Annotated in this window: 57 protein-coding genes, 1 tRNA gene and 1 pseudogene (1 of these 59 running past the window's edge); 11 read left to right on the top strand and 48 right to left on the bottom strand. The window is 28.9% G+C overall.

Annotated elements, in window-relative coordinates:
- From H8S20_RS20810 to H8S20_RS10785, 26 genes are all read right to left on the bottom strand, one after another.
- Window positions 1-1,279: ComEC/Rec2 family competence protein (locus tag H8S20_RS20810; RefSeq protein ID WP_186860098.1), on the bottom strand; the 1,279-nt coding region annotated here is incomplete at its 3' end.
- Between the two features lie 143 nt (window positions 1,280-1,422).
- Complete coding sequence (locus tag H8S20_RS10670; protein ID WP_186860099.1) at window positions 1,423-1,743, bottom strand: hypothetical protein; 321 nt, start codon at window positions 1,741-1,743, stop codon at window positions 1,423-1,425.
- Window positions 1,744-1,772: 29 nt separating this feature from the next.
- The gene (locus H8S20_RS10675; protein ID WP_032117961.1) at window positions 1,773-2,165 is read right to left on the bottom strand and encodes a YbaN family protein; all 393 of its coding nucleotides are present in this window, start codon (window positions 2,163-2,165) and stop codon (window positions 1,773-1,775) included.
- A 13-nt stretch (window positions 2,166-2,178) separates the two neighbouring features.
- A complete protein-coding gene (locus tag H8S20_RS10680; RefSeq protein ID WP_186860100.1) occupies window positions 2,179-2,478 on the bottom strand; it encodes a nitrous oxide-stimulated promoter family protein in 300 nt (99 codons plus the stop codon).
- 105 nt (window positions 2,479-2,583) lie between these two features.
- The gene (locus tag H8S20_RS10685; RefSeq protein ID WP_032117959.1) at window positions 2,584-4,254 is read right to left on the bottom strand and encodes an amino acid ABC transporter ATP-binding/permease protein; all 1,671 of its coding nucleotides are present in this window, start codon (window positions 4,252-4,254) and stop codon (window positions 2,584-2,586) included.
- A gap of 1 nt (window position 4,255) precedes the next feature.
- A complete protein-coding gene (locus H8S20_RS10690; protein WP_186860101.1) occupies window positions 4,256-6,055 on the bottom strand; it encodes an ABC transporter ATP-binding protein/permease in 1,800 nt (599 codons plus the stop codon).
- Window positions 6,056-6,282: 227 nt separating this feature from the next.
- Window positions 6,283-6,567, bottom strand: coding sequence for a DUF2325 domain-containing protein (locus H8S20_RS10695; protein ID WP_032117957.1), 285 nt, complete (start codon window positions 6,565-6,567; stop codon window positions 6,283-6,285).
- A 41-nt stretch (window positions 6,568-6,608) separates the two neighbouring features.
- Entirely contained in the window at window positions 6,609-7,247 is a 639-nt protein-coding gene (locus H8S20_RS10700) for a DUF3793 family protein (protein WP_186860102.1), read from the bottom strand.
- Window positions 7,248-7,508: 261 nt separating this feature from the next.
- Window positions 7,509-7,667 carry a DUF1540 domain-containing protein gene (locus H8S20_RS10705; RefSeq protein ID WP_081921693.1) on the bottom strand — a complete coding sequence of 53 codons (159 nt, stop codon included), beginning with the start codon at window positions 7,665-7,667 and terminating at the stop codon, window positions 7,509-7,511.
- A gap of 185 nt (window positions 7,668-7,852) precedes the next feature.
- Window positions 7,853-8,227 (bottom strand): NifB/NifX family molybdenum-iron cluster-binding protein, encoded by a 375-nt coding sequence (locus H8S20_RS20470; protein WP_243177618.1) that lies wholly within the window; start codon window positions 8,225-8,227, stop codon window positions 7,853-7,855.
- A 3-nt stretch (window positions 8,228-8,230) separates the two neighbouring features.
- Window positions 8,231-8,614: an ArsR/SmtB family transcription factor gene (locus tag H8S20_RS20475; protein WP_243177621.1), complete on the bottom strand. Its 384-nt coding sequence runs from the start codon at window positions 8,612-8,614 to the stop codon at window positions 8,231-8,233.
- A 119-nt stretch (window positions 8,615-8,733) separates the two neighbouring features.
- The gene (gene spoVAE / locus H8S20_RS10715) at window positions 8,734-9,090 is read right to left on the bottom strand and encodes a stage V sporulation protein AE (protein ID WP_186860103.1); all 357 of its coding nucleotides are present in this window, start codon (window positions 9,088-9,090) and stop codon (window positions 8,734-8,736) included.
- 44 nt (window positions 9,091-9,134) lie between these two features.
- Window positions 9,135-10,154 carry a stage V sporulation protein AD gene (gene spoVAD / locus H8S20_RS10720; protein ID WP_186860104.1) on the bottom strand — a complete coding sequence of 340 codons (1,020 nt, stop codon included), beginning with the start codon at window positions 10,152-10,154 and terminating at the stop codon, window positions 9,135-9,137.
- 10 nt (window positions 10,155-10,164) lie between these two features.
- Window positions 10,165-10,629: a stage V sporulation protein AC gene (gene spoVAC, locus H8S20_RS10725; protein ID WP_032118544.1), complete on the bottom strand. Its 465-nt coding sequence runs from the start codon at window positions 10,627-10,629 to the stop codon at window positions 10,165-10,167.
- 204 nt (window positions 10,630-10,833) lie between these two features.
- A complete protein-coding gene (sigF, locus tag H8S20_RS10730) occupies window positions 10,834-11,592 on the bottom strand; it encodes an RNA polymerase sporulation sigma factor SigF (protein WP_032117951.1) in 759 nt (252 codons plus the stop codon).
- A gap of 18 nt (window positions 11,593-11,610) precedes the next feature.
- A complete protein-coding gene (gene spoIIAB / locus H8S20_RS10735) occupies window positions 11,611-12,033 on the bottom strand; it encodes an anti-sigma F factor (protein ID WP_032117950.1) in 423 nt (140 codons plus the stop codon).
- A 14-nt stretch (window positions 12,034-12,047) separates the two neighbouring features.
- Window positions 12,048-12,383, bottom strand: coding sequence for an anti-sigma F factor antagonist (spoIIAA, locus tag H8S20_RS10740; protein WP_032117949.1), 336 nt, complete (start codon window positions 12,381-12,383; stop codon window positions 12,048-12,050).
- A gap of 167 nt (window positions 12,384-12,550) precedes the next feature.
- Window positions 12,551-14,848 (bottom strand): AAA family ATPase, encoded by a 2,298-nt coding sequence (locus H8S20_RS10745; protein ID WP_186860105.1) that lies wholly within the window; start codon window positions 14,846-14,848, stop codon window positions 12,551-12,553.
- Between the two features lie 187 nt (window positions 14,849-15,035).
- Window positions 15,036-15,710, bottom strand: a complete 675-nt coding sequence (gene deoC / locus H8S20_RS10750; protein ID WP_032117947.1) for a deoxyribose-phosphate aldolase — start codon at window positions 15,708-15,710, stop codon at window positions 15,036-15,038.
- A 132-nt stretch (window positions 15,711-15,842) separates the two neighbouring features.
- The gene (locus H8S20_RS10755) at window positions 15,843-16,889 is read right to left on the bottom strand and encodes a DNA polymerase IV (protein WP_032117946.1); all 1,047 of its coding nucleotides are present in this window, start codon (window positions 16,887-16,889) and stop codon (window positions 15,843-15,845) included.
- 9 nt (window positions 16,890-16,898) lie between these two features.
- Complete coding sequence (locus H8S20_RS10760) at window positions 16,899-17,849, bottom strand: DUF4003 family protein (protein WP_032117945.1); 951 nt, start codon at window positions 17,847-17,849, stop codon at window positions 16,899-16,901.
- Between the two features lie 188 nt (window positions 17,850-18,037).
- Window positions 18,038-18,367: a hypothetical protein gene (locus tag H8S20_RS10765; protein ID WP_032117944.1), complete on the bottom strand. Its 330-nt coding sequence runs from the start codon at window positions 18,365-18,367 to the stop codon at window positions 18,038-18,040.
- A gap of 126 nt (window positions 18,368-18,493) precedes the next feature.
- On the bottom strand, window positions 18,494-19,138 hold the full coding sequence (locus H8S20_RS10770) for an anthrax toxin lethal factor-related metalloendopeptidase (protein ID WP_186860106.1): 645 nt from the start codon (window positions 19,136-19,138) through the stop codon (window positions 18,494-18,496).
- Window positions 19,139-19,375: 237 nt separating this feature from the next.
- Window positions 19,376-20,374 carry a GGGtGRT protein gene (locus H8S20_RS10775; RefSeq protein ID WP_032117942.1) on the bottom strand — a complete coding sequence of 333 codons (999 nt, stop codon included), beginning with the start codon at window positions 20,372-20,374 and terminating at the stop codon, window positions 19,376-19,378.
- 21 nt (window positions 20,375-20,395) lie between these two features.
- A complete protein-coding gene (locus tag H8S20_RS10780; RefSeq protein ID WP_032117941.1) occupies window positions 20,396-21,088 on the bottom strand; it encodes an iron-sulfur cluster assembly scaffold protein in 693 nt (230 codons plus the stop codon).
- 226 nt (window positions 21,089-21,314) lie between these two features.
- The gene (locus tag H8S20_RS10785; RefSeq protein ID WP_186860107.1) at window positions 21,315-22,133 is read right to left on the bottom strand and encodes a ZIP family metal transporter; all 819 of its coding nucleotides are present in this window, start codon (window positions 22,131-22,133) and stop codon (window positions 21,315-21,317) included.
- A gap of 188 nt (window positions 22,134-22,321) precedes the next feature.
- Between H8S20_RS10785 and H8S20_RS10790 the strand changes: the two genes are divergently transcribed.
- Window positions 22,322-22,404, top strand: a tRNA-Leu gene (locus H8S20_RS10790).
- Window positions 22,405-22,801: 397 nt separating this feature from the next.
- Here the strand turns inward: H8S20_RS10790 and H8S20_RS10795 are convergent.
- On the bottom strand, window positions 22,802-29,500 hold the full coding sequence (locus H8S20_RS10795) for an endo-alpha-N-acetylgalactosaminidase family protein (RefSeq protein WP_186860108.1): 6,699 nt from the start codon (window positions 29,498-29,500) through the stop codon (window positions 22,802-22,804).
- A 642-nt stretch (window positions 29,501-30,142) separates the two neighbouring features.
- On the opposite strand from H8S20_RS10795, the pseudogene H8S20_RS10800 reads away from it, so the two are divergent.
- Window positions 30,143-30,543, top strand: a pseudogene (locus H8S20_RS10800) (DsrE/DsrF/DrsH-like family protein); the annotation flags it as partial.
- A gap of 147 nt (window positions 30,544-30,690) precedes the next feature.
- Window positions 30,691-31,551 (top strand): S66 family peptidase, encoded by an 861-nt coding sequence (locus H8S20_RS10805; protein ID WP_186860109.1) that lies wholly within the window; start codon window positions 30,691-30,693, stop codon window positions 31,549-31,551.
- 62 nt (window positions 31,552-31,613) lie between these two features.
- On the opposite strand, the gene H8S20_RS10810 is transcribed toward H8S20_RS10805, so the two are convergent.
- Window positions 31,614-32,735 carry a DUF362 domain-containing protein gene (locus tag H8S20_RS10810; RefSeq protein WP_186860110.1) on the bottom strand — a complete coding sequence of 374 codons (1,122 nt, stop codon included), beginning with the start codon at window positions 32,733-32,735 and terminating at the stop codon, window positions 31,614-31,616.
- A gap of 148 nt (window positions 32,736-32,883) precedes the next feature.
- The gene (locus tag H8S20_RS10815) at window positions 32,884-33,627 is read right to left on the bottom strand and encodes an N-acetylmuramoyl-L-alanine amidase (protein WP_186860111.1); all 744 of its coding nucleotides are present in this window, start codon (window positions 33,625-33,627) and stop codon (window positions 32,884-32,886) included.
- Window positions 33,628-33,815: 188 nt separating this feature from the next.
- Here H8S20_RS10815 and H8S20_RS10820 point away from each other — a divergent pair, with 188 nt between their 5' ends.
- The 3 genes from H8S20_RS10820 to H8S20_RS10830 are packed head-to-tail and all read left to right on the top strand — an operon-like array spanning window position 33,816 to window position 35,687.
- On the top strand, window positions 33,816-34,190 hold the full coding sequence (locus H8S20_RS10820) for a GntR family transcriptional regulator (RefSeq protein WP_032117935.1): 375 nt from the start codon (window positions 33,816-33,818) through the stop codon (window positions 34,188-34,190).
- A gap of 2 nt (window positions 34,191-34,192) precedes the next feature.
- Entirely contained in the window at window positions 34,193-35,044 is an 852-nt protein-coding gene (locus H8S20_RS10825) for an ABC transporter ATP-binding protein (protein ID WP_032117934.1), read from the top strand.
- Window positions 35,045-35,048: 4 nt separating this feature from the next.
- The gene (locus H8S20_RS10830) at window positions 35,049-35,687 is read left to right on the top strand and encodes an ABC-2 transporter permease (RefSeq protein ID WP_186860112.1); all 639 of its coding nucleotides are present in this window, start codon (window positions 35,049-35,051) and stop codon (window positions 35,685-35,687) included.
- A gap of 105 nt (window positions 35,688-35,792) precedes the next feature.
- On the opposite strand, the gene H8S20_RS10835 is transcribed toward H8S20_RS10830, so the two are convergent.
- Entirely contained in the window at window positions 35,793-36,422 is a 630-nt protein-coding gene (locus H8S20_RS10835) for a DUF975 family protein (RefSeq protein WP_186860113.1), read from the bottom strand.
- A 177-nt stretch (window positions 36,423-36,599) separates the two neighbouring features.
- Window positions 36,600-37,046, bottom strand: coding sequence for a GNAT family N-acetyltransferase (locus H8S20_RS10840; protein ID WP_032117931.1), 447 nt, complete (start codon window positions 37,044-37,046; stop codon window positions 36,600-36,602).
- A gap of 152 nt (window positions 37,047-37,198) precedes the next feature.
- Here H8S20_RS10840 and H8S20_RS10845 point away from each other — a divergent pair, with 152 nt between their 5' ends.
- Window positions 37,199-38,320, top strand: coding sequence for an aldo/keto reductase (locus tag H8S20_RS10845; RefSeq protein ID WP_032117930.1), 1,122 nt, complete (start codon window positions 37,199-37,201; stop codon window positions 38,318-38,320).
- 161 nt (window positions 38,321-38,481) lie between these two features.
- Here H8S20_RS10845 and H8S20_RS10850 read toward each other — a convergent pair whose 3' ends face one another.
- The 13 genes from H8S20_RS10850 to H8S20_RS10905 all read right to left on the bottom strand — a co-directional run bounded on the left by H8S20_RS10850 (window position 38,482) and on the right by H8S20_RS10905 (window position 50,189).
- Window positions 38,482-39,312 (bottom strand): DUF4097 family beta strand repeat-containing protein, encoded by an 831-nt coding sequence (locus tag H8S20_RS10850; RefSeq protein ID WP_186860114.1) that lies wholly within the window; start codon window positions 39,310-39,312, stop codon window positions 38,482-38,484.
- A gap of 12 nt (window positions 39,313-39,324) precedes the next feature.
- Window positions 39,325-39,903, bottom strand: a complete 579-nt coding sequence (locus H8S20_RS10855; protein ID WP_186860115.1) for a DUF1700 domain-containing protein — start codon at window positions 39,901-39,903, stop codon at window positions 39,325-39,327.
- Window position 39,904: 1 nt separating this feature from the next.
- Window positions 39,905-40,240 carry a PadR family transcriptional regulator gene (locus H8S20_RS10860; RefSeq protein WP_032117928.1) on the bottom strand — a complete coding sequence of 112 codons (336 nt, stop codon included), beginning with the start codon at window positions 40,238-40,240 and terminating at the stop codon, window positions 39,905-39,907.
- A 165-nt stretch (window positions 40,241-40,405) separates the two neighbouring features.
- Window positions 40,406-41,491: an AI-2E family transporter gene (locus H8S20_RS10865; RefSeq protein ID WP_186860116.1), complete on the bottom strand. Its 1,086-nt coding sequence runs from the start codon at window positions 41,489-41,491 to the stop codon at window positions 40,406-40,408.
- A gap of 310 nt (window positions 41,492-41,801) precedes the next feature.
- Window positions 41,802-42,131 carry a hypothetical protein gene (locus tag H8S20_RS10870; RefSeq protein WP_032117926.1) on the bottom strand — a complete coding sequence of 110 codons (330 nt, stop codon included), beginning with the start codon at window positions 42,129-42,131 and terminating at the stop codon, window positions 41,802-41,804.
- Window positions 42,132-42,248: 117 nt separating this feature from the next.
- Entirely contained in the window at window positions 42,249-45,404 is a 3,156-nt protein-coding gene (locus H8S20_RS10875) for an AAA family ATPase (protein WP_186860117.1), read from the bottom strand.
- Window positions 45,405-46,586 carry an exonuclease SbcCD subunit D gene (locus tag H8S20_RS10880; RefSeq protein WP_186860118.1) on the bottom strand — a complete coding sequence of 394 codons (1,182 nt, stop codon included), beginning with the start codon at window positions 46,584-46,586 and terminating at the stop codon, window positions 45,405-45,407.
- Between the two features lie 184 nt (window positions 46,587-46,770).
- Window positions 46,771-46,899, bottom strand: a complete 129-nt coding sequence (locus H8S20_RS20695) for a hypothetical protein (protein WP_279288178.1) — start codon at window positions 46,897-46,899, stop codon at window positions 46,771-46,773.
- 66 nt (window positions 46,900-46,965) lie between these two features.
- On the bottom strand, window positions 46,966-47,496 hold the full coding sequence (locus tag H8S20_RS10885; protein WP_032117923.1) for a GNAT family N-acetyltransferase: 531 nt from the start codon (window positions 47,494-47,496) through the stop codon (window positions 46,966-46,968).
- A 79-nt stretch (window positions 47,497-47,575) separates the two neighbouring features.
- The gene (locus H8S20_RS10890; protein ID WP_186860119.1) at window positions 47,576-47,908 is read right to left on the bottom strand and encodes a hypothetical protein; all 333 of its coding nucleotides are present in this window, start codon (window positions 47,906-47,908) and stop codon (window positions 47,576-47,578) included.
- Window positions 47,908-48,090: a sigma factor-like helix-turn-helix DNA-binding protein gene (locus H8S20_RS10895; RefSeq protein ID WP_366456100.1), complete on the bottom strand. Its 183-nt coding sequence runs from the start codon at window positions 48,088-48,090 to the stop codon at window positions 47,908-47,910. The genes H8S20_RS10890 and H8S20_RS10895 overlap by 1 nt, the downstream gene beginning before the upstream one ends.
- Before the next feature lie 11 nt (window positions 48,091-48,101).
- Window positions 48,102-48,458: an RNA polymerase sigma factor gene (locus H8S20_RS10900; protein ID WP_186860121.1), complete on the bottom strand. Its 357-nt coding sequence runs from the start codon at window positions 48,456-48,458 to the stop codon at window positions 48,102-48,104.
- A 3-nt stretch (window positions 48,459-48,461) separates the two neighbouring features.
- Entirely contained in the window at window positions 48,462-50,189 is a 1,728-nt protein-coding gene (locus tag H8S20_RS10905; protein ID WP_186860122.1) for a carboxypeptidase-like regulatory domain-containing protein, read from the bottom strand.
- A 122-nt stretch (window positions 50,190-50,311) separates the two neighbouring features.
- Here H8S20_RS10905 and H8S20_RS10910 point away from each other — a divergent pair, with 122 nt between their 5' ends.
- Window positions 50,312-51,019, top strand: coding sequence for a superoxide dismutase (locus H8S20_RS10910; RefSeq protein WP_186860123.1), 708 nt, complete (start codon window positions 50,312-50,314; stop codon window positions 51,017-51,019).
- On the top strand, window positions 50,994-51,161 hold the full coding sequence (locus tag H8S20_RS10915) for a hypothetical protein (RefSeq protein WP_186860124.1): 168 nt from the start codon (window positions 50,994-50,996) through the stop codon (window positions 51,159-51,161). Before H8S20_RS10910 ends, H8S20_RS10915 begins: the two co-directional genes overlap by 26 nt.
- Window positions 51,162-51,211: 50 nt before the next feature.
- Here the strand turns inward: H8S20_RS10915 and H8S20_RS10920 are convergent, their stop codons facing one another.
- The gene (locus H8S20_RS10920; protein ID WP_186860125.1) at window positions 51,212-52,387 is read right to left on the bottom strand and encodes an MFS transporter; all 1,176 of its coding nucleotides are present in this window, start codon (window positions 52,385-52,387) and stop codon (window positions 51,212-51,214) included.
- Window positions 52,388-52,608: 221 nt separating this feature from the next.
- On the opposite strand from H8S20_RS10920, the gene H8S20_RS10925 reads away from it, so the two are divergent.
- Window positions 52,609-53,865 (top strand): MFS transporter, encoded by a 1,257-nt coding sequence (locus tag H8S20_RS10925; protein ID WP_186860126.1) that lies wholly within the window; start codon window positions 52,609-52,611, stop codon window positions 53,863-53,865.
- Window positions 53,866-53,898: 33 nt separating this feature from the next.
- On the top strand, window positions 53,899-55,014 hold the full coding sequence (locus H8S20_RS10930) for a winged helix-turn-helix domain-containing protein (RefSeq protein ID WP_032117919.1): 1,116 nt from the start codon (window positions 53,899-53,901) through the stop codon (window positions 55,012-55,014).
- A 10-nt stretch (window positions 55,015-55,024) separates the two neighbouring features.
- On the opposite strand, the gene H8S20_RS10935 is transcribed toward H8S20_RS10930, so the two are convergent.
- The 3 genes from H8S20_RS10935 to H8S20_RS10945 form a co-directional block, all read right to left on the bottom strand.
- Window positions 55,025-56,221, bottom strand: a complete 1,197-nt coding sequence (locus H8S20_RS10935; RefSeq protein ID WP_186860127.1) for an AMP-binding protein — start codon at window positions 56,219-56,221, stop codon at window positions 55,025-55,027.
- 93 nt (window positions 56,222-56,314) lie between these two features.
- The gene (locus H8S20_RS10940) at window positions 56,315-57,442 is read right to left on the bottom strand and encodes an acetyl-CoA C-acyltransferase (RefSeq protein ID WP_186860128.1); all 1,128 of its coding nucleotides are present in this window, start codon (window positions 57,440-57,442) and stop codon (window positions 56,315-56,317) included.
- Window positions 57,435-57,671 carry the 3' portion of a biotin transporter BioY gene (locus H8S20_RS10945; RefSeq protein ID WP_032117917.1) on the bottom strand. The gene runs 318 nt beyond the window's last position, so the window shows 237 of its 555 coding nt (coding positions 319-555); the start codon falls outside the window, past its right edge; its stop codon occupies window positions 57,435-57,437. The genes H8S20_RS10940 and H8S20_RS10945 overlap by 8 nt, the downstream gene beginning before the upstream one ends.

Here is a 57,671-nt window from a genome sequence, read left to right on the forward strand (position 1 = left end):
AATATGTAATTAAAAGAATTAAATAAAAAAATGCTGTAGTAAAATTAAAATATAATACATCAATTTTATAATCCCAGAAAAAATCCATTATATTATCTATCACTTTGATGCAAAAATAACATAAATACAACAAATAATTAAATACAGGAATAACTTTAGTAAATATTAATAACAAACTCCCTAATAAAACTAAAATGTTAATAATAGGCAATACAGCTATATTTCCAATTAAAAAATTTATAGAAAACTCATTAAAACTATATATTAATATTGGTAAAGTTAATATCTGTGCTGATATAGATACAGCAACAGCTTCTCTAATTCTTTTAGGCAACTTATATAACTTTTTATTAAGCTTCTTATTAAATATTACTATTCCTAAAGTAGCTACAAAAGATAATTCAAATCCTAAACTAAATAGATCATGTGGGTTTATTAACAATAAAATTATTCCGGCTAAAGATATTGATGCAATAGGGTTATAATTTCTCTTAACCACTAAAGCAAAATTCATTATAAATATCATGATATATGCTCTTACAGTTGAAGGAGATGCCCCTGTAAATAATACATATAATAACGCTACAATCAAGCTTATCTTACTGCCGAACACTTTCTTCAATATTCCATATACAATGCCCATATGAAGTCCTGAGACCGCTATAGCATGTGATATACCAAATACCTTCATATCCTCTCTATCTTCATTGTCAAGAGCCTCAGAGTACCCAAAAGCTACTGATGTTATAAAACCTGCTTTTCTTTTACCTAGTTTAGCTTTTATAGATTTATATAAGCTTTCTCTTCTGTCATATAAGTAACCTATAAAATCTTTTTTTAACACCCTATAATTTTCAACTTTATACTCTCCTATTATACCTTTAGATAAATCTAACCTTTTGCTAAACTTTCCACTTGCTACTAACTTATCTCCAACCTTTAAACTATCGCTATCTATGTCTAAATATACATATCTACCTTGAATTTTCCCTTTAATATAATACGATTTTATAGTATCTATTCTTATCTCTTCATTAGCATTAGGTTCATAATTATAAAATAAGCTATTATTAAATAATCCTACTAAAAAGAAAAAAGTTATTAATAAGCTGATAACTATCCCTTTATAAAATAAAAGTAAACATAAAAAGCCACTGACAATCATTATTGCCAGTAGCTTATCACTGCTATATGTTTTATAGAAAAAAGATGATAAAATAAACGCTACAAATATATATGGTAGGGGATTATTTAAGTCAACATCTCTTGCATCCTTCACAACGGCAACACCTCATTTAAGAAGTTTTACCATTTTAAGTATATATAAATCACTTATTTTCTCTAGATTGCTTAAATTAAATTTATGATACCTAATTTTTTATCATCTCATATTTGGTTATTAATATATTTGTCTTTAATATTTTAAAAGAACTTTATGCTTATAAATAAATATGCAAAAAATGATATTGTAGAAATTATGTGTAATTTTCTATATAATCTAGGATTCTTTTTAAAAAGATATCCTGTAATACCAATTAAAATCATAATAATACTGAAGCCAATATATTTTATAAAATCATCTTGTCCTATCTTCAAAACAAATGCTGTTATCATAGTGATAATAGATATACTTCCTGTAAAAATATGAAGTTTCACATATCTTGATTTTTTTAACTTAAAGATCTTTGGTATATAATACATTAATAGTGCTAGCATAAAAAATGATGATGATATTCTTTCCATAATGCTTTCTCCTTTGTATTTAAAGTATTCTAGTTAACTTTCTCCACTTGTGGCTTAATTGTTTTAATTCTAAAAATGAAATAGTAAAACTTAAATAGTATTAATGCTATTAAAAATATTTTTACATGTAAATTGTCTAATATTATTAATGGAAATGCTAACATAAAATCAGCAAAAGCTAATAAACACACTTTTTGTTTTAAAGTCATAGCCCTTTCTTTAACAAAACTCTCTAAGTGCTTTTTATATATTTTTGTGTTAATAAACCATGTATTAAACCTTTCAGATCCTTTAGCAAAACAAAATGATGCTAAAAGTAAAAATGGTGTAGTTGGTAGTATTGGTAATGCCACTCCTATAGCTCCTAAAGCAAAAGAGATTAATCCTATAGTTATATAAATATATTTTTTTATTTTATTCATTATTCTCAGCCCCCTATTTATTTAATGCATGTCTAATTAATTCTATCGGATTATAGATTACAAGCCTTGGTCCTGAAAATTTCATAACTTCTTTAACTTTTTCTTTCATATCCTTCTTATAACAATGTATCGGACATCTTGAACATGTTGATTTATTTTCGCCAAACTTACAATAACTTAACCTTTTATGAGCATATTCCAATAACTCTTGACATTCTTCACATAGTTCCCCATTTTTCATATCATGCTTTTTCTTACAATATATTTCTACCATTAGCTTGATTGTCTTCTTTTCTCTTTCAATTTTCCCCATCAATCTTCGACTCCTCACACTTAACATAATCACCACTGATAATCATTATCATTTAATAATTAAAATTTAAGAGGACTTTCCAATCCTCTTAATTATTTAATAATTTTAACTCATTATTAGTTTACTATTTTCTAGTTTGTAAGTTTTATTGCAAACTGCTGTAGTTGATTTTCTATGAGATATAAGCACTATAGTTTTATCCTCACAGTTTTCCTTTATTGATTTTAAGATTTCACCTTCATTTAAAGTATCTAAATTACTTGTTGGTTCATCTAAAATTAATACATTTCCATCACTTAAGAACGCTCTTGCAAGTCCAATTCTTTGCTTCTCTCCAGAAGAAAGATTTCCTCCAAGCTCTCCTACTTTTGTATCATATCCCTTTGGTAATGTTTCAATAAAATCATGTATAGATGCCATCTTAGCTGCTTTTATTACCTCATCTTTAGTTGCATTTATATTTCCTATTCTTATATTATCTAATATAGACTCATTGAACAGATATGTTTCCTGACTTACTAAAGTTTGAGTATTTCTTATTGAGTTTGTACTAACTTCTTTAATATTTATATTATCTAGTTTAATCTTTCCTTCATTTACATCCCAGAATCTCATCATAAGCTTAACAAAAGTACTCTTACCAATTCCACTTTCACCAATAAGAGCAATCTTATCTCCCTTTTCAATGTTAACAGAAGTAGAATCAAAGATTTTTTCTTTTCTATTTGGATAAGCAAATGTTACATCTTCATAAGATATTGAATCACCACTTATTTCATGTCCTTCTAAAACTTCTTCTACATGTGGCTCTTCATCTATAAGATCAAACAATCTCTCTGCACAAGCAAATGTTTGAAGCAACGTATTTGATAAGTTACTTAAGGCTACTACCGGTCCAAAAGAAGATGCTATTATTACAATTCCAACTAACATCCATGTAAATGATAAGTTACCTACAGAGTATTGATAAAATCCTAACCCTACAAAAGTTAATATTGCAATCATAATAGTTAAATCTGTTATAGCTCTAATTATTCCTTCATGCTCTTTAATCTTATCAAGACTCTCATTTATTCTATGAGATTTTGAGTTAATCTCCTTTAATCTTTCTTCCCCATTTTTAAACAGTAATACCTCTTTTAATCCTCTTAAAGAATCAAGAATATAATTATTACATTCACCAAACATATTTCTATATGCTACACCTGCTTCTTTTCCAAGGCTTGATGAAGCATATGGAATAACAAATCCTACTATTAAGAAGAATACTACTGATAATAATCCAAACCATGGATTAATCATATATAAAATTATTGCAATTATTGTATTGGTAATTATCGCAATTGATATTGGTGCTATAGTATGAGCATAAAATACTTCTAAAAGTTCAATATCAGATGTAATTAATGATATAAGATTTCCCTTTTCTTGTCCTTCTAATTTAGCAGGAGCTAATTTTCTAAGCTTAGCAAATATCTTATCTCTTAATATATAAAGTATTTTAAAGGCTATATAGTGTCCAGATAACTGCTCTGCGTATCTTAAAAAACCTCTAAACACTGCAGCCAAGGCCATAACACCCATTGCTCCTGTAAAACTTATAAAAGTGATATCACCTATAAGTGTTCCTATAGCTATTGCTCCAAAGCTTGCTATTGCTATTGCTGCTAAAAATCCTATAACACCCATACTTATAGTGATAGCCATAATCGGTGCTAATGGCTTTAATTCAATTATTAATCTCTTCATTATTTGGAAGCCTGATCTTCTTTGCATATTAACAAACCTCCCTTATCATTTCTAATTCATTTTGTTTATTAACCATGTCATAGTAATGTTTTTTACCATTCATTAACTCTTCATGAGTACCACTTTCAACTAATATACCTTTATTCATAACATAGATTTCTTTTGCATCTACAACGTTAGCTAATCTATGAGATATTACTAGTATAGTTTTATCTTTTGAAAGTTCATAAATAGCTTCCCAAATATCTTCTTCACTCTCAACATCTATATTAGATGTTGCTTCGTCAAATATAATCATATCTTTGTTAGCAAGTATAACTCTAGCTAATGCTAATCTTTGCTTTTGCCCTCCAGATAATGCACTACCAGCTTGTCCTACATCTGTTAATAATCCTTCTTTTAATCCACTTACGAAATCATATAATCTTGCAGTTTTTAATGCTATTTCAAGTTCTTCTTGCGTAGCATCTTTCTTAGCCATTAATAAGTTATCTAAAATTGTTCCATTAAATATGTAACTATTAGTTGATACTAATGCTATATTTCCATAAATATTATCTAATGATATATTTTCAATATTAGTGTTATTCAATAAAATTTCTCCATTAGTTACTTTGTGGTTGTTTAATATAAGTGATGCTATTGTACTCTTACCTGAACCACTTTCCCCTACTATAGCAACTAATCCACCTTTTGTTATCTGCATATTTATATTATTTAATACTTGTCTCTCTCCATCATAGCTAAAATCAACATTTCTTAATTCTATAGCTATATCCTTGAATTTAGTATCTTCTTTAACAGTTATGTCTTTTTCTCTTTCTTTAGCATCTAAAATCCCGAACATTCTATCACTAGCCGCCATACCATTCATAGCTATATGGAAGTATGATCCTAGAAGTCTTAATGGAATGAAAAACTCTGATGAAAGTAATATTATTATAAGTAAACTTCCTACTGGTATTTCTCCATTTCTAAACTGAATTAAAGCTAATATTGTTCCTGCTGCTGCTCCCCCAAAAGCTACTAAATCCATAATAGTTATTGAATTAAGCTGCATACTTAAAACTTTCATAGTTATCTTTCTAAACTTTTCAGCTTCTTCATTCATTTTTTCATGTCTCTTTTCATCAATATTAAATACCTTTAAAGTAGTTAATCCTTGAAGATTTTCTAAGAAAGTTCCCCCTAAATCTGAATAAGACTTCCAATAATCTTTTAAAATTCTCTTAGCAATTTTCATTATAGCTATTATTGACGCTGGTATAAGAGGCACACAAAGAATAAATACTAAAGCTGCCTTAAATGATATAAAGCTCATAAAAACAAATAATGTAATAGGCACTAAAAGTGCATAGAAAAACTGAGATAAATATTTACCAAAGTAAATTTCTAACTGCTCTATTCCTTCTACTGATACTTGTACAACTGCAGAAGTACTTTCTACTGAAGTATATCCAGTTCCAAGCTTTAATAACTTTTTATAAATAAGTTCTCTTAATGTAACCCTTGCATTAGCAGATGCTGCATTTGAAAACTTTGCATATAAAATATTACAAGTATATCTAACTGCTAATAAACAAGCTATTATTATAATCGCTAATAATAGTGATATATTTCCCCATACTTGAAACTCTGACATATATCTAAAAACATTTCTTCCAGCTAAATTTAGTCTTTCTCCAATATATATTTTATTAATAAACTGTCCTATTAAAATTATAGTAATTATATTGCATAATACCGATATCCAGTTTACTAAAATAGTAAGCGCAATATACTTTTTTGAATCTTTACAAAGGTTAATTAACCTTTTATTTATCATCATAATATCGTCCTCCACTGATACTTTATTTTAATTGATAACTCTTATCACTTGTATTAATATACACTAATTGATAATTATTATCAAGTATTTTTTTGTAATTATTTATTTTTCTTCTTAATAATAAAAAAAGTACTTATAATCCCAATAATTACAAGTACTTTTTCATAAGTATCCATTTACAAATTCGACTATTCTATTATTAATTTTTATAAGCATATTTATACCTTCTAATTAGATGCTATTTGTTGAATTACTGTCTCCAATGAATTAACTGTACTTTTATGACTCCTAATTACTGTTATGTTTTTCTTATCTGCCTCCTTTTTTGCCGCTAATACCAACTTATGTGATACTACATCAGTTAATAATATTACTGCATCTGGTTTCCCTATTTTATCTCTAAATCTAGTCTCCATTTGTGTGAAAACCTTAGCCTTACAGTTATACTTTTTACACACATCAATATACTGTTTACTCATTCTATCATGACCACCAACAATTACTATACTCATCGTTATTTCACCCTTCTATATATATATATATTTATTGTTTTTTATACAGCTATGCTTTCAGCATTAATTATAATATTTTTTAAATTACAGAATACATTTTGACTAGAATCTCCCTTTAATATAAAACTAACTGCCTTTTCCTTAATCATATCATAAATATTAAAAACTTCTTTAGCATTATCATAATCGTTATAAACTCTCCAATAACCACATGCTAAACACTTTTTATTACTACAATCCATAAAATCCCTTACATCATCAAGTGGATATCCTAAAAAAATTCCTAACTCATGTGGACAATTAAATTCTTCATACCTTCTTTTTAACATTTTCAAATAAACATCTAGGTTATTTTCATCATTATATCCAAGCTTTGTCAGAAAAAGTTTATTTTCTTTCCTAAAGATATAATTAGATAACTCCTCTTCATCATAAATCAATATTATTAATGCACTTTCACATTCCCTTAAATTTATATATCCTATATCTATAGATTTAAGAAAACCCTTACCATATTTAATCCACTTTTCATAAATACTATTACTCCCCTTCTTTAACGTTATCGTAGCTGAAGGTTTTACTTTTGTGACAACTAGTGAAGCATTATAAAGTAAAAACTTCTCAATGCATTCTCTCTCTTCCATCTTGTCTAAACTTTTGTAAAAACCAATTGTACTCATTAAATACTCCTATGTTAAATTTCTTATTTAATATTGATATTCATTCTCATTTGTATATAATTTTATATTAACATTTTTTCATTGTCAATATAAAAATATAATACTTCTTTAACGTATGCCTATAATATATAGTCTCTTTATTGATGATATTTATAGTTCTTATTAGGTGTAATTTAAAAACACCATTACCGCTATACATTAAAAAGACAGAGAGAGAAAATCTTTACTTAGATTATCTCTCTTTAATCTTTTTGTATTTTATTATTTTAGTACAAATGATTTGCAATCTGTACATTCAGGAACTGTAGGATTTGCTTCATGAGTTCCAACTTGTATAGCATTTAATGTACAATAATCTACTGAACCAGAGTGATGCTTACATTGTTGTACAGTACATTTGATACTTTCATTTTTATTCATATTTACACCTCCTTTGCAGTCAACATTAATATTATTCTTCTCTTAACATCTAATTATTCATTAAATCCTAATGAATAATTTAAAACTCAATTTTAAATTTAGACTTACTATAAATATGTTTTTTTCAATAATAAAACTTAAAATAAAAATCAGTATCTACAAGATGTAGATACTGATTTAGTATATTATTTATGGCTTCCACAATCGTGATGAACACATATATGCGAACTATCGAATTCCTTCAGTTCATTTTTATTAATTAACTCTATATTTTTAGCTACTGTTCCTTCACTAGCCTTAAATACTTTTATTCCCATAGCCCTTAATTTGCCAATGGCACCTTGACCTATTCCTGAAACTACAATTGCATCTACTACTTCGCCACATAAAGCTTTAATAGGTTGACACTTACCATGTTCATGATCTAAGTTCCCATTATCTATTGTTTTTACTTCTCTCGTTTCAGAATCAACCACTATAAACATCTTAGCGCTTCCAAAGTGATTGTATGGAATACTCTCAATTCCTTCATTAGTGTTAATTGGAAAACAAACCTTCATTTTTTATTCCTCCTTCAAAATATTCTTACAACAATTTTTCATAGACTTGCAACTATGTTTGCATACAGAAATATCAAAGCTTCTCTCTTTACCACTTAAGCCTTCACTTATTAAATTAAAATCATCATTTATTAGCCCATGTATAAAGCTAATAGATTTTTCTAAAGACTCTTTATTTAATTCATACATAAGATGATATCCTCTTTTATACCCAACTATTAAAGAAGATTCTTTAAGTATTTTTATATGTTGTGATACGGCTGCCTCAGATATATTTAAATGCTTAGCTATTCCTTTTGCACAGATATTTTTGTGTGAAACTAATATTAATATTTTTAATCTTGTTTCATCAGCTATAGCCTTAAAAATTTTTATCTTTTCTTCCATGTTACCCTCTTTTTTTAATTAAGTAATTACTTAATTAAATTATATCCCTATATTTTCCTAATTTCAAGTGCAAAAAAATAACTTCTAATTTAATTTTAATTAGAAGTTATTTCCCTTATTTACTGCTTTGTTTTAGGATTAAATATTATAGCCATCAAATATCCAAAAAAGATTGCTGCTGTTATTCCACCGGCTGCTCCAGTTATTCCACCTGTAAAAGCCCCTAAAAGACCATCTTTTTCTACACCTTCAATTGCTGCTTTAGCTAGCGAATTTCCAAAACTAGGTAATGGAATTGTAGCACCTGCTCCTCCTATTTCTACTAGTTTATCGTACCACCCAAAACCACCTAAAATTGCTCCTATAGTTACAAACGCAACTAATATTCTTGCTGGAGTTAATTTTGTTGTATCCATTAATATTTGTGCAACTACACAAATTAAACCACCTACAATAAATGCGCTTATATACTCCACTTACGCTTTAGTAAACTATCTTTAGTCTACTAAAATTCACCTCCTTAATCAATTTCAATAGCAACTGCATGAGCTATACCTGGAATAGATTCCCCTTGAAGAGATGTTGTCGTACTCATTAAAGCTCCAGTAGATACTAAAAGCATTTTTTTAATCTCTCTTCTCATTAATTTCTTATAGAAGTATCCGCATGTAACTACTGCAGAACATCCACATCCACTTCCTCCAGAATCAGTATTTTGTCTTTCATTATCAAAGATAATATCTCCGCAGTCTACATAAACATCTTTAATATCATAACCATATTCAAGTAATAATTTTTCTGTTATTTCTTTACCTACTTTACCTAAATCTCCTGTAGCTATAACGTCATAATCACTTGGTTTTCTTCCAGTATCCTTGAAATGATTATAAATAGTATCTACAGCTGCTGGTGCCATTGCTGCCCCCATATTGTTAGCATCTTTTTCACCATAGTCTTTTACAACTCCAGTAGTTACATATGTAACTCTTGGGAAATCTCCATGATCAGAAAGCACCATAGCTCCTGATCCTGTTACTGTCCATTGTGCTGTAGGATTTCTTTGTGATCCATATTCTAGTGGAAATCTAAATTGTCTTTCTGCTGAACTAAAATGTGATGATGTAGATGCTACAACATATCTAGCAAAGCCTCCATCTAAAAATAATGATGCCATACTTAATGATTCTGCCATAGTTGAACATGCTCCATACAATCCAAAGAACGGAATGTTTAACTCTCTTGCTGCATATCCAGAGGATACTATTTGATTCAAAAGATCACCTGCAAAAAGATACTCTATATCCTCCTCTTTTAAGTTTGCACTTGAAATAGCACCTTTTATAGCAGTATACATCATCTCTGATTCTGCCTTCTCAAAACTATCTTTTCCTAAAGTATCATCATTAATTATTTCATGGAAATAGTCTTTTAAAGGCCCCTCTCCCTCCTTAGGTCCAACTATTGAAAATGTTGAAATTATCTTCGGAGGATTTTGTAGTTTTATAGTTTGTTTTCCTATTTTTTTAGCTGCTGAAGTCATACTTAACCTCCTACATAAATCCAAATAATTTTAATAAATAATACACTAACCCTACTAATACCGATGTCCCTATTCCATAAACAAGAACTGGTCCTGCAATAGTAAACATTTTTGCTGCAACACCAAATACAAATCCTTCTTTCTTAAATTCTATTGCCGGTGCAACCATTGCATTTGCAAATCCAGTTATAGGAACTACCGTTCCGGCACCTCCAAAGTTAGCAATTTTATCATATACACCTAGGCCTGTTAATAGAGCTCCTAAAAAGACCATTATTATAGGCAACCACTTTTTAGCTGCGTCTTCTGGAACTCCATATTTTATCAACATATTCAAAATCAATTGGCCAATTGTACATATAATTCCACCTACTATAAAGGCTAATAGGATATTTTTTAAGTATTTTGGCTTTGGTTTAGCTTGCTTACTAAGATCTTGAAATTGATTTAAGATCTTTTCTTCTTTTTTAGAAATGTCAGCCATATTCATCTCTCCTTTCTAGCATATATGTATTATCCCTCTAAACTGAAAAAAAATGCTCCAAAAAAGTATATTATTACATTTATTGATTAACTTATTTTTAAATATATTAAATAAAAAAAACACCTACTACAATTAAATGTATTTTAGGTGTTCTATTTATCTCCATTATTTACTTTATTTTTCATTTTCCTTAGTTTACACATCCTCTAATTTACTTTTCATTTGTAATAATACTTTCTTTTCTATTCTAGAAACTTGAACCTGACTAATTCCTAATAATTTCGCAACCTGCACTTGTGTTTTATCTTTAAAGTATCTAAGCATTATTATTTGCCTTGATTTATCATCAAGCCCTCTTAATGCCTCTTTTAATGCAATTTTATTTATCATTCCGCTATCTTCTTCACCATTCTCACTTAATTTATCTATTAATAAAACTGGCGAGCCATCATCTTGATGTATAGTGTCATATAAATATGATAATCCACTTGCTGATTCAATGGCGAAAACTATATCTTCCTTATCTATACCTGCATACTTTGATAATTCTTCAACAGATGGTTCTCTTCCTAATTCTTTAGTAAGAATCTCCCTATCAAAATGTATCTTTCTTGCTAAGCTCTTTACATTTCTACTTACCTTTATCATTCCATCATCTCTTAGGAATCTTTTAATTTCTCCGATTATCATAGGAACAGCATAAGTAGAAAATTTTACATTATACTTATTATCAAAATTTTTAATAGCTTTAACTAAACCTATAGAGCCAATTTGAAAAATATCCTCATAGTCATAACCTCTATTTAGGAACTTCTTACTTATTGACGATACTAACGGCAAGTTCATTTCTATTAATATATTCATTGCCTCTTTATCACCATCTTTGGCTAATAGTATTAATTGAGAATTATCATTGTAATTAAAATCTTCTTTTCTTACATTACCATTTTTCATAATACTCCCCTAACATAATTAATTAAATTTTTTCTTCATGATAACTCTTGTACCTTTACCAAACTCACTTTCTACGTATAAACTATCCATAAATGTTTCCATAACAGTGAATCCCATTCCTGACCTTTCTAGATCAGGTCTTGATGTATAAAGAGGTTCTCTTGCTTGGTCAACATTTTCTATGCCTCTACCATTATCTATTATAGTTATAGATACTTCATTACCACTAATTGCTGCTTCTATCTTGATTATGCCCTCTTTTGCATTTTCATAACCATGAATTATAGAATTTGTTACAGCTTCTGAAACAGCAGTTTTAACATCAGCTAACTCATCTATAGTTGGATCTAATTGAGAAACAAATGCGGCTACAGCTACTCTTGCAAATCCTTCATTTTCTGACCTACTTACAAATTCTATACATACTTTGTTATCTAACATAAAAAACCCCTCCATTAAATGCATCTAATAGCTTCTTCTAAATTTTCGTAACTATTAATTATTTTATATAATCCAGATAGCTTAAATACTTTATCTACTCTATTATTTACTTCAACAATACATACATTTCCATTACGGCCTTGTAGTTTCTTAAATCTTCCTATAACAACACCAATTCCTGAGCTGTCCATAAAAGTAACTTCTTTAAAGTTCATAACTAGTGATTTAATATTATCTCTATCAATTCTATCATCTATCTTAACTCTTACTTCTTCAGCACTATGGTGATCTAGTTCACCGACTAAATAAACAATTAATGTATTGTCTTTTTTATCAAAATTTAGATACATATTAATCAACTCTAAATAATATATTTAGAGCTACACCCCCCTCTTTTCTTCCTTCTTTTTCCATAATTTTAACATAATGTATATTAAGTCGTCAACTTTTATTAATTTTCATTTACTAAAATTTAATAATAAAAAGGTATCACTTAATTAATGATACCTTTAAACTTTTAACTCTTTTTAGATTTATATTTATTTATTTCTGCATAAACTTGTTCATAAAACTCCTCGATACTTTCATCCTCATTTAACATTAATACTTCAATTGCATCATTTAATGTTGACATTTCATATAGATGGAATTTATTTTCTTTAATAGCCTCTTCTACATTTGGAGTTAAAATAATCTCATCTTTATTAGCTGATGGTAGTAATACACCTTTATTTTCTACATTGTCTATTATCTCACAAACCCTATAGAATCCTTCTATTTTCTCATTTACTCCACCAATAGCTTGAACCTCTCCAAATTGATTTACTGAACCTGTTACCGCTATATTCTGTTTTATTGGCCTTCTACTAAGAGCAGATAATATTGATATGATTTCAGCAATAGACGCACTATCGCCTTCAACTAAACCATATGTCTGCTCAAAGCTTAAATGAAAATCTACAGGGGTTTCTTCGTAGGGATTTAAAATATTAGTTAATAAACCTTTTAATATATTTATAGATTTCTCATGAATTTTTCCACTTAAATTACTTTCCTTTTGAATATCTACAATTCTTCCTGTACCTTTGTATGCTACACAAGTAATTCTCATAGGTTTTCCAAAAGTATAATATCCAGTATCTAAAACAGCAAGTCCATTAATAGCTCCTACTCTTTCTCCTTTAACTGAAATTAATATCTTCTTTTCAGTATATAATTTCATCATTTCTTTTAAGATATCTTCCTCTTCATATGCTACTTCTATTATTTCTTTTTCAGTTATTTTATCACTTTTAGTTTCAACTGCATAATGGTTAGCCAATAATAATAATCTTTCTATAGTATACTTTTCAACAAACAATTTATTTTTACAACTAGCTTTTCTACATAAATATTTAAAAATTTCTCTTAATCCATCACTTGTTACTTTTAGTAGTTCATCTTTTCTTATTTTATTATTAATTTCACTTGTAACTGTTTTTATAACATCATCACTTATTTCAACTACTGAAGAAAACTCTGCCTTTAGAGGAAATAGCTTTTTAAAATCTTCATCAGAATTATATAATATATCGTAAGATTCATAGTCTCCTATAATAATGACTTTAAGTTTTATAGGTATAGATGCTGGTTTAAGTCCACTTACATTAATAAATTCCATATAACTCTTATTGTTATCAAAAGATAATGTATTAGATAAAAGTATCTTTTTCAAATAATAATAACTTGTAGGATTAGTAGCTAAGGAGCTTAGTCTTAAAATCAAACATCCCTCATTAGCTTTTAGTATTGATCCTGCTGTAATCAATGATATGTCAGTAGTGTAAACTCCATTATGATTCTCATACTCTATAGTTCCAATTAAATTATTTAAATTAGGATCTTCTTCAAATATAACTGGTGGTGAAAAGTTCTTACTATTATCTACAATAACCTTAACATCATATTTGTTTAATACTTCATATATTTCATTTTCATCATCTTCGAGACTCATAGTGTAACATTCAACTATATTTTCCTCTATAGATGTAAATAGCTTTTCTAGATATTCATAAGAATCGTCATCTGTTATAAATTCTATTAAAGCTTCATCTTTATATTCTTCCATATTATTTATTAAAAACTTAGTATATATTTTTTTAAGTTTTTTCATAGATTTCATTTCTAAATTTTTTAGTTCTTCTAATATTACTTCTGCTCTCTTTTTCAACTTACCAGCATTCTCAACTATTATTTCCTTCTTATCCTCTTCTAAATTATCATATTCTTTTTCTGTCATTGCCTCTTCCCCATTTAAAGGAATAAAAGCAAATCCCTTAGAACTAGCTTTAACTTCAAATCCATCTTTTTTAGCAGATTCCATAAGTTCATTTATGCATTCAGTTCTTCTTCCTTGAATCTCTTCTACTAAAAAATCCTTTTCTTCTTCAGTAGACTCCTTATAAAAATCATCTACAATCTCTAAATATGCATTTTTTATTTCTTCTACAGTTTCTTTTAATTTATTTCCTTTTCCATTTGCAACAAAAATAGCCTCTGGTTTTTTCTCATCTCCAATAGTTACATAGCATATATCTTTTGGCGAATTCAGGTCCTTATATTTATTTTCAATATAATTAATTAATTCTTTTAATTTATCTTTAGAAAATGAATCTATTAAATATAAGTTATACCCCTCTTTATCTATGCTCAGTGCTCTACTAATCCTCTTATATGCTTCATTAAATTCCGGTATCCCTTGTATATCCTTAAACTCATCGTCCTCTGGTATTGATAAGTCAAACAATATTTCGTTTGGAGTTAGTTCTTTTTTCATAAGCCTCCTATCCAAAGTATAACTTGATTAAAATCAGTAGTTTTTACCTTTATACAGTCATATATTATATTAATATTCTATTATCCGAATTTTAGGTAATGTTTTTTCTTAAAAGTAAAATTTATTTTTAAAATAAAAGGAACCACTAATTAAAGTGATTCCTTTTTATAAATATTAATATTTAATTTTAGTAAGTTGAATTAGATTCTTTACCTTCACAAATAGCTATTGATGCAGATGCACCTATTCTTGTAGCTCCATTTTCAATCATAGTTAAAGCATCTTCTCTACTTCTTACTCCGCCTGATGCTTTTACTCCCATGTCTGGACCTACTGTTTCTCTCATTAATTTTATATCATGAGCTGTTGCTCCACCTTTTGAGAATCCAGTTGAAGTCTTAACAAAATCTGCACCTGCTTCTTTTGATAGTTGACAAGCTATAACCTTTTCTTCATCTGTTAAAAGACAAGTTTCTATTATAACCTTAGTCAACGCTTTTCCTTTTGCAGCGTTTACTACAGCTTGTATGTCATTTTTAACATATGCTAAATCTCTTTCTTTTAACTTTCCAACATTTATAACCATATCAACTTCAGTTGCACCTTTTTTGATTGTATCTTCAGTTTCAAACGCCTTAACCTCAGTTGTTGTTGCTCCTAAAGGAAATCCTATTACAGTACAAACCTTAACTGGTGTTCCTTCTAATATTGTTGCTGCTTTAGCTACCATAGAAGGATTTACACAAACTGATGCAAAATTATATTTAACAGCCTCTTTACAAAGCTCCATAATTTCTGCTTCAGTAGCTTCTGGTTTTAAGATTGTGTGATCTATCATACCTGCAATATTTATATTTTCCATACTATACCTCCAAAAATAAATGATGTATCCTAATTACTAATTATAATCTACAATATGTAAAATGAAAAGCATTTATTTAATAAGTGTAGCAATACATATTTTTCAATAATATACCGTATAATCTAACAAATTTTAAAATAAAGTTAGTTGTTCAACCTTTTCTTCTTTTATACTACTTACTGTTAAACCTATTAACCTAATAGGTTCACTAAAGACCTCTTCTTCTATTATCTCAATAGCTATATTATAAATATCTTCAGCTTTATTTATGTAGTGAGTTAAAGTTTTACTTCTAGTATGATTTATAAAAGAACTAGTTTTATACTTAACTGTAATAGTCTTTATAAATATATTCTTTTCTTCTAAATAACTACTTATTTGAGTGCTAAAACTTTTAAGATAGTTTGATAATTCATCTTTATCATCTGTATCAAACTTTAGGGTTGTTTCTTTTCCATAGGATTTTCTATCCCTATTAGGTGTAACGACTCTATCATCAATCCCTCTAATTCTGTTATAAATATCTATTCCATACTTTCCAAAATACTCTACAAAAAATTCTTTAGGATGAATATATAAGTCTTCAATTTTAAATAATCCCATATTATTTAATCGTCTAACAGACTTTTGTCCAAGTCCGTATATTTTTGATATAGGTAAAGGTTTTAATATTTCTGGAATCATATCCTCAGTTATAATCATAATTCCATTTGGCTTATTCCAATCCGAGGCAAGTTTTGCTAAAAATTTATTATATGATATCCCTATAGATAAGGTCAATCCTACTTCTTTATAAACTCTTCTTTTAATATATATTGCTGCTTCTTTATAATCTTTAAATTTACTATTGGTAATATCTAAATATGCCTCATCTATTGAAAGCGGCTCTACTAAGGGTGTGACCTCCCTAAATATATTAAAAATTTGTGCAGATACTTCTTTGTATCTCCAATACCTTCCTCTTAAATATATTCCCTGTGGACATAACTTCTGAGCCATAAATATAGGCATTGCAGACTTTACACCGTATTTCCTTGCCTCATATGAACATGTAGATACTACACCTCTTTCACTTACTCCCCCCACTATTACAGGCTTACCTTTAAGCTTTGGATTATCTTTTTGCTCCACTGATGCAAAAAAAGCATCCATATCAACGTGTAATATTATCTTGTCCATGTCTATCACCTAATTTAGTACTTCTGAGAACATACTTTTATTCTTACTATTAATAAAAGATAATATTCCATGTGCTAATAATTCATCTATATATAATTTTTTTTCAGAATCATTACAAAAAGCAATTATTGAAATTGCAATTATTGTTCTAAATCCTTTATCTATATAATACTCATATTCATACTCTTGATCACATAATTCGTCTATTACACCCTCTACTAAATCTACATTTCTTCTCGGATTAATGTTATAAAGTATTCCTATAAGTGGTAAAAACTGATTAGCAATTTTTATATCTCTCTTTTCTAATTGTTGAATAAATTCTACACTTCTGTACATATGGCCTGATGATCCATTTAAAAGTATTGCATTGGCTAACCCTTGTATTCCATTTTTTGATCTAATATTAGCATCAGCAATATGCTCAAAAACATTATCTACAAAATCATTTATAACCTCTGCTTCTATATCATTTAATGCCCATAATGCACAAACTAGATAATCATCATCTTGAGTTATATTATAATACTTTTCTTTTAATACATAATAAACTTCTACTGTCTTTTTTACTATTTCTTCTTTATCTCTATCTCTTCCATATCTAGCTAAAACGTATGCAGTAAGCGCTAAGTGAGCTCCTTCTAGAAAATGCTCCTCTAAAAGATTCATATATTCAAACATGCTTTGTATTAATTCTTCTTCTATATTTTTATCTAGAGAAGCAATTAGTATAGATATTAAGTATAATATATCTCCTCTAAAAATAGACATCCTAGGAGTTGTTGCTTTTATATATTTTCTGATTTCTCTAACTCTTTCAACTGGTATTTCACTTTCATAATGCGAAAATACTAATGATGCAAAATGATTTAATAAATCTCCATCATTTCTTAATTCCATTCTTGCAAATTTATAATTGTCAACAGTTAAATTAACTCTATTTAAAATAAAACTTTCCATTATTTTTTACCTCTCCTCATTGGCAATTATCCTAATTATTAATTACTTCTATATTATACTATAAAATAGTGTCAATTTTATATCAAAATATTAATCTACTTTTATTAAGTAAAGTTATTTATAATAATAAAAATTTCCAAACTTAAAAAGGCTACTTAGTAACTAAAATAGCCTTATATTTATATCTCCTAAACTCGAATACCTTTAAGATTTAAAGACACCTTTAATTGAAACTTCAAATCATCACTTATTTTATTATCCCCATAAATTAAATTATAAAACTCAATAAAAGTATTCATATATTCAGTATTATTGTTAATCTTAGGTAATCCATCAATATCACTTATATATTGATATACAAGCTCGTTACTTATATCGTTAGAAAATCTTTCCTTATAGAAATTTATCATTCTCTTATATTTTTTATAAATATTATATCTTTGAGAAGTCGTTACTCTAACTATAGCTATAATTGCAACCACTAGTAAAAAAATACTAACTAATATATATTTCCACACTTAGTTATCACTCCTCTTCTTATAATTAATAGAACTATATAAATTTTCTCCTACTATATCATATTCATTTTAACAATATATTCCATAAATTTTTATTATTATTCTAAATTATTAACTAAAAAAACTTCAATATTCATCTTTTATATCGTTTTCTTTAAAATATTTTTCAAAGAACTTATATGTTTTTGTCTCCTCTGGCAAAGTGCCTAAAACATACATAGAAAAACACTGTGCAAAATACTCTTCTGAATTTACTTTTATATATTCATACTTAACATTAAAATTGCGATAATAAAATTTTTCACCATCTGGAAATATTAAATCCTTTTCGTTTTCATAAATATTTTTAAATCGGTATGTATCAGATATTTTTATAAACGGTAATTCATTATAGCTTATAGCATGTCCTATTTCATGAAGTAAAACTACCTCATTACTATATGTTTTCTGTATTGTAATAGCTTTATTTCTATGGGAATACTTAGAAGTAACTCTTCCATATTTACTATATTCTCCTATGTCATCTGTTGTATTTATTGTTACACCTATCTCATATAATCTTCTAATCAACTCTTCTGGAAGCCTTTCTAATGTTGATTCTATATTAAAATATAAAGGTTCTTCCATATCTTTTACCTTTAATTCACTTATCATATTATCAACTGAAATTTTATTATCTTTATATACCTCACTAATACATGGACATAATAATATTATCAACACAGCAAAAGCTGCCACATATATTATCTGTAACTTTATAATCTTTTTCATCACAACTACCTTCTAAAAACATATTTTATAATTAATATGAAAAAAAAAGGTTATTTAGACTTATCAAATTCTTTACTTAATATATGTTAATTAACTAACTTCCCCTCTTAATATAATATATAATTCTTAATTAAAGCTTAACAAAATAGAAAATAAAAAAAATAGAACACATTATCATGATATACTCATAATAATGTGTTCTACATATTTAAGTTAAAATCTTATACTAAGATTTTATTATTTTGCGTGTTCTTCAACAGCAACTGCAACAGCAACTGTCATACCAACCATTGGGTTGTTTCCAGCACCAATTAATCCCATCATTTCTACGTGAGCAGGAACTGATGATGATCCAGCGAATTGAGCATCTGAATGCATTCTTCCCATAGTATCAGTCATACCGTAAGAAGCTGGACCTGCAGCCATGTTATCTGGGTGAAGAGTTCTTCCAGTACCACCACCTGATGCAACTGAGAAGTATTTCTTACCTAATTCGATACATTCTTTTTTGTATGTTCCAGCAACTGGATGTTGGAATCTTGTTGGATTAGTTGAGTTACCAGTGATTGATACGTCAACACCTTCGTGATGCATTATAGCAACACCTTCTCTAACGTCGTTTGAACCGTAGCAGTTAACCTTAGCTCTTGGACCGTTTGAGTATGCTTTTGATTGAACAACTTCTAATTTTCCTGTGAAGAAGTCGAATTTAGTTTCAACATATGTGAATCCATTGATTCTTGAAATTATCTTAGCAGCATCTTTTCCAAGACCGTTTAAGATAACTCTTAATGGTTCTTTTCTTACTTTGTTAGCTTTTTCAGCTATTTTGATTGCACCTTCAGCAGCAGCGAATGATTCGTGTCCTGCTAAGAATGCGAAACATTTAGTTTCTTCTCTTAAAAGCATAGCTCCTAAGTTACCGTGTCCTAATCCAACTTTTCTGTCATCAGCAACAGATCCTGGGATACAGAAAGCTTGTAACCCTTCTCCAATAGCTTCAGCAGCATCAGCAGCCTTTGTGCAACCTTTCTTTATAGCGATTGCAGCACCTAAAACGTAAGCCCAAGCAGCATTTTCGAATGCGATTGGTTGAGTTTCTTTAACAATTGTATATGGATCTATTCCGTATGCATCACATACAGCCTTAGCATCTTCTAATGTTTTCATTCCGTATTTTTCTAATACTGGAGTGATTTGTCCTATTCTTCTTTCATAACTTTCAAATAATGCCATGATTTAATTCCTCCTTACAAATTATTCGTGTCTTGGATCGATTAATTTAACAGCGTCAGCAACTCTTCCGTATTGTCCTGCAGCTTTTTCTAATGCTTCATTAGCATCCATTCCCTTACCGATCATTTCCATCATTTTTCCTAAGTGAACGAACTTGTAACCAATGATTTCATTATCTTCATCTAAAGCGATTTTAGTAATGTATCCTTCAGCCATTTCTAAGTATCTTGGTCCCTTATCTAAAGTTCCGTAAGTAGTACCAACTTGAGATCTTAATCCCTTACCTAAATCTTCTAAACCAGCTCCGATTGGTAATCCACCTTCAGAGAAAGCAGTTTGAGATCTTCCGTATACGATTTGTAAGAATAATTCTCTCATCGCTGTATTTATAGCATCACAAACTAAGTCTGTGTTTAAAGCTTCTAATATAGTTCTTCCTGGTAATATTTCTGAAGCCATAGCAGCTGAGTGAGTCATACCTGAACATCCTACAGTTTCAACTAATGCTTCTTGGATAACTCCATCTTTAACATTTAAAGTTAACTTACAAGCACCTTGTTGTGGAGCACACCATCCGATACCGTGAGTTAATCCTGAAATGTCTGATATTTGAGTAGCTTGTACCCATCTTCCTTCTACTGGAATTGGAGCACATGCATGATTTGCGCCTTTAGCAACAACGCACATTTCTTCAACTTCTTTTGAATACATCATATTATATTTCTCCTCCCTAATTTATAAATCATTCAGCTTGTCCGATTAAAGCCAAATTTAATAACTGGGTCAAAATCCATCCCTATGGGATAAATCTATCCTACATCTAATATAATAACAGATGTAAGACTATGTAACAAGAATATATTATATTTTTTTCTATAATAATTCAATTTAAATACTAAAAAAAGTGGCATTAACCACTTTTTTCATACTTCTCTTTACTTTATCCTAATGCAACATCTAATACCATCATTGTTATAAAGCCAAGTATTAATCCTATTGTTGTCAAACTTTTATTTTCTATAGATGCTTCTGGCAACAATTCTGAACCTACTACAGCCACCATAGCTCCTGCTGAAAAAGCTAAGAAAAAAGGTAACATACTTCTTACTGTTATAGCTGCAACAACACCCAAAACTCCTGCTATAGGTTCTACTAGCCCAGACAATTGCCCATAAAAAAAGCTTTTACCTACTGATAATCCATCCCTTCTTAATGGAAGTGATACAGCTGCTCCCTCTGGAAAATTTTGAAGCCCTATACCTAATGCCAATGTAATAGCTGCACCTATTGATGCACTTGGAATTCCAGCTGCTACCCCTCCAAAGGCTACTCCTACAGCTAACCCCTCTGGTATATTATGAAGCGTAACAGCAGTAACTAATAAAATACTCTTTTTATATTTTTTAGCTACTGAATCAACACTTGTTTCATCCCGTTTGGTAATAACACCATATGAATACTTGTCCATCATTTTATCAGCTAATATAATAAACACGCCTCCAGCAAAAAAGCCAATTGCAGGTAAAATAAGTTCACTATACCCAAGTTCTGCACATAACTCTATAGAAGGATTTAATAATGACCAGAAGCTTGCCGCTACCATTACTCCTGCACCAAAACCTAACATAGTGTTTAATATCCTTCTATCAACACTTTTAAAGAAAAATACTAAACCTGCTCCTAATGCTGTAACCGCCCATGTAAAAATTGTTGCAAACAATCCTTGTAAAACTGGATTTAAATCCATAAACCACTCCATACCTTTGTTTCCCTTTCTACATACACATAGTTCTACTTATAAACAATATATTGCAAATTACTACAAATAGTTCCTAGTAACGTTATACTTTATAAAAACAACTAAATACCTTTTAACTATTTATACATATATAAAAATATTGACAATATTATATGGTATATGTTAACATTACTACTGTAAGTTATTAAGTCGGCATGGCGGAACTGGCAGACGCACATGACTCAAAATCATGCGGGAAACCGTGAGGGTTCGATTCCCTCTGCCGGCACCATTTACCAAAACGCAAAAAGTCAAGCGTTGAAAACACTAGGTTTTCACGTTTGACTTTTTTTGTTTTTATGCCTTGGACACCTTAGCACTTGCATAAAACTACTGTTTACTTATGATTTTTAGCAACTTTACTAGCATCTTAAAATAAATCTTTATTTATTTTACTGTCTCTTTTGTTAATATTTATGTAATGTTCATCATTATTCTAGCTCTTATAATTTATATATTTTAATAAAACAAAGCTAATATATGATTGTTCTGAAAGTAATTTAGAAGATGGGTATACAATAGCAATCAAGAAACTTTTTTATAAATTTCCAAGGAATAAATAAGAGAAGGGTATATATGGCTTTCTATTAAGAATTCCATACATACCCTTCATCTATACCTATATCAATTTAGATTAAATTTTCATACTTCTTTTTCTTGTAAGTTAATACAAAAACTCCAAGTATGCTAATTACTAATCCAATAATGAATATATTCACATGAGTTTCATCCCCTGTTTCTGGCAACTCTGGAACCGTTGAAGGATTACCAAGTTCCTCATTCATTAATTTTGTAATATTAACAAGAGCATTTAAAGCATTATCTACTTCTTCTTGTGTTGCATCTTTATCATTAATAACTTTATCAGCTATTTTTAATAAGTCTTGGTATTTTACCCAGTTTTCTTTCGAGTGATTTGCTTCTTTATAATATTGTACTATTTCTTTGTAGAACTTCTCTAACTTAGATTTATCCACCTTAGAAACTTCTGGTACTTCTATTGCTACTTCTACTAGATTACCTTTAGCTGTCTTTAATGCTGATAGAGCTTTATCTACTTCTGCTTGTGTTGCTGCATTATTATATGCATCTTTTGCTGCTTTCAATGCATTTATAAAGGCATCTTTCTCTGCTCCATCTTTATATTTATCTAAGTCAATCTTTTCGTATTCTGCAATTACAATTCCTAATTCACTTCTGTCAACATTCTCTACTTCGTCTAGTAATTTTAATGCTGCTTTTGCTTCTGTAAGAATTTTCACTGCATTATCGATTTCTTCTTGTGAAGTTGCATTATTATATGCATCTTTTGCTGCTTTCAATGCATTTATAAAGGCATCTTTCTCTGCTCCATCTTTATATTTATCTAAGTCAATCTTTCCGTATTCTGCAATTATATTTCCTAATTCACTTCTGTCAACATTCTCTACTTCGTCTAGTAATTTTAATGCTGCTTTTGCTTCTGTAAGAGTTTTAACTGCATTATCGATTTCTTCTTGTGAAGCTGCACTATTAATTAATGCTTTTGCATCTTCTAATGCTTTTACAAATGCATCCTTTTCAGCTCCATCTTCATACTTAGTTAAATCAAGATTTTCTGAATTTTCTATAGCCTTTTCTAATTCAGTATAATCTAATTTCTTCTTTTCAACAGTTACTGTAGCCTCTGCCATTAGCCCTGCTGCATTTGTTATTTTAACCTTAGCAGTTCCTGCTTTTACTGCTGTTACAACTCCATTTTGATTTACTATTACTATATTTTCATCAGAAGAACTCCATACAATACCTTTTAGAACAGTATTTTCTGGATGAGTTGGAATTAAGGTTACTTTTCCGCCTATATTCATTGTTACATCTTCTAAGCTTGCTGTGTCTGCAACCTTTTGTATACTAATTGGTACAACTTCTGATATTGCTGCAAAATTACCTTGACCTTTTTCTACATAGATCTTAATTGTTTTTGCATTAAGTGTTTCTTCAAATTTAGCAGTTACCCATGCTCCACCTTGCATCTCTGAACTTAAAACAGTAATAGAATCTGAAGCTTCTAAAACATTTCCTTCTGAATCTAATACTTCATATTTAAATTGTTGTACAATACCATTGTTTGCACTTGGTCTTTGTTGGAACTTAAATCCACCAATTTTCATTTCTTTTCCTAAATCTACTGTTAGGATAGCTGGATTTTCTTTACTTACAGTAAATCCATTCCAACTTGAATGCCAATAGGTAGAAGAGTTTCCATCTGAAGCTGCAGAAGCTACTCCACTTCCTTCTGGTTCTCCTGTTGCTTGTTCTGTATTTGCACTAGAACTTATTTCACTAAATTCTTCTCTTGAAATATCTATTACAACATCTCCAATAACGTTCATTTCAAATACAACTTCTTTTCCATCTGGAAGTGTTGCTGTAATAGTTGCACTTCCTTCCTTTACTGCTTTTACAACATTAGCATCTTTATCTACAACTGCTACTTTTTCATCACTTGAATTCCACTCTATTTTATCTAGACCACTTCCATATATTTCAGAAGTCTCACCCTTATAAAGATTTGTACTTGATAATGTAACTGCAAAAGCATCTTTATCTTCTGTAATTACAAGGTTGTCTAAAGTGAAATCTGTTTGTCCCATAGAACCCTCACCTGATTTACTTGCATTTTGATAAAGACCAATCCAAGTTTGTCCGCTTCCATTACCAATTACTTGCATTTCTACATGCTTAGTTTCTCCATGAGCTGCCTCAAGATATTGATCTTCTGAAGGAGCTGTATAGTTCACTCCATCTCCAATAACCATAGCATATCCCTTATCTGGGCCTGATTGATAATCAAACTCTACATTATATACTTTACCCGGTTCAAAACGGAAGTTTTGTGGAAGTGTTTGATATATTATTCCAGTATTCCTACTATGATGTTTTACTGACCAATTTCCTTCAATTACATCATCAATTACTCTATTATTCCATCCAGCTTGTGTATATGGTTCATTTAATTGTGATAAATGTGTTCCTGGATCTGAAATTCCTTGTGCAGAACTTAATACAAATGGATATAACCCTTGTACTACTGTTTCAAAATCTTGCTTAAATGTTCCATCTTCTTGGAAGTTATTTAATGTCTTTTCTACTATACGAATATCATCCATATAAGTAGCTCCTTCTCCAGCTGCTCTAGATAAAGTTAATTCTGCTGTATCCTTTTCAGCTTTGAATGAAATTTGCATACGTTGCATTTTACTTCCATTCTTTTGATCTGATTTCACATAGTTCATTAAAATAGAACGTTCAGTGTAATTAGAAACTGTTTCTTTTCCTGTATTTACTTCTATAGTTGCCTTTTCATCACTATTATTTTCTACATATACTTCTGCTACATAATTTGTATTTTTCTTTAATCCTGAAATAGTTGTAGTTACAGATACATCTTCAGAAGGACTATTAAATGTCAGTCTTTGATCTCCTGTATTTGCCTTTTCTATTACAACTGATTCATCGTCAATGTCCCCTGACCATTCATCAGAAGATAATTTTTCTCCTGCTGCATACCCATTAAAGCCTGGATCTACTACATAATCAGCTTCACCAAAATCATTTTTTAGTTCTTTAACTTCAGCACCTTTTGCTAATACATACGCTGTTGCTGCCTTAGCTTCTAAAGTTACAGATCCATTAGTTACAGGAACATTTACTTCATTTATACGTCCTTGGTCAGATAGTTCATACATTACAACATTTCCAAGGCCTTCCCATCCATTTGGAAGTTCCCATGTTGTGCTTCCTCCATCTAAATTCCAATGGTATAATTTTTCTGTTCCATCTTCATCTGTCCATGGTAATAAATACGTAACATCATTTAATACTACTTTATCATTTAAAGTAATTGTACGCTCAATATTATCATCACTTCTTTGCTCTTCATTTCTTCTTACAACAACTTCATCTCCTGCATCATTTCTTAATGTAATTTGTTTTTCATGATTTCCTACAGGTGATTGTCCTTCTTCATAATTTTCCCAATCTGTTACATAGTAATTTTGTAAAAACTTAGTAGGTAGATTTTGATTAAATGTTTCTAAAATATAGTTGTTAAAGTCTTTATCTCCACCCCAACCTTCAAATCCATATAATCTAAATCCTCCAAGTAATGGATTGTCTGCTGTTCCCCCAAATGAAGGGTAATTTAATACTTGAGAATCTCTATGGTCGTTTCTTATGAAACGGATAATATCACTATTATATCCTTTCATACTTGCACCGCCATAAACTGCATCTGTTGACCAGTGTTGCCATGTAGAATCATACTCTCCTTGTGCACTAAACTCTGTTGTAAATCTCCAACCTAGGGAATTAATTTCCTTTGCAACATTTCTTGTTTCCCATGCATCTTGATACCATACATCAAGATAGATGAAATCCATATTATCTTCACGATTTTCAGCATCTGCTTTAATTTCTTCTTTACTAGCAGTTACCTCCCCTTGTGAATCTTCTACTGCTAATGGCCATTCTCTATTATAGAAGCTTGTTCCATTTATACGATCGTATAATTGTACAAGACGCTTCCATCTTGCTTCACTTGATAAATCCCAAAGCTTATCAATTACATGAGACTGGTCTAGCCATCCCCATCCATTTGCAAATGGCTTTTGTAACATAGCTTCATTAAATGAAGCTGCTTCTGGATATGCTTCTTGCGCATTAATGTGAACACCAATTTCTGTATTATAATCATGTGCAATATCAATTAAACTTTGAAAATCTTTCACTCCACCTTCACGTTCTGCAATATCTGCATATTCTGAATTGGCAGAATCGTGACCTTCATTTCCATATCCTTTTAACATAACTGATTGTGGAAGTCCATCTGTTGCAAGATATACTTTCTTAATATTATCAGCTGTTGTTAAATATGGATTAGATGCCATACTTGCAAAGTTCATAACGATACGATAATTTACCATATCCTTAATTACTTCTGCTCCATAAGGAATGTTCATAATATCACGGAATGCAAGTGCTCCGTCATTCCAATCAATAGCTCCATCTTCATTTTCATCTGCTGCAATAGCTACTTTTGTACATGGTAAATCACTTAATGGATAGTCTTCATAATTTTGCGCTTTATTTTGTCCATTTTTATCTCCTAATTCATAATACCATGCTGCACTTGTAAGGCTCATTGTATCTGCACCATTATTTCTAACAACACGTTTATCGCCTTCTGCTTCTGAATTACTAAAAAGACCTGCACTTAACTTTCCATTTGTAAGGAATCCATATAAATATGAATCTGTATTTGATGGAATAAATCCATTTTCAAAATCAATAAATACGTCTCCAGTTGAAGTTGTAGTTGTTGATGCTTTCGCTCCTGCAAAATTAGCACCTTCTTCTACAGCATCTACTGTTAGAAGATTTAACTGTGGAACATTAATAGTTGCAATCTTATCACAGCCTTCTGCCTTATTAATTTCTATTACTTCCCATGTTAAATTATTTTCTTCTACACTTACCTTTACTTTCATATCTAAATTTATATTATTTTCATTTTTTTCAACATGCATTGAATATACTCTGAAATCTTTTCCTTCTGATTCAACCGTAACAGTTGGTTCAATTGTTATACCATTAATTTCTACAGTATTAAGTTTAGTTTCATTACCACGCATATATTGGCCTTCTATTTCTGCCCCATCTTTAAGCATTTGATATCTAGAAACAATAGGGAATGTTTTCCCAATATATACTTTCATTGTATCTGATGCAATAATATCATATTCTGTTAAATCTAATGATTCCTTTTCTTCTAATATAATATCTACTACATTATTATCTTCTTGAACATTTATAACCTTAGAATAGGCCTCATAACCTGCCTTTGTAGCAGCAATGCTATACTCTCCAACTTCTAAAGCGTCAAACTGATACCTTCCATTCACATCACTTTTAACTGAATTTATTCCTATACGTATAACTGCATCTGCAATTGGTGTTCCTTCCTTTGTTATAACAGTTCCTGACAATGGTACAAGTTTTGAATATTTTTCTTCTACAATCTGTCCTTGACGATCTGCAGCGAATACCCACTCATCTTCCATAGCATTTATTCCGTTATATTTTACATCTGCAAAAGAAATTGATGTTGCTCCATTTGTCTTCACACCAAATCTTCCTTTTCCAGAAGTTTTCTCAGAAAGTGAAATTAAACCTTGATTAGTAACTCTACTTGTAGTTCCATTAACAGTTACTGATAAAGTCTCACGACTTAATGATACAGATATCTGTAAATCTTCACCTTCTACAACATCAGGAAGACCTGGAATCTTTGGATAAGAACCATTTCCATCTACCTTATATTGATAATACCACTTACTACTTGGATCATATCCTACATATAACCAGTTATCATCGTTTACATAGGTATAGAAAACTCCCCAGTTACTACTTGGTTTTACTTTCAAAGAAATTTCTCCTGCATCTTCCATTACTCTATCATTGTCAAGTAATAGAATTGGTGCTTTTGCTGCTGCATTTCCATACGCATGTCCACCACCATTATTAGCACCACCTGTAATTTTAAACCATTTTTCTCCTTGCTCAGTTGGTTCCGTTGGTTCTTCTCCCCCTGAAACTTCTACTGATGGTTCCCATATCTGTCCTGCAAGACCTTCTTTATACAATGTCCAAGCATTATAATCTGTGTAATTAGTATCTCCAATTGTTACATTAGAAAAATATATGTCAGTGCACTGTGTACCATATGTAGCAGCACCAAATCCAATTTTTCCTTCCTGATCCTTTAAACTAATAAAATCAGCTATATTAATTAGAGCTTCTCCACTATTACCACTTGTCTTATTATCTACCTTAAATACAAGTTCATTTTCATTATAGACTGCACTTACATTCACAATATCATCTTGATTTATTTCTGGCAGTCCTGTAAGTCCTGGATATCCTGCTTTATCACCATTCTTATACTCTATAAACCATCCAGTTGCTCCATCATATGCAACATATGACCAATGAGTATCGTCTACATATTTTGTTACAAAACGAAATCTTGTATCACTTTTTGCACTTCCTAATTTCATCTCAAAGTTAATTGACTCATTTGTAATATTATTTTCATCTGATAATAGAAATGCCTCTGGGTTTTCACTACCAAAATGTCCATTACCATTACCACTTCCCGATTTTAAGTGTGCCATCATTTTTGGCGCAGCTAAAGATTGTAATGATGGTAATAAGCATGTCAAAAGCATTGTAAACGCTACCATTGTAGATATAATTCTTTTAAATTTCCCCTTTATTATCTTACCCATACATATCAATTTCCTTTCTTATATTCTTTTTTATACAATAACTTTTCTCTCTTTCCCCCTTTCATTTTTCTATCTTCTTTGCAAGTCTTTATCCTATCATTATAAAGTATAATTTATTTACTTTCATAACAAAAACTTACAAAACACATCATTTCATCCACATCTAACTTTAATCAACTTCAATATTTTGTATTTATATACTTAATTTGGATATAAATGTAGTATATTAATTATATATTATTTTTTTATAACTAACAATTATTATGTTAGTTAAAATTTATATTATCTTGCTATGCTTCATCTTTTCTAAAGTGCCCTATGTGAAAAAATATAAAGTTTCTTAAACATAACGGTAACACCTATAGTTTAAAGACTTTTTCATCATATCACTTTATAAATGCTAAGATAAGAATGTACAGAATAACCAATATTTTCATGTATACTACTAGGTGAAATTTAACACAGTATTAATGGTGATGAATATGATTTATACAACAAACATTAGTACTAAAATAATTTTAGAATAAGTTCAAGATTTATATAAACTTTAAATTTTAATTTATGAGTTATAATTGCTTACTTGATAATGAAGAACAATTATATGAAAAATGCAACAGATAACTAATGAAGCATAAAAAGTGAGCTACATGTGCAGCTTCAATGGGTAAAGAAGTTACCGTGTTCTTTACATTCTGGGATTAAATATCTTAAAGAGAAAAAAAGCCAAGGTTAAGAAAAATATAATAGAGAAGATGTTTGATTTTATGCTTCCAAGCAATACAACCAAACTTTCACTATCAAAAATGAATATGGGTGGTATGAGACCTAAGATGATAAAGCACATCATGAAAACAAATAATGTTGATTCATTAGATATGCTAATAGAAAATGCTATAAAAATGAATGTTAAAATTGTTGCATGTGCTATCTCTATGGATTTAATGGGAATAAAAAAAGAAGAATTAATAGACGGTGTCGAAGTTGAAGGAGTTGCTTCTTACTTAGGAGCTGCTGATGAATCTGGACTAAATCTATTTATATAATTTAACAACAAAGGAGCTGTCATAACACAGCTCCTTTTCTTATATTTTCTTTAATAATTTTTAATGCACAAAAAACTAATTTATAAAATATTAAATTTAAACTATACTATTATTAATTAAATTTACTCAAAATTAAGGAGGGAAAAAATGTATTTACTACAAAAAGGTGATAAAGTTGGTATAGTTGCTTGCTCAAATGGTCAGTCACCATTAAATCAAGAAAGTATAAATAAACTTATAGAAACTCTTAAATCTATGGATTTAACCCCAGTATGCTCTAATTATATTTATGCTAAAAACTCTATATTTAATGGTTCCCCTATAGAAAAAGGTAATGCCTTTATGACCTTATATAAAAATCCAGAAATTACTGCTATATTTGATATATCAGGTGGAGATTTATCTAATGAGGTTCTTCCATATTTAGATTATGAATTTATTTCTAAAAATCCAAAGCCTGTATTTGGTTATAGTGATGTTACTACAGTATTAAATGCTATTAATTCACAAGCTTCAATACCTACATATCTATATCAAGTCAGAAACCTAATATATGACTTTAAAGAAGTTCAACAAATAAACTTTAAAAATAGTCTATTTAATGATACTGATGAACTATTTAACTTTTCTTATAAATTTATTCAAGGTGAAAAACTAGAAGGTGTCGTAGTAGGCGGTAATATACGTTGCCTATTAAAGCTAGCTGGCACAAAATATATGCCTGATTTTACTGATAAAATTTTATTTTTAGAAAGTATGGGTGGAGAAGCTGCTCTTATGTCTGCTTTTTTAACTCAATTAAAGCAAATTGGTGCTTTCGAAAAAATAAAAGGGTTAATTCTTGGTACATTTACTAAAATGCAAGAAAATAATATTTCACCCTCTATAAGTGAACTTGTATTAAATATAATAGATAATCCTAATCTTCCTATAGCTAAAACTGAGGATATTGGTCATAGTACAAATTCAAAAGCTATAATTATAGGAAAGAATATTATTCTTAAATAAGAATATAAAGTGACAAGTTATAAGATAACTATTTTTTTACTTATAACTTGCCACTTAACATTTTACATTTCTATTAATTTGTACTCCTTATTTCCTAAACCTAACTTAACAGCATGATCTATACACACTTCCCAGTCAGTCTCTGGGTGAGTATTTCTAAAGTGGTCATTGTAATCATGATTATGCTTATGTTTTTGCTCATCTAAATAGCTTCCTTGTAACACTATCTGTTTATTTACAGCATCAGCACAAGCTTTATCTAATGCTACAGGATCAAAAGATGCAAAAATACCTACATCTGGAGTTATCGGCATATCATTTTCACTATGACAATCACAGTTAGGTGATATATCAATAACAAAATTTATATGAAAATGCGGTCTTCCATTAACTACTGCATAAGAATACTCCGCAATTTTTTTATTTAATACATCATTAGCTTCATCCCAAGTTGGAGATATAGCATCAAAATTACATACTCCAATGCAACGCCCACAGCCTACGCATTTATCATGATTTATATAAGCTTTCTTGTTTTCTCTAAAATCAATAGCACTATGTGCACAAATTTTCTTACATGCTCCGCAAGTTACACACTTTTCTGCTTCTACTGATGGTTTTCCATTACTATGCATCTCCATCTTTCCTGCACGTGATCCACAGCCCATTCCAATATTCTTTAATGCTCCTCCAAATCCTGTTGCTTCATGACCTTTAAAATGATTCATAGAAATAAATATGTCTGCATCCATTATAGCTCTACCTATTTTAGCTTCTTTTACATACTCGCCCTTTTCTACTGGAACTAAAACTTCATCCGTTCCTTTAAGCCCATCCGCAATTATAACATGGCATCCTGTAGTAAAAGGATTATATCCATTTTCATAAGCTGAATCCATATGTTCAAGTGCATTTTTTCTTCTACCTACATAAAGGGTATTACAATCAGTTAAAAATACCTTTCCTCCACTATTCTTAACCAAATCAACTATAACTTTTGAATAATTGGGTCTAAGATATGCAAGATTTCCAGGTTCCCCAAAATGTATTTTTATTGCTATATACTTATCTTTAAAATTTATATTTTCAATACCTGCTTTTTTTACTAACCTTTCTAGCTTATTTAATAAATTCATATTTCCATTTGTTCTAAGGTTAGTAAAATATACTTCTGATTTTCCCATACAAATCTCCTCTCACGAATAATAATTCACCTGATATTATATCACATTATTCCAATTTCAATCCATTTTTAGATAAAATTATATTAAATGTATTTTTAATATAAAAACCTGCCTAAGCAGGTTTTAAGTTATATTATTATTTTTTTATTTAAGATTTATAAACATCTATAAATACGCCCGAATAGCCTTCTGATTCTAACTCTTTTTTTCTTGATTCTGCATTTACTTTATCGTTAAAGCTACCACAAACAACTCTATAATAAGTATCTTTACTAACTTCTTGATTCTGCGGCTTATTTATATTAACCTTACAAAGTTTACCTATATACTGCGCTATTAAAAATCCAACATTATCTATATTGGCTTGTATCTTTTGCAAATCACTTGTATCAATAAATCCTACTTCAATTATAGCTAATGATATTCCAACTCCCCACGCATCTCTAATTTCTTTGTAATAATCCGTATATGATAGTGCTACTCCATCATTTCTCATATATATTCTTCCTGTGTTGTAATCTCTAGACTTAACACCTCTATTAGTTACTCCTAAAGCTTCAGAAATATTTTTGACCAACTTAAAATCTTCTATTAAATACTTCTCTTTAGAAGGAACAAATATTTCAGTGCCGGTGCCTCCACCAGCATTAATATGAACTGATATCCCTGCTTTAGCCGTATATGAATTTCCGCCTAAATCATTATCTGTATAATTATTTTCATCTCTATGAATAGTTAATCCTGTAGTTTTTAAATAATTAATAGCTACTGTAACTATTTTATCAACTAAATCATTTTCTCTTACTGCTCCATATACAGCTCCTGGGTCATAAGCTCCCGTTTTCTCACTAGTTCCATGTCCCTCAAATATAAAAGAATTATAACCTGCCATTTTTCACTCTCCTTCAAAATAATTAACTGTTGGAATTTATATTATGTGCCACCCAATAAATATGAAAAACTCTATACTTTTAACATTTAAATTTTTATATTTTCTTAATATTAATATTGACTAGCTATTGTCAAAGTGATATCATGTGTGTATATTATACATATACACTTATACACGGAGGTGCACACTTGGATATTATTATTAGTAATTCCTCATCAATAGCACTATATGAGCAAATAGAAAATCAAATTAAAACTCAAATACTCAATGGAAGTTTAAAGCCCGGTGCTCCGCTTCCTTCTATAAGAACCTTGGCCAAAGAGCTTAAAGTAAGCATCATAACCTCAAAAAGAGCTTATGAGGAATTAGAAAAAGAAGGCTTTATTCAGACTGTAGTTGGGAAAGGAACCTTTGTTTCTGGTGCTAGTTCAGAAAGATTAAAAGAAGCTGCTATGTCAGAAATGGAAAATAAATTAGAAGAAATAATAATTTCGGCAAAAGCTCTGGGATTATCTTTAGACGAATGTATTGAGATATTTAAAAGTATTTATGAGGAGGTATAAATATGAACGCTATAAAAATTACAGATTTACAAAAAGATTATAAAGATTTCTCTCTAAACATTAAAAATTTAAATGTACCTACAGGATATATTACCGGATTTATAGGTCCGAATGGCTCTGGTAAAACAACCACCATAAAATCTATATTAGGTATGGTTAAACCTAATAGTGGCATTATAGAAGTTCTTGATTCTGATATTTCTAAAAATATAAAAATCAAAGAAGATATAGCTTATGTAGGAGATGTTTCTGGATTTTTAGAAGAAAGTAAGATTTCTAATCTTCATAAGGTCATATCTAACTTTTATACAAACTGGGATGAAGTTTTATATAAAAAATATATTAACGACTTCAAAATAAATGAAGATAAACTTTATAAAGACCTTTCAAAAGGTCAAAAGAAACAATTTGAACTTATTATGGCTTTAAGTCATCATCCAAAGCTTCTTATTATGGATGAACCTACTTCAAGCTTAGATCCTCTTATAAGAAATGATTTTTTAGAACTTATGCAAAGTCATATGGAAATTGATAATATGACAGTTTTTTACTCAACTCATATTACAACTGACTTAGATAAAGCCGCCGATTATATAGTTATGATTTATAACGGAAATATACTTCTTCAAGATGAAAAAGATTCTATATTAGAAAATCATGTTCTAGTTAAAATAAAAAAAGAACTTTTTGATGAAAGTATTAGAAAAGAATTTATCTCTATAAAAGAAAATTCATTTAGCTTCGAAGGTCTTATGAACAGTAAAGAAAAAGCTTATGAACTTTTTGGAAATGAAGCTATTTATGAAAAATGTAATTTGGAAGATATATTAATGTATTATACAAGGAGGTCTTAAGATTATGAAAAATATAGTTAATTTAATAAAACTACAATATAATTCTCTTTTTGCCTTAAAAAGGAGCTTACTAATTTTAGTACTAATGGGGATATTCTTTGCTACAGTTCAACCCTTCATGATAGTTTTTGCTGGTGCTATGTTTTTAATGGTTTCATGCTACTCTTTAGTATTTTATGAAGAAAGAAGCAAAATGAACTATTTAATATATTCACTTCCTGTAACTACTAATGAATATATTTTGTCTAAATATATCTTTGGATTCATAAATACTCTTATATCTATTTTAATATCAGTAATTCTAGCTTCTATTGTAAAGATATTAGGGTATAGTAGTGAAGTATCATCTATGCCAATATATGCTATATCACTTTCTACATTAGCAATAGGTTTATTCTTCTTATCTGTAGTTCAACCTGCTGCGTTGGTACTAGGAAGTGAAAAAGGTAGATATGTACTTGTACTTTTATCAGTTCTACCATTAACTTTTTCAACTTCATTAGTTCAATATCTTCCAGAGATTAATTTAACACTTAATCCTACTATAATCGGAATATTACTAACATTAGTTGCAATAACTATATTATTAACTTCATATTTTATTACTTGCAATATATTTTCTAAAAAAGAAATATCTTACTAGTATAACTACCTTATTCTGTATTCAATCTATACGGAAAAATATACACAAATAATTTTAAATGCCATTGATAAATATTTAAACTTATCAATGGCATTATTACTTTTATTAATATAATTTTTTATTACTGACTTTTAAGTTTAAGTAGAAATTAGCCTCTGTAACCTTCTGATACGGAGCTACCCAAAGACCTCCTATTCCTAATGTTAAAGCTGAAACAATCCACCAACCTATAAAAGATAATTCTAGCACAAAAAATTCCCATTTGTACCCCTTCATCATTTCCGCACTTTCACTTAAACATTCTGTAATAGATTTACTTCTATCCTCAGCAAGTATAAAGAAAGCTTGTGAGAACATTAACGCTACAATTATACCTGGTATTATAAATAGTATAGACCCAATTATAACTGCAATAGAAATCAAAATATTTAACCCTAATGTCTTAAGATATATATCAAAGTATGAAAATATATTTTCTACATTTGGTTTTTCTCTTTTAGTAGCTATATTCAATAATAATTTGCATAAACCAGTAGATATAACCCCACCAAGAAAAATAGATAGTAAATTAACTGGAACTGATAGTGTTACTCTCTCCAGCCCGAATCTTTCTGCAATATTATAAATAACATCAAGATCTATAAATATTGCCGCTAATAATACTCCCCCAATGGCTATGCCCCAATTACCTCTTAACTGATCTTTTGCTCTATTTTTTAACTCTACTCTTTCCACGCTACTCCCCCCTTTTTATCTTATTATATTAATATTTTAACATAAAAATACTTTCTTACATTGCTTTATTTACATATTATATAAAAGAAAAATATTCAGCATTACTACATTACAATATATGAATATAATCAATAAAAAATAGGCTAGGTTAATCTAGCTCATTTAATAACTTTTATACTACTTTTCATATTCATACATATAATAATTACATCTTTCCATACCTAAAGATTCATAGGTCTTTTGAGCACTTTGATTTTCAAACTCTACATATAATCTTATTCCACATATATTTTCATCTCTATCACACATTTCTTTTATATGATTATATAACCTTTTAAATACACCTTGTCCTCTATACTCTTTATCTACATACACACTTTGCACCCATATAAATAAACCATTTCTCCAATCACTCCATTCATATGTATACATTATTTGTCCAACCACTTCACCATTTACTTCACAAACATGGTAAACCCCTTTACTTTTATCTTCAAGTAACGCTTTTACACCTTTGTTTAATATATTTTTATCCAATGCTTTATCTTCTGTTTCAAAAGCTAAATTATAGTTAAATTCAACAATTCTATCTAAATCCTTTATCTCAGCTTTTCTAATTATCATTTTTTTCCTCCTATTTAAATAATATATTGTTAATTTAATTTTTATATAATTATAATATATTTATCTTTACCTTAAAACATTATTTTACTTTATATTTAATTTTATCCTTTTATGATATAATAATTTTTGTATTATAGATTTAGGAGGATATTATGTTATATAGAGAATATGGTCAAACTCATGAGAAAGTATCTATACTTGGTTTTGGATGTATGAGATTTCCAACTATAGATAATAAAATTGATGAAGAAAAATCTACTGAAATGATTCAATACGCTTTATCTAAAGGTGTAAATTATTTTGATACGGCTTATACTTATCATGATGGTGCGTCTGAATCTTTTGTTGGTAAAGCTTTAGAACACTGTAGAAAAGATATATTCATAGCCACAAAATTACCAAGTTGGCTAATAAAAAACAGAGACGATATGGATAAAATACTTAATGAACAATTAACTAGATTAAGAACTGATTATATAGATTTTTATTTAGTACATGCTTTAAATAAAGAATATTTCTCAACTTTAAAAGATAATGGTCTATTTGAATTTCTTGATTCTATTAAGAAAAGTGGAAAGGTTCGTCATATAGGTTTTTCATTCCATGATTCATTAGATGTTTTTAAAGAAATTGTAGATTCTTATAATTGGGAGTTCTGTCAAATTCAATATAACTACTTAGATACAGATTATCAAGCTGGTACTGAAGGCTTAAAATATGCTGCTAATAAAGGTCTTGGAGTAGCTATAATGGAACCTTTACGTGGTGGAAAACTTGCTAGCAATATTCCAGATGACATACAATCTTTATGGAATACAGCAATTAATAAAAGAAATCCTGTAGAATGGGCATTAAAATATTTATGGAATGATTCTAATGTTAGTGTTGTATTGTCAGGAATGAGTAGTTTTTCTAACATTAAAGATAATATAAGATATGCAGAATCATCAGAGAGTAATTGCCTTAATGAAGATGAGATAGTGTTAATTAATAAAGTTACTGCTGCTTATAAAGCTAAGATAAAAGTAAATTGTACTGAATGTAGGTATTGTATGCCATGTCCTGTTGGTGTAAATATCCCTAGAAACTTTGATCTATTAAATAAAGCTTCACTATTTCAAGATATAGAAAGTAATAAAAAATCATATAATTCAATGGATGAAAAAAATAAAGCAATTTCGTGCATAAAATGTGGTAAATGCGAAAAACTTTGCCCACAAAATATTAAAATTAGAGAAAAATTAGAAGAAGTGGTTGGCACATTCGGAAGATAATTTTCAGCCATGTCGACGATAAATATGACTTTACCAGATAGATCTTCACTTGGTGCAGTTAAAGAACTCCTTCTGTAATGTTTTTTTAATTCATTACAGAAGGAGTTTATTTCTTATTTATCTATTCCAAGCGCATACATCTATTCTTTGTCTCTGCCAAACTATCTTCTATTTTTATAATTTGCATTTATAGTTTCTTTTCCATTAGTAGTATCTACATCTAAATTTTCTATCTGATAATTTTTATCTTCATTCTCTAGCGTTATAGCTCCATTAGTAGTTCTTAACGTAATATCTTTACTATAGCAATTATACGCTTTTATAAGTCCATTTGTAGTTCTAACTCTGATATTATCAGTTTTAATATCTTCAAGATCTACTAATCCATTTGTTGTCTCAAAATTGACTAATGCTGCATTTATATCTTCCCCTACAACTCTCCCATTATTAGTACTTATCTTAACTTCACCTTCAGCAGTTATATCACCTATTTCAAAGTTTCCATTTGTAGTCCTAATATCTATATTAGCAGCTTTAATATCATTAATTTCTATACTTCCATTTGTTGCTTCTACTTTATAATTACCAATTACACTTTGGGGAACTATTATTTCTACAGTTCCGACAACACCTGAAAAATCAAAAAAGTTTATTGAACCATAGCTTTCTTTTCTTCTTATATTTATAGTATCTTCATTATTATCTATAATAAATTTATCATTTTCATTATTATACCAACAATTAACTATTACCTTGTTACTAGTTCCACTATAAATTTCTACTTTTGTATTAGGAACATTTAAATTTAAGTTAACATTACTATTAGTTATATCTATTTCTTCTGTAAAAGACTCCGCTATACCCTTAAATTCTATGCCTTCGTTCCCGAAAGTAATTCCACTAAAAGCTTCCCCTGTTGCTAAAAGACCAATTCCACCTACTATTAACATAACAACTGCTAATATAGACGATATTAAAAAATATTTTTTCACTACTCATCCCCCCTAAGATATCAAACTTATATTCCACTTAACATATTTAATCATTAACTTTATCATTCCAATTGCTATTGCAAATGCAGCATTAAATAATAGTATTCCTACACCAGCCATAACAAAAGTCTTTAATAATCTAATGCCTATATTTACACTTGTATTAAAAAATAATATTGCTAAAGAACTTCCTGCCACTGCAACTCCGCTTACCCCCACTGAAAATACAGCTACTCCAATTCCAAATACCAACCATGCTAAAAATAAAAAGTTAACTATTTGCATAAATATAAATAATGCAACATTACCATTTTTAGCCTTTTTTACTTCATAATTATTTTCATTTACCCTATATTGAGGTTCTGTATTTTTCTCTTCCTTAAGCTTATCTTCATATCCAAGCTCCTCTATATATTGTTTTGCTATCTCTTTTGGATCTCCTAATTTATTTAATATTTTCTCCAAAGATTCACCTTCATCTAATAGCTCATTTATATGCATACTGTAATCTTCAATTATATTTTCTATTTCTTCTTTTGGTAATATTGCTAAATTACTTCTAAGATTATATAAGAATTCCCCTTTAGTCATTTTATTCACCATCCTCACTATTTTTATATTCATAACTTAAAACTTTATTTACACTTACCAAGAACTCATTCCACCCTTTTACCATATTCTCATAATGAATTTTACCTTCATCAGTTATCTGATAATATTTTCTCTCCTTACTTCCATCACTTACTTTAGTATAAGTAGAAAAGTTCCCTTCTTTTGTAAGTCTTCTCAATATGGGATATATTGTATTCTCTGTAACATCCATATCAGTTGCTATCTCTTTAACAACCTCATATCCATACATATCTTTCTTGGAAATAAGAGATAGAACGCATAGCTCTATTATTCCTTTTTTGAACTGAGTATTCACTATCTCACCTCTTTATAACTTATTGTGTATTACACAGTATATTATATTACCATACTGTGTAATACACAATAACTATTTTGAAATTTTTAAAAAAAATTTAGGAGATAGTGTTTATAACTATCTCCCTAGTAATTATTTCATCTTTTTTATCTCTTTAATTCACTATTATTTTACTGCTTGGTATAACAAAAATGCACCGATAAAATAGAACATTCCTGCAAATCCTAATGGCGTTATTGCTATAAACAAACCAATAATCATAACAAGTGGGTGAACCCCTATAAATGATGCTACAAGATTTTGCTCTAATAACTGTCTTACTAACGCCACAATTACATATCCTATTAAAAGAATTATTGCTGCTGTTTTACTTCCACTAATATACATAGCGATTGCTAAAATTCCATATACAAGCCCAGCTCCTATAAGCGGAAGAAAATCTAAAATTGCTGTTATTATTGCTAGCGGTAATGCATAACTTACTTTAGCTAATGTAAATATTATAAAACTTATAAAAGCTATTACCAACATAATTAATAGATATGCTTTTATATATCCACCAAAAATAGAATTCATTTTTCCTTTCACTGTTGAAAATAACTTATGTCCTTTTTCTGAAAATATATTCTTAACTCCTCTTTGAATATTTTCTATTTCCTTTGTAAAGAAATAAGTTGATATCAATGTAACAAGAACTGTTATAAGAGCTCCAGGTATTGACCCTGCAAAACTTAACATTTTTCTTCCTAATGTTGTTACAAATCCACTAACTACCTTAACAATAGTCATTATACCTTCATTTATTTTTTCAACTACACTTGGATCTAGATTATTTAATCCTGCTAATATACTATTAACAAAGCTATCAATTCCATTTATTATTCCTTCAACTGTTGATGGATTAGTTAAATACTCTAAAAGCTTTCCTGTTTGCAATATTATTTCATATAGTACTGCTCCTAATGCTGATAACATAAGAATTACTATTGTAATTGTTAATAAGAAGGAAACAAATCCATTAGATAATTTAAATTTCTTGCTCTTTTTATTTAACTCTAATATTTTATTCTTTATAGGTTTCAATGATATGGCTATTATAAAAGCTATTACAAAAGGAAATGCGTACTTTAAACTAACAGCTAAAAGTATAAAACCTAATGTATATATCGCTAAAAATTTAACTACTTTCTTTGCCCCATTTATAAAATCTTGAGAAATATATTCCAAAATACTACCCTTTTTAAAATCCACATCTATTTTCCTTTCTTAATCTTAAATTATTAATTATTATGTAACAATGAAATAAAGTGCGCACTAAGTGCGCAAGTGAAAAGTCGACTTCGTCGAGATGAAAAGGCTGCTAAGGCAGAGGGGAAAAGTTAACTAAAGTTAACGGGAAAAGGCTACTATCGTAGCAGTAAAAAGTGCAATACTCAGATACTCTTCACTATTGCCAAAGGCAATATTTTCCCTGTCACGAAGTGAACTTTTCCCCTCAGCGTCAGCTGACTTTTCCCCTTTGACGAAGTCAAACTTTTCACCAAAGTGCTTCGCACTTTATTTATAAAAGTTCTCTTAGTAAGTCTTTTCTTGCTTCATATAGATCTTCCTCGTTCTCTTTTAAGTCATTCCAATATTCACTATTTCTGTGTAAAGCCTTTAGCATCTTAGTAACTTTTTTACTAGCTACATCATTATCCTTAGCTAGTGTCGCAACTGTTAAAACAAAAGTTCCCACGTCTTGTGGATCATCTAGAAGATTGTCATTGCTTGCTATTAACTCATCTATAGCTTCCGACTCATCCATTCCTTCCATTAAGTAACGCTCAAATTCTTCTTTAATATCAACTGCTAAATCATCATCATAAATATCTAATCCCCAAACACCCATTCTAAGTTCCTCCTTATATTTAACTTAATATTTTTTTATTAACCATACTTGTTGATATTATATGACCTTAGTATTTATAGTATTATATGAAATTTCTTAAATTGTGCTATTTTTATATTATTTAATTATAAATCTTGCATGACTTCCATCTTTTCCTGGCGTTATTTCAAGTCTTGCATCTACTCTTTCCTTTAATTCTGGTACATGAGATATTATTCCAACTAATCTTCCTAAGTCTTGTAGGTCCATTAGGGTATTTATTGCATTATCTAAACTTTCTGGATCTAATGTTCCAAATCCTTCATCTACAAACATTGTATCTATTTGTACTCCACCAGCATAGGATTGAATCACATCAGCTAACCCTAAAGCTAACGATAATGATGCTTTAAATCCTTCGCCTCCTGAAAGAGTTTTAACATGTCTTTCCTTCCCTGTATAAGCATCAATTACCTCTAATTCTAAACCTGACTGTTTCGCACCTTTCTCCCTACCTTCCTTACGCTTTAAAGTATATCTTGAGTTTGTCATTTTGCTTAATCTAAAATTAGCCGCCCTAATAATATCATCAAAATAAGCTGCTAATACATATCTTTCAAAGCTGACTCTTTCTGAATTATTTCCATTAGCAAGTTCTGCAAGTTCACCTATTACCTTGTACTTTTCTTCATCACCTTTAATTTTATCAGTTATATCTTCTATACTTTTTAACGTATCTTTATTATTTTTAATCCTTGAAAATATAACTTTACCTTTTTGCTCTAATTCTTTGATCTTGACTTCTATTTCTTTAATTATAATATTATAATCATCTAAAGCCACTCTACTAATATCCTTAGTTTCTTCCTTTATTCTGTTAAGTTCATCTTTCTTAGATGATAGCTTATTATAAAATTCTCTAATAAATACCTCTTTAGATTTTATATCCTCATCCTTCAATTTAGAACTTATATAATCATCAATATTTTCAAAGCAGCTATCCTTAATACTCTTATCAAATAACTCTCTTGTATTACATAATGCATCATTATATCTTTCTAATAAAGCTGTATTATTAAGTATATCCTGCTTTAATTTTGTTAAGCTATCTTTAGCTTTAAGATATAAGGTTTTACAAGTTTCTAAATTTTCTTCAAGACCTTTAATTTTCACTTTTATTTCTGATAAAGAACTTTGTAACACACTATCGTCATTAATTCCCTCTGGTAAAACCCCTTTAGCTTCTGCTAATAATCCCTCTTCTTTTCTTAACTCAGCTAAAACATTTTGATATATTACTCTAGCTTCATTAATATTATTCTCATCATTTTTTATTTTGTTTTCTAATAAATCAATTTCTTTTTTTACACTATCCTTTTTATCAATTATAAATTTGATTTTATTAATATCATCCTTTAAAGTATTAATTTCTTCACCTAATTTAGTGCCACCTTTTAAAACTAATTCCTTTAATAGTACAAATTTTTCTTCTATATTATCATTAAAGCTTATAACACTTTCTAATTCACTTAATAAAGGTTTTATACTCTCTTCAAGAATACTCTCTTTCTTTACCTTCTTTAAAGAAATCTTATTTAATTCCTTATCATAAATGTCTTTTCTAATCTCATAATTCTTCTTAAGATTATTAAGTTCCTCTTCAGAAGGCGCAATCTCCTCCATCTTAGCTAACTTAGGATGTTCTAATGAGCCACATACAGGGCATTCTTCATTTTCTTTAAGCTTTAAAGCTAATACCCCTGCCATACCTTTTCTAAACAATAGATCCCCATTATCATAAACTTTCTTTGACTCCAAATAATCCCTTTCATATTTACTTAATTCTTCAATTAGCTCTCTATGATTCTTACACTCTTCTTCATAAGCTTTCATTTTGCTAAATAGTTCTCTTAACTTTTTTATTAAATTCTCTTTTTCCTTTAAAGCGTTTTCTGCCTTTACATATAATACTTCTTTTTCCGATATCAGCTTAAAAGTATTTCTTAAATTTTCAACCTTCTCTTTTGATACTCTTATTTCTTTTTCTAATAAATCATTACTCTTCCCTTTAATCTCTAAATCATTACTTAGCTTCTTTACAGCTACTTCCTTGTCTTTAAACACCTTAAATTTTTCGAGTTTTCTTTCTATCTCTGAAGATTCTTTTATTAAATTATCTTTAAACTTTATATCCTCTTCTGCTTTCTTATACGCCATTTCCCTTTCAGTAAATACTAAATTGTAAGACTCTAAAGATATTTTATCTTTTTCTAAATTTCTCTTTGTTTTATTAAAATCTTCATCAGATTTCTTTAAGGAGTTTTCAAGGTGTACAAGTTCTTTAGCTTTTTTAGCTTTTTCTAAACTAACTTCATCTTCACTTATTTCTTTTACCCTTAAACTTAAATCTTCTAACTCTTTCTCAATCTTTTCTTTTAAGTCTAGTTTTTTATTATTTTCTTCAGCCTTAAACTTACTTTCTTCAACTTTTATCTTTTCTTTTTTAACTTTATCTAAATCACTCGTTAATACTACTTCTTCTTCTTTATCTTTATTAATAAGCTCCTTAGTCAATTTAATTATTTCTAAAACGTCTTTATCAATGCTATTAATTAATAACTTTAGGTTATCATCATCAGATGGATCTATCTTTGTAATAAAAGCATCTCTTCTTTGTTTATCTCCTTCAACTTTTTTTCTTAAAGCTGAACTTTTTTCTTTCAACTCATCTTGTACCTTTAAAAACTTTTGAGTTCCAAATATATTCCTGAAAATAGGTTCTTTATCTTTACTTTCTGCTTCTAAAAGCTTTTTAAACTCTCCCTGTGGAAGCATTACTATTTGCTTAAATTGACTAGCATTTAACCCTAAAATCTTTTCTATTTCCTTATCAGCTTCGGTAGTCTTCGTAATAACTTTATCTTCATCTATAATAAGCTCTACTGCATGTTTTTTTTCAGTAGTCTTAATAGTTCCATTTTTAAGTTCCTTCTCAACAGTTTGTGTTGGATATCTAGTAATTTTATATTCCTTGCCATTAGCCAAAAAATCTAATTCAACATATGAAACTTCTGTCCCTTTTGCATGGTGGCTTTTTAATGACTCTATAGTTCTACTTCCACCACTAGCCTCACCAAAAAGTGCAAATGAAATAGCATCAAAAATAGTTGTCTTTCCTGCTCCTGTAGGCCCTGAAATAACAAAAATATTACTTCCTTTTATCTTTGTAAAATCTAACTCTTCTTTTCCTGCATAAGGTCCAAAAGCATTTATAATTAACCTTAATGGTCTCATCTATACCTTCCCCCTTTTACTCTCTTCTAAGATATTATTGAAAACTTCAACTCTTTCATCATCCATACTTTTCCCTTTTATACTTAAATAAAAGTCACTAAATAATTCTGTCATAGGTTTCTCTCTAAAGTTTCCTGATGCAGATGTTCTACTATCTGTATCTCTCACAGTTGCATTTACCATCTTTAATCCCATTACATTTGGAAATACAGCTCTTAACTTTGATATAGCATCAATAACTTCGCCTTCATCTGTAAGATTTACAAACACATAATCATTTAAATTATCCCCTCTATGAGTATCCCTATTTATAAGCGTATCTAAAGGTCCTTCAATAACTCTCATATCTCTAAGAACTGGAATTTCTCTTAGATCTACTTCAACATCACCATCTCTATTTAATTCTATAACAGGTATACTTTTCTTTTGTCTACATTCTGATATAGAATATTTTAAAAGAGATCCTGAATATCTTATTCTATTTCCTCCAACTTTTTGTGGCCCATGAAGATGGCCTAAAGCAACATAATTAAATAAATCAAAGTTTTTTCCATCTATTAAATCCGTTCCTCCAATAGATAGTGGCCTTTCTGAATCTGAAAGTTCTAAATCCCCCTTATTTTCTTTATCTTCTATATTGAAAGTTACGTAGCCATGAGTTATTAAAACATTTCTTTCATCTTTATTTATGTCTTTTTCAAGTTCTCCAATTAGGAACTTCATAGCATCATCATAAGTTCTTATATTATCAATTTTATAAACTAACCTTACTTTAGCCGGATCTACATAAGGTAATAAATAAAAGTTAACATTTCCAAACTCATCTTTAATAGTTACCTTCCTTATCTCCTTATTAAACATTCCTTCTATATATAATCCTTTATCTTTAAGTAACTTACTTCCAAAGGATAATCTTTCTGGACTATCATGGTTACCAGATATAGCTAAAACAGGTATATTTAATTCTAAAATTATTTTACTTAAAACATTATCTAAAACTTCTACAGCTTCTGCTGGTGGTACTGAACGATCATATATATCTCCTGCAATTATAAAAACATCAGGCTTCTCTTCCTCTAACAACTCTATTAATCTATCAAGATAAAATTTCTGATCTTCTATCATAGAAAATTCATTTACTATCTTTCCAATATGCCAATCTCCTGTATGGATTATTTTCATCTATTTCACTTCCTTAAACTTAGTAAATTTACATAATTTTATTATATCAAAATATAAGCTATTCGCTACGCTCATAAGGATAAATATTTTGCTTTCTCAAAAGAGAAATATTACCTTCGGCAAGAAAAATGTTTTTCTTACTCAAAGTAGAAATATGCGGCTAGAGTCACAGAGAAATATTTAACTACGTCCAAATATAAGTAAATGCCTTCGGCATAGATTTATGAACTATTATCTGTCTACTTAACAGATGGAGTTCAGTAATATCTGCCGAAGGCATATTTATCTGACCTTTTGTCATATTTCTCTTCATCAAAGATGAATATTTCTCTTAGCAAAGCTAACATTTCTTCTATGAGCATATGCTCATAACCTTTTTCTATTCAAAAAACTCTTTTGCATATTCTACAATTCCACTAACACCAATTAAATTACCATCACTCAATTCCTTAGCCATAAAAGATTCATCTGGCACATCAAAAGGTGCTTTAATTCCATATTTACTAGCAGGAATAAACCCAAATTTAGGATAGTATTTATCATGTCCTAATACTATAACTGACTTATAACCTAATCTTCTAGAACTTTCTAGCGCTACATTTATAAGCTTACTTCCAATACCCTTCCCTTGATATTCAGGTAATACAGATACTGGTGCTAACGCTAATGTTTCAACACTCTTATCCCCATTAACAATCTTTGCCTTAGTAAGCATTAAATGCCCAATAACTTTATCATTATCTTCTGCAACTAATGAAAGTTCCTTGATAAAACATTCACCTTTTCTTAATTTACCTATTAATAAATGTTCATTTCCATCACTATGCTCTGCATTCTTAAAAGCAGCTTCCGTTAACCTTTCTACTGCCTTATAGTCCTTTTCTAATTCTTCTCGTATGTTTATATCCATTTCTAATCTCCTGTACCACATAATATTTCTTATATATTTTAATATATTTTTACCAATTAATCCTCAAAATATTTTCCTTTTATTCATTTCCATTATTAGTTTCTATATTACTGTAGTTAACATTATCACTTTGAAATCTAATATTATTATCAGTTATTTTTTTACCTTCATATATAGTAAATGTAGTAGGAATAATTGCTAAAAGAGCTGCAACTATACCTATTTTCCCTATAGGTATCTCTACTTCATAATTTAAAAAATCAACAATTTTATCTTTTAGGCTTCTTTTATTTAAAACTTCAGCTTTTATCTTATTTTTCAAATTTTCATCAAAGCTTATATCAATAAAACTATTCTTTATATTATTTTTGATTTTTTCATCAAATAAAAAATTAAACTCTTTATCATCCACTATATCCCCTCACTTTCTATTATTCTTCTTAAAGCATTTCTTCCTCTTTTAAGTCTTGTCTTAATAGTATTTTCTTTTTCTTCTAATATAGATGCTATTTGGGATATTTTTAATTCCTCAAAATAAAACATATATAATAAAATTCTATATTTTTCTGGAATCTTCATTAAAGCTAGTCTAATATTCCTCGATGTTAAATTTTTAAAATAATATCTTCTGTTTCCTTATTATCTTTAATAAAATCTATATAGAGTGAAATATCGTCATAAGAATTTTTCTTTTTCTTTTTTAAAATATCAAAGCATGTATTTATAGTGATCTTATATATCCAAGTATAGATATTTGCATCACCATTATAGCTTTTTATATTTTTAAAGACCTTAATAAATACCTCCTGAGTTGCATCTTCAGCCTCTTCTTTATTTCCAAGCTGTACAAAGCAAAGCTTTAATATCTTATTACCATAAGCTTCAATAATTTCATCAAATACAGACTCGCTATTAACGCTTACTCTGTTTACTAAATCTCTACCCTCTAAAGTGCTAACCATAATTTACTCCTGCCAATTATAATAAGACCTCATAGCCTCATCAAATCCTGTACAATTTATTTTCTCTAGCCTATCTACTAATTCATCACCAAATTTAGTATCTTTTCTATCATAAGCAATTCTCATTAATGGATACATATATTCCTTATTATTTGGCTCTTTTTTTAATGCTTCTAATAACCAATTATATCCTTCTTCTATCTTACCATCTTTTATAAGCTTTTCCCCATGATTAAGTTTTTTCTTTTTTATATCCAATTTAATTGGATTAATAGATCTTGATAATACTTTATAATCTTTGTCATAAGCTATAACATTAATCCATACGTCTTTCTCCTCTATTCCACCTAAAATAGATTTTGATGTAATAACTGTATTGCCATTTTCATCTTCATCATAACTTAGAAAAGAATATGCTTGTAATGATCCATTAGTTAAAGGTATTCTTATTTCCTCTTCATTATAGCTAGCTAAATTAACTGCATTTATGCCTACCCCATTCATCATAAACATTATTCCATAGCTTTCAGCTTTATCAACTTTATCGTAAGATACTATTATCTCATCTTTTTTATAGTCTGTTACAACAGACTTAACATTTATCTCTTTATTAAATGTTATATCAACATTTACTTTTTCTCCACCGCCAACATTTATAGCCCTTTCTGTTTCCCTTCTCGTTACTCCATCTACAAATACAGAAGGTATGCCTACAACTATTTCATAATCTTTATCTGGATAAACTTTTTCGAATATAAACTCTCCATTCTTATTTGTATAAACCATTTGTGATTCATTATAGTTATTATTAGCAAAGTTTAAAACACCATTATCATAAACAGAGAATCCTAAGCTTTGGATTTTTATAAATACCTTTGCATTTGCTATAGGGGTATTACCGACTAAAACTCTTCCTCTCACTTCTCCATACTCAGCATCCTCTAAATCAAAGTCATCATTATCATACATTCTAATATTTCTAACAAAATCTATATCTTTCAAAATATTTGTACTCGCTATTTTTCTATTTTTATCTGCACTAATTTTAAGCTTTTCATTATATTCATCGGTATAATATATAGTTGATGGTTCTGTTGGTATTTTATCAAAATCACCTTTTAAATAGTTTAATCCATCTTTATAACTTTCTAATAAAGGCAAATAGTCCATACTACTATCACATATTTCAATTCCCTTATCATAATAACCAATTTTTCCATAGTAAACTACTTCGTTAATCAAAGCCATCTGCCTAACTAACTCTGACTCACTCTCATTAGCCTTATTAATTAATTCAAATGCTTTATCACTATTCCCCAATGTCATTTCTAAATTAATAAGTGCATTTAAGTTATTAACATAGTATCTATCATCTTCCCCTAACTGTATACCTTTTTCAAAATAATCTCTTGCAATTTCTGCTTGCTTCACATTCCTATTATTACTTGAATTTGCAGTTATTCCACTTGGATAAAAGTATAATATCTCTTTTATATAATTGTAATTTCCCATTCCAAGCATATAATAAATTTTACCCATATTAGTCTTTACTGTTGGGTAATGCTCATACAGCTTTAAAAATCCTATAGTATACGTACCTACATTTTCATTTCCTTTATCTAAATTCCTATATCCCCAATCCCCTATGAAATAAAATACATATGGTATTGTAAAAAACAATATAAATAACGCTAATAAAATTGTTTTTACTTTAACTCTAACAACTTTCATAATTGTTCACCCCCACTTGTACTATATAATCTTAGACTAATTCTTTTATAAAAAGTTTCACTTTCAAAAAAATTTTTATAAAAATATTTATTAAATCCATACTAATAATAGAGGTGATACAAATGAAAAAACTTTTTACATTTTTATGTCTATTTTTAACCTTCTTTAGCTTAACATCATCTATCTGTTATGGTGAAGAATTAGAGAATAACAAATTTACTCTTAATCCATTACCATATGATTATGATGCTTTAGAACCATATATCGATAAGGAAACTATGATTCTACATCATGACAAACATCAAAAAGCCTATGTAGATAATTTAAATAATGCGATATCAAAATATCCTGAATTATATTCAAAAGGATTAGAGGGACTATTAACCAATGTGGATTCCCTTCCTAGCGATGTTAAACAAACAATTATAAATAACGCTGGAGGAGTTTATAACCATGAATTTTTCTGGTCTATAATGGCTCCTGAACAACCAGGCGTCCCTATGGGTGATATCTCAAAAGTAATAAGTAAAACCTTTGGATCTTTTGATGATTTTAAAACTAGATTTAAAATAGCTGCCATAAATAGATTTGGCTCAGGGTGGGCTTGGCTAGTTTCAGATAAAGAAGGTAATTTATCAATTATTAGTACTGCTAATCAAGATACTCCTATAACTCAAGGCTTAATACCTATAATAGGAATAGACTTATGGGAACATGCTTATTATCTAAAATACCAAAATAAACGTGGAGATTATATAGATGCTTGGTGGAATACTGTAAACTGGGACCAAGCACAAAGAAACTATGAAGCAGTGGTTGCTCCAAGATAAATATTCAGCTTTGCTAAAGAGAATTATTGCTTCTCCAGAGAAATATTCACTTCGTGAAAATAAATATGCCTTTGGCAGAGAAATATATGCCAAAGGCATATATTTCTCTGTAGCTAATACCAAATATTTCTCTTTAACGTAGTCGAACATTTCTCCTATCCCTAGACAATACTTCTCTTTTGATCCAACAAACTACTCTACTTTTCTTATAAATAAAAATGCTATTATCATAAAGAATAGCCCATATGCAAACATCCACTTAAAGCCTATTAGGTCAAATACAACTCCAAGTAACGGTGGTGATACTATATTAGCTATTGATGAAAATAAATAATACATTCCTGTAAATGTTCCCAAGTACCCAATGGGTGACATCTGAGCTACAAATGGATATGAATTTATATTAATCATTGCCCAAAATATTCCTAAAGCTACAAAGAATACTCTTATAATTAAAATATTTTTTATAAAAATTAAAATAAAAAATACAGCCATTGCTCCAATTAATCCAATAGTTATAGTTTTCTTCTTTCCTAGCTTAGTACCAATCATCCCTGCTGGAATCGCAAAGACTAGAAAGCTTAAAGATATAAATGTAAAACTAAAAGCAGCTGCACTTACATCTATTCCAAGATACATTTCTCCATACCTAGTAAAAAAAGTCTCTATTCCGTTATACCCCATAAACCAAGCACTTATGGCCATAAGTAAAAACTTAGTGCTTGGATTTTTAAAAGCTACTTTAAAACCTTCTTTAAAATTAATCTTCTTTTCTGCTTGCTCATAATTTATTACATCCCTTTTTTCCTTAATACAAGTAAATAGTATTATAAAAGATAATAATACTAAAGCTCCAGCAAGGTAAAATGGATATTTAGGACTTAGGTTCCAAAGAATTGACCCTATAAAAAACGCTATAAGAGAACCTATTCCCCCCATAAAATTAATTATGCTATTTGCCTTACTTCTCTCTTCTTCTGGAGTTATATCTGGCATAAGTGCAATAACTGGTGATCTAAATAAACTCATTGAAAGGTTCATTAAAAGTAATGCTGCAACCAGAGTTGCTAATCCTTTGTAATTTGGAATTAAAAATATAAATAGTACAGCTAAAGGCATCCCAACCATTAAAAAAGGCATTCTTCTTCCAAACCTCGTCTTAATTCCATCACTATACATTCCAACTGCTGGTTGAATAAATAATGCAAAATAATTATCAAAGGTCATAATAAATCCTATAATAGCTGAGCTTGTAATAAAGTTACTTAATAACTTAGGCATAAATGCATTATATACCGACCAGGTTATACTAGTAGCAAAGAAACCAAAGCCAAGTAAAAACGTCTTTTTATAATTTAACTTCCCCATTCTCTTTCCCCTCACTTCAATAAATTTTTTCTTAAAATATGTACCTATAATTAATATCTCACTTCTATCATATGCGTCTATTACTAAATACATATTAACTTTATGTTAGATATAAAAAAATTATAAATTAGATATTTATCTAATATATATTGATATCTATCTAATATAATGTTAATATTTAACTATATTAATTTTCCATAATATCAAAAGGGGGCTTGCATATGTTTGTAGAAGAAAAAGGAAAGAAACTTGGATATGGTTCAATAATTAAAGAAAAAAACTACTTATTTTATTTGTTAGGGCAATTAATATCAAGGTTTGGGGATTCTATTGATACAATTGCTTATGGATGGATGGTATATGAGGTAACAGGTAAAACTTCACTTATGGCTTTACTTTTCGGTATAAATGCCATTCCTACGATTTTATTTCAACCTATTGCCGGCGTTATTATAAGTTATAAAAAGAAAAAAAATGTGCTTTTTATATGTAATTTGGGTCGTGCTGTTGTTGTTACTATTACTGCTTTGATGTTTTTAAGCGGTACTCTTAGGACTTATCATTTATTTATATTTACATTTATAAATTCAACTTTTGAAGCTTTTCAATCACCTGCATCTGTATCAACACTTCCTCTTATATTAGATAAGGAGCTTTTCTCTTACGGAATGTCTTTAAGTTCCACTCTATCAAGAGTTGTTGAGTTAGTTGGTTTAGCTATAGCATCAGGAATAATTGGTTTAATAGGAATTAGTGGTGGCATGATTATTAATGCCCTTAGCTTTTATCTATGTGGAGTGTTTATGTTGCTTGTAAAATATAGAAATGAAAAACTACAAAAGCAACCTCTAGAATTAAAAGGGTATTTCCACGACTTAAAAGATGGATTCAATTATATGACTAAAACTAAAGTTATATTATCGATTTGTCTCTTCGGGGCCTTCTTTGGAGTTTTACTTCTTCCTTTTAATACTTTAAACATTGCTTTTATTGGCGATGAATTGAAGCTTGGTCCTAACGCTGTTGGAGTAGCAAATTTTACACTTACTATAGGTATGATTTTAGGTAGTTTAATTTTTCCAAAGCTAAAAGAAAAATTTAAAGGTATAAATGTTTTTGTATCTTGTGGAATACTTTTTGGTATCTGTTATTTTTCATTCCCACTTCTTAAGATTTCAGCAAATATTTCTATCACATATATACTATTAGCTTTACTTTGTATTCTATTTGGGCTCACAGCTGGAGTACTTATGACACTTATAAATGTTGCTTTTATGGAATGTATAAAAGAAGAATTCTTAGGAAGAGTAGCTGGAGTATTTAATGCATTAGTAATGGCTGCTACTCCTATTGGCTCACTTTTAGTAGCTAGCCTTTGTATATTTTTGAATACATCTACCTTATTTTTAATCTTTGGAATAGGCACAATAATTTTATTTATACTTCAAAGATTTAATAAAGGATTAAGTGACATATAAACTAACTTTTACTGTAGAGGAGAGATAATTTTAATGAATTATATTATTAAAAAAGATATAAATCCTATCTATGAATTATTCAAAACATTTTATTACTTAGCTAATGAAGATGAAGAAATAGAATCATTTAATAAAACTCTTGATAAAGAAAGCTTAGATAAAGATAAATACAAAAAGAATAATTTAAAAAACTTTCATAAGTTTATTGATAAATTTAAAAAACAAAATAAAATACCTATGGATAAAATTCAATTTTATTTTAAAGATATAAAAGATAGTGATTCTAAAACAAATAACTTTTTAGCTAATATATTTTTAGTTAATTTAGATTTAGAAGATCTGCAATCTGTGAAAAAAAGAATATTATCTTTGCCAACTAGTGAATTAGAAAGTAATTTAATAAGAGATATAATTTCATTCTTAGAAGATATTTTTGATTCAAACTCTTTAAAGTCTATTAATTCAAAAGAGTCACTTTTAAAGTTTCTAATATCAAATAGTAAAAATCTATCTCCAGAAATAAAATGGAATTTAACTGTATTATTAGAAGATAGCAGAAAACACTTACTAGAATTGATATCTATAATAACTGATTCTTTAGAAATATTTAAAAATACATTTTCCATTTTGGATAAAGATAAAGAGATCTTTATTAAGGAATTAAATACTACCTTTAAAGAAAATCCAGACTATTTAACTTCATTATTTGGTTTTAAACTTGATAATGATTCTATTTTAAATATATATCCATCTATGATTAACTTTAAATCTATAGATATTACGTATAATGAAGGAAAAATTAGCGCTATACCTGGTAGATATAATTGCTATTTCGGATATAAATTTAAGGAACTAATAGCCTTAACTAATGGCAAAAAAAATGAATCTGAATTATTACAAGATAAATTAAAGGCTTTAGGAGATAAAAGTAAATATGAAATATTAAAAATGCTTAATAATGGTCCTATGTATGGTCAACAGATTGCTGAAAAGCTTTCTCTTACCACTGCTACTATATCTTATCATATGAACTCTTTAGTTTTATGTGGACTTGTTAAATTAAATAAAGTTGATAATAAAATTTATTATAACTCAAATAAAGATGAAATTAATTATTTCTTAAAAAAATTAGGAGAAGAACTTACTTAATGTTCTCCTCCTATATATTCTTCAAGTTAATTATATCTATTTTACCATTAACGTTTAATTGAATATTATCTAATATTATTATCTTAGGCACCTCGTACTTAATCAAATTTCTCCTTAAGTCTTTTATTATTTTACCCTTATCAACATTCTTCTCTCTTAGAACTAATGCAGCATATACTTCTTCTCCATGGATAACATCTTTCTTAGAAAATACTACATATTGATCTAAATAGCTTAACTTACTTAATTCATTTTCTATATTTTTAAGACTAATCTTTACTCCACTTCTATTAATAACATTATCATATCTTCCAATTAAAATAAGCTTATGATCATAAATATACCCTTTATCACTAACCTTATAATAAGCCCTATATCCGTATGCTAAATAAGGACTGTTTACATATAAATCATGTCCTTCATTTTTAACAATAACTTTTGGAAATAGAATTCCTTTAGTATAGTTAAATTCATCTTTAAAAATGTTATAAGATATAAAACTTGTTTCACTACAACCATAATATTCAACTATCTTTCCATTACAAAACATATTTCTCATATCTTTTATAATAGAAATGTCTAGTTTTTCTCCTGCACTTACAACACTTTTAACATCACTTAAAACTCTATTATCTCTTCTTAACATAATTTTGTATTTGCTAGGAACTAAAAAGATTGAATTTACTTTTTCTTTTTCAATTATATCAATCCAGCTTTTTATCATCTTCTTTTCGCTACTTATTACTGTAGCACCTAAATAAATAAAGTGAATTAAATAATTTAGATTTGCAGAAAAATTTAAAGAACCATGAATAAAGCCTATAGAATTCTTATTTAAATTAAATATTTCGCTTTGATAATCAAAACATTTAATCCAACTTTCCTCACTTCTAAAAATAATCTTTGGTAAGCCAGTAGTTCCCGAAGATAAAACTCCAAATCCATCAAATTCAAAATTATCTATCTTTTTTGAGAACATCCCTAAATCATCTTTTAGAATGCTAAGATTATATTTCTCCTTAATTAATTCAATAGTATCTCTAGGAATCTCTATATTAATTAAAATAGGAATATTTTTAGATTCTAATATACCTATAAAATATACTATCTGTAAATAAATATCACTATTCACTATTCCTATTTTTCTATTTCTAATCTTCCTATCTATAAGCTTATCTTTTATATTATTAATATCTTTTAACAGCATTTCATAGGTGTACTTTTTTCATCACAAATAAGAAATACTTTTCCTTTATTATTTCTGACTACTTTTCTAACTAAATTATAAAAAGTCATAATCCTAAATCCTCTCTATTAACATAGATACTCCTAATCCACCGGCTGAAGCTATAGATGCTATTCCATATTTCCCTTTTACTACTTCCAATGCTTTTAATAAATGTAAAGTTATTATTCCCCCAGAAGCTCCATAAGTATGTCCGTATGCTAAAGCACCACCAAATATATTTAGCCTTTCATTAATATTATATTTTTTATTTATTAATGCACTTATAACTGCAAAAGCTTCATTAACCTCAAAATAACTAATATCATCACTTGTAAGATTATTACTTTTCAATAGCACATTTATTGAGTATAAAGCTGCTTCTGGACTATAATCTGGATTTCCTGCTGATTCTTCAAAATCTACTATTCTAAAGCTACCTTTAATATTATTATCTTTTAAATATTTTTCTGAACATAAAACTAAAATAGCAACACCGTCATGAGTTAAGCAAGAGTTACCTGCAGTTATTTTATTTCCTTTTCCTAATATAGGCTTAACTTTACTTAATAATCTTTCATTAATATTATCTCTTATTCCTTCATCATTGATTATTCCATTTATAGGTGCAATTATATCACTAAGAACTTTACTGTCCCTAGCCTTCATAGCCTTTTTATGACTTTCAATAGCGTACTTATCTAGCTCCTCTTTAGTAAATTCATACTTCTCTGCAACTCTTTCAGCACCTTTTATCATTACAAGTTCATCATAATTTTCTGGTGAAAATTTAGCTACTTTATATTCTTTATTATTCTTTGAATATTTAGGATGATTTTTGGCATAACTTCTTGTAGGTTCCATAGATGTACTTTCTACCCCACCTACTAATATTAAATCCTTTAATCCAGCTGCAATCTTACTATATCCAATAGCTATACTTTCTAATGATGAAGCACATTGCATGTCTATTGTGTAGGAAGGAATATTTAAATCAGCATTTAAAGAACATAATCTAGCTATATTCCCTCCTCCACCTACAGAATTCCCCAAAACTATTTCTTCAATATATTTTAATTTAAATTTATCTATAACATCTTTTATTACCTTAGAAGCTAAATCTTCAATTAAAATATTTTTAAATATACCATTGGTTATACCTATAGGACTTCTTAATCCTCCCAAAATATAAACATTACTCATTACCAACTCCATAAATCTTATTAATCCTTACACCTATAAATGATGCTAAAACACATTTAATAAGATCCCCTGGAATAAATGGCAATATAGAAACTTTTAGATTTTCCATAAATGATAATCCATTATAATATCCCATCCAAGCAGCTCCACAAATGTATATCATGGTCATACCTACAAATACAGTTAATATTATTGATTTTTTTAAATTTAAATTCTTTCCTTTTATTAA

The sequence above is a fragment of the Clostridium hominis genome, assembly GCF_014287825.1.
GTDB classification, from domain to species: Bacteria; Bacillota; Clostridia; order Clostridiales; family Clostridiaceae; genus Clostridium; species Clostridium hominis.

Excerpts from the sequence above, each read along its gene's own strand:
- H8S20_RS10670 (WP_186860099.1), bottom strand. The coding sequence starts at position 1,743 with ATGGAAAGAATATCATCATCATTTTTTATGCTAGCACTATTAATGTAT.
- H8S20_RS10675 (WP_032117961.1), bottom strand. The coding sequence starts at position 2,165 with ATGAATAAAATAAAAAAATATATTTATATAACTATAGGATTAATCTCT.
- H8S20_RS10680 (WP_186860100.1), bottom strand. The coding sequence starts at position 2,478 with ATGGGGAAAATTGAAAGAGAAAAGAAGACAATCAAGCTAATGGTAGAA.
- H8S20_RS10685 (WP_032117959.1), bottom strand. The coding sequence starts at position 4,254 with ATGCAAAGAAGATCAGGCTTCCAAATAATGAAGAGATTAATAATTGAA.
- H8S20_RS10690 (WP_186860101.1), bottom strand. The coding sequence starts at position 6,055 with ATGATGATAAATAAAAGGTTAATTAACCTTTGTAAAGATTCAAAAAAG.
- H8S20_RS10695 (WP_032117957.1), bottom strand. The coding sequence starts at position 6,567 with ATGAGTATAGTAATTGTTGGTGGTCATGATAGAATGAGTAAACAGTAT.
- H8S20_RS10700 (WP_186860102.1), bottom strand. The coding sequence starts at position 7,247 with ATGAGTACAATTGGTTTTTACAAAAGTTTAGACAAGATGGAAGAGAGA.
- H8S20_RS10705 (WP_081921693.1), bottom strand. The coding sequence starts at position 7,667 with ATGAATAAAAATGAAAGTATCAAATGTACTGTACAACAATGTAAGCAT.
- H8S20_RS20470 (WP_243177618.1), bottom strand. The coding sequence starts at position 8,227 with ATGAAGGTTTGTTTTCCAATTAACACTAATGAAGGAATTGAGAGTATT.
- H8S20_RS20475 (WP_243177621.1), bottom strand. The coding sequence starts at position 8,614 with ATGGAAGAAAAGATAAAAATTTTTAAGGCTATAGCTGATGAAACAAGA.
- spoVAD (WP_186860104.1), bottom strand. The coding sequence starts at position 10,154 with ATGACTTCAGCAGCTAAAAAAATAGGAAAACAAACTATAAAACTACAA.
- sigF (WP_032117951.1), bottom strand. The coding sequence starts at position 11,592 with ATGAAAAATGGTAATGTAAGAAAAGAAGATTTTAATTACAATGATAAT.
- spoIIAB (WP_032117950.1), bottom strand. The coding sequence starts at position 12,033 with ATGTTAGATAACAAAGTATGTATAGAATTTGTAAGTAGGTCAGAAAAT.
- spoIIAA (WP_032117949.1), bottom strand. The coding sequence starts at position 12,383 with ATGTATCTAAATTTTGATAAAAAAGACAATACATTAATTGTTTATTTA.
- H8S20_RS10745 (WP_186860105.1), bottom strand. The coding sequence starts at position 14,848 with ATGAAAAAAGAACTAACTCCAAACGAAATATTGTTTGACTTATCAATA.
- deoC (WP_032117947.1), bottom strand. The coding sequence starts at position 15,710 with ATGGAAAATATAAATATTGCAGGTATGATAGATCACACAATCTTAAAA.
- H8S20_RS10755 (WP_032117946.1), bottom strand. The coding sequence starts at position 16,889 with ATGGACAAGATAATATTACACGTTGATATGGATGCTTTTTTTGCATCA.
- H8S20_RS10760 (WP_032117945.1), bottom strand. The coding sequence starts at position 17,849 with ATGGAAAGTTTTATTTTAAATAGAGTTAATTTAACTGTTGACAATTAT.
- H8S20_RS10770 (WP_186860106.1), bottom strand. The coding sequence starts at position 19,138 with ATGAAAAAGATTATAAAGTTACAGATAATATATGTGGCAGCTTTTGCT.
- H8S20_RS10775 (WP_032117942.1), bottom strand. The coding sequence starts at position 20,374 with ATGGCATTATTTGAAAGTTATGAAAGAAGAATAGGACAAATCACTCCA.
- H8S20_RS10780 (WP_032117941.1), bottom strand. The coding sequence starts at position 21,088 with ATGATGTATTCAAAAGAAGTTGAAGAAATGTGCGTTGTTGCTAAAGGC.
- H8S20_RS10785 (WP_186860107.1), bottom strand. The coding sequence starts at position 22,133 with ATGGAGTGGTTTATGGATTTAAATCCAGTTTTACAAGGATTGTTTGCA.
- H8S20_RS10795 (WP_186860108.1), bottom strand. The coding sequence starts at position 29,500 with ATGGGTAAGATAATAAAGGGGAAATTTAAAAGAATTATATCTACAATG.
- H8S20_RS10805 (WP_186860109.1), top strand. The coding sequence starts at position 30,691 with ATGTATTTACTACAAAAAGGTGATAAAGTTGGTATAGTTGCTTGCTCA.
- H8S20_RS10810 (WP_186860110.1), bottom strand. The coding sequence starts at position 32,735 with ATGGGAAAATCAGAAGTATATTTTACTAACCTTAGAACAAATGGAAAT.
- H8S20_RS10815 (WP_186860111.1), bottom strand. The coding sequence starts at position 33,627 with ATGGCAGGTTATAATTCTTTTATATTTGAGGGACATGGAACTAGTGAG.
- H8S20_RS10825 (WP_032117934.1), top strand. The coding sequence starts at position 34,193 with ATGAACGCTATAAAAATTACAGATTTACAAAAAGATTATAAAGATTTC.
- H8S20_RS10830 (WP_186860112.1), top strand. The coding sequence starts at position 35,049 with ATGAAAAATATAGTTAATTTAATAAAACTACAATATAATTCTCTTTTT.
- H8S20_RS10840 (WP_032117931.1), bottom strand. The coding sequence starts at position 37,046 with ATGATAATTAGAAAAGCTGAGATAAAGGATTTAGATAGAATTGTTGAA.
- H8S20_RS10845 (WP_032117930.1), top strand. The coding sequence starts at position 37,199 with ATGTTATATAGAGAATATGGTCAAACTCATGAGAAAGTATCTATACTT.
- H8S20_RS10855 (WP_186860115.1), bottom strand. The coding sequence starts at position 39,903 with ATGACTAAAGGGGAATTCTTATATAATCTTAGAAGTAATTTAGCAATA.
- H8S20_RS10870 (WP_032117926.1), bottom strand. The coding sequence starts at position 42,131 with ATGGGTGTTTGGGGATTAGATATTTATGATGATGATTTAGCAGTTGAT.
- H8S20_RS10875 (WP_186860117.1), bottom strand. The coding sequence starts at position 45,404 with ATGAGACCATTAAGGTTAATTATAAATGCTTTTGGACCTTATGCAGGA.
- H8S20_RS10880 (WP_186860118.1), bottom strand. The coding sequence starts at position 46,586 with ATGAAAATAATCCATACAGGAGATTGGCATATTGGAAAGATAGTAAAT.
- H8S20_RS20695 (WP_279288178.1), bottom strand. The coding sequence starts at position 46,899 with ATGAAGAGAAATATGACAAAAGGTCAGATAAATATGCCTTCGGCAGAT.
- H8S20_RS10885 (WP_032117923.1), bottom strand. The coding sequence starts at position 47,496 with ATGGATATAAACATACGAGAAGAATTAGAAAAGGACTATAAGGCAGTA.
- H8S20_RS10900 (WP_186860121.1), bottom strand. The coding sequence starts at position 48,458 with ATGGTTAGCACTTTAGAGGGTAGAGATTTAGTAAACAGAGTAAGCGTT.
- H8S20_RS10905 (WP_186860122.1), bottom strand. The coding sequence starts at position 50,189 with ATGAAAGTTGTTAGAGTTAAAGTAAAAACAATTTTATTAGCGTTATTT.
- H8S20_RS10910 (WP_186860123.1), top strand. The coding sequence starts at position 50,312 with ATGAAAAAACTTTTTACATTTTTATGTCTATTTTTAACCTTCTTTAGC.
- H8S20_RS10915 (WP_186860124.1), top strand. The coding sequence starts at position 50,994 with ATGAAGCAGTGGTTGCTCCAAGATAAATATTCAGCTTTGCTAAAGAGA.
- H8S20_RS10920 (WP_186860125.1), bottom strand. The coding sequence starts at position 52,387 with ATGGGGAAGTTAAATTATAAAAAGACGTTTTTACTTGGCTTTGGTTTC.
- H8S20_RS10925 (WP_186860126.1), top strand. The coding sequence starts at position 52,609 with ATGTTTGTAGAAGAAAAAGGAAAGAAACTTGGATATGGTTCAATAATT.
- H8S20_RS10930 (WP_032117919.1), top strand. The coding sequence starts at position 53,899 with ATGAATTATATTATTAAAAAAGATATAAATCCTATCTATGAATTATTC.
- H8S20_RS10935 (WP_186860127.1), bottom strand. The coding sequence starts at position 56,221 with ATGCTGTTAAAAGATATTAATAATATAAAAGATAAGCTTATAGATAGG.
- H8S20_RS10940 (WP_186860128.1), bottom strand. The coding sequence starts at position 57,442 with ATGAGTAATGTTTATATTTTGGGAGGATTAAGAAGTCCTATAGGTATA.